The organism is Variovorax sp. OV084 (assembly GCF_900111625.1).
In the GTDB taxonomy this organism is placed as follows: Bacteria; Pseudomonadota; Gammaproteobacteria; order Burkholderiales; family Burkholderiaceae_C; genus Variovorax.
In genome coordinates, this window is record NZ_FOII01000017.1 from 57,672 (window position 1) to 113,189 (window position 55,518).

Annotated in this window: 53 protein-coding genes (2 of these 53 running past the window's edge); 32 read left to right on the top strand and 21 right to left on the bottom strand. The window is 67.2% G+C overall.

Annotation, left to right across the window (positions count from 1 at the left end):
* Positions 1-935, top strand: the 3' portion of a protein-coding gene (locus BMW87_RS28095) for a TolC family outer membrane protein (RefSeq protein ID WP_093058135.1). It extends 394 nt beyond the left edge of the window; the window shows 935 of its 1,329 coding nt (coding positions 395-1,329); the start codon falls outside the window, past its left edge; the stop codon is at positions 933-935.
* Between the two features lie 43 nt (positions 936-978).
* On the opposite strand, the gene BMW87_RS28100 is transcribed toward BMW87_RS28095, so the two are convergent.
* From BMW87_RS28100 to BMW87_RS28110, 3 genes are read right to left on the bottom strand one after another with little or no spacing between them, the layout of a single operon-like run.
* Entirely contained in the window at positions 979-6,597 is a 5,619-nt protein-coding gene (locus BMW87_RS28100; protein WP_093080549.1) for an alkaline phosphatase D family protein, read from the bottom strand.
* A 29-nt stretch (positions 6,598-6,626) separates the two neighbouring features.
* Complete coding sequence (locus BMW87_RS28105; protein WP_093080551.1) at positions 6,627-8,405, bottom strand: hybrid sensor histidine kinase/response regulator; 1,779 nt, start codon at positions 8,403-8,405, stop codon at positions 6,627-6,629.
* Between the two features lie 2 nt (positions 8,406-8,407).
* The gene (locus BMW87_RS28110; RefSeq protein WP_093058132.1) at positions 8,408-9,091 is read right to left on the bottom strand and encodes a response regulator; all 684 of its coding nucleotides are present in this window, start codon (positions 9,089-9,091) and stop codon (positions 8,408-8,410) included.
* 219 nt (positions 9,092-9,310) lie between these two features.
* Between BMW87_RS28110 and BMW87_RS28115 the strand changes: the two genes are divergently transcribed.
* The 3 genes from BMW87_RS28115 (at position 9,311) to BMW87_RS28125 (ending at position 12,515) form a co-directional block, all read left to right on the top strand.
* The gene (locus BMW87_RS28115) at positions 9,311-11,023 is read left to right on the top strand and encodes a phospholipase D-like domain-containing protein (RefSeq protein ID WP_093080554.1); all 1,713 of its coding nucleotides are present in this window, start codon (positions 9,311-9,313) and stop codon (positions 11,021-11,023) included.
* A gap of 135 nt (positions 11,024-11,158) precedes the next feature.
* Entirely contained in the window at positions 11,159-11,539 is a 381-nt protein-coding gene (locus BMW87_RS28120) for a cupin domain-containing protein (RefSeq protein ID WP_093058130.1), read from the top strand.
* Positions 11,540-11,690: 151 nt separating this feature from the next.
* Entirely contained in the window at positions 11,691-12,515 is an 825-nt protein-coding gene (locus BMW87_RS28125) for a YihY family inner membrane protein (RefSeq protein WP_093058129.1), read from the top strand.
* Positions 12,516-12,596: 81 nt separating this feature from the next.
* Here BMW87_RS28125 and BMW87_RS28130 read toward each other — a convergent pair whose 3' ends face one another.
* Entirely contained in the window at positions 12,597-13,571 is a 975-nt protein-coding gene (locus tag BMW87_RS28130; RefSeq protein ID WP_371258866.1) for an AraC family transcriptional regulator, read from the bottom strand.
* A 123-nt stretch (positions 13,572-13,694) separates the two neighbouring features.
* Here BMW87_RS28130 and BMW87_RS28135 point away from each other — a divergent pair, with 123 nt between their 5' ends.
* The 7 genes from BMW87_RS28135 (at position 13,695) to BMW87_RS28165 (ending at position 19,283) form a co-directional block, all read left to right on the top strand.
* A complete protein-coding gene (locus BMW87_RS28135; protein WP_093080559.1) occupies positions 13,695-14,531 on the top strand; it encodes an oxidoreductase in 837 nt (278 codons plus the stop codon).
* Between the two features lie 122 nt (positions 14,532-14,653).
* Positions 14,654-15,253: an NAD(P)H:quinone oxidoreductase gene (gene wrbA, locus BMW87_RS28140; RefSeq protein WP_093080563.1), complete on the top strand. Its 600-nt coding sequence runs from the start codon at positions 14,654-14,656 to the stop codon at positions 15,251-15,253.
* A 36-nt stretch (positions 15,254-15,289) separates the two neighbouring features.
* A complete protein-coding gene (locus tag BMW87_RS28145) occupies positions 15,290-16,066 on the top strand; it encodes an SDR family NAD(P)-dependent oxidoreductase (protein WP_093080566.1) in 777 nt (258 codons plus the stop codon).
* Between the two features lie 28 nt (positions 16,067-16,094).
* Positions 16,095-16,541, top strand: coding sequence for an ester cyclase (locus tag BMW87_RS28150; RefSeq protein ID WP_093080568.1), 447 nt, complete (start codon positions 16,095-16,097; stop codon positions 16,539-16,541).
* Entirely contained in the window at positions 16,538-17,311 is a 774-nt protein-coding gene (locus tag BMW87_RS28155; protein WP_177192861.1) for an SDR family NAD(P)-dependent oxidoreductase, read from the top strand. Before BMW87_RS28150 ends, BMW87_RS28155 begins: the two co-directional genes overlap by 4 nt.
* A gap of 14 nt (positions 17,312-17,325) precedes the next feature.
* Positions 17,326-18,279, top strand: a complete 954-nt coding sequence (locus BMW87_RS28160; RefSeq protein ID WP_093080574.1) for a quinone oxidoreductase family protein — start codon at positions 17,326-17,328, stop codon at positions 18,277-18,279.
* An 89-nt stretch (positions 18,280-18,368) separates the two neighbouring features.
* Entirely contained in the window at positions 18,369-19,283 is a 915-nt protein-coding gene (locus BMW87_RS28165; protein WP_093080576.1) for a LysR family transcriptional regulator, read from the top strand.
* A 16-nt stretch (positions 19,284-19,299) separates the two neighbouring features.
* On the opposite strand, the gene BMW87_RS28170 is transcribed toward BMW87_RS28165, so the two are convergent.
* Positions 19,300-20,190, bottom strand: a complete 891-nt coding sequence (locus BMW87_RS28170; protein ID WP_093080579.1) for a LysR family transcriptional regulator — start codon at positions 20,188-20,190, stop codon at positions 19,300-19,302.
* A gap of 108 nt (positions 20,191-20,298) precedes the next feature.
* Here BMW87_RS28170 and BMW87_RS28175 point away from each other — a divergent pair, with 108 nt between their 5' ends.
* Entirely contained in the window at positions 20,299-21,369 is a 1,071-nt protein-coding gene (locus BMW87_RS28175) for an alkene reductase (RefSeq protein ID WP_093080581.1), read from the top strand.
* Positions 21,370-21,395: 26 nt separating this feature from the next.
* The gene (locus BMW87_RS28180; RefSeq protein ID WP_093080583.1) at positions 21,396-22,001 is read left to right on the top strand and encodes an isochorismatase family protein; all 606 of its coding nucleotides are present in this window, start codon (positions 21,396-21,398) and stop codon (positions 21,999-22,001) included.
* A 4-nt stretch (positions 22,002-22,005) separates the two neighbouring features.
* On the opposite strand, the gene BMW87_RS28185 is transcribed toward BMW87_RS28180, so the two are convergent.
* The 3 genes from BMW87_RS28185 to BMW87_RS28195 are packed head-to-tail and all read right to left on the bottom strand — an operon-like array spanning position 22,006 to position 24,278.
* Positions 22,006-22,227, bottom strand: a complete 222-nt coding sequence (locus BMW87_RS28185) for an oxidoreductase-like domain-containing protein (RefSeq protein WP_093080586.1) — start codon at positions 22,225-22,227, stop codon at positions 22,006-22,008.
* Positions 22,228-22,240: 13 nt separating this feature from the next.
* Positions 22,241-23,593, bottom strand: a complete 1,353-nt coding sequence (locus tag BMW87_RS28190) for a sensor histidine kinase (protein WP_093080588.1) — start codon at positions 23,591-23,593, stop codon at positions 22,241-22,243.
* A gap of 1 nt (position 23,594) precedes the next feature.
* Complete coding sequence (locus BMW87_RS28195) at positions 23,595-24,278, bottom strand: response regulator (RefSeq protein WP_093080591.1); 684 nt, start codon at positions 24,276-24,278, stop codon at positions 23,595-23,597.
* Between the two features lie 121 nt (positions 24,279-24,399).
* Here BMW87_RS28195 and BMW87_RS28200 point away from each other — a divergent pair, with 121 nt between their 5' ends.
* The gene (locus BMW87_RS28200; protein WP_256216947.1) at positions 24,400-25,089 is read left to right on the top strand and encodes a phosphatase PAP2 family protein; all 690 of its coding nucleotides are present in this window, start codon (positions 24,400-24,402) and stop codon (positions 25,087-25,089) included.
* Between the two features lie 12 nt (positions 25,090-25,101).
* On the opposite strand, the gene BMW87_RS28205 is transcribed toward BMW87_RS28200, so the two are convergent.
* A complete protein-coding gene (locus tag BMW87_RS28205) occupies positions 25,102-26,148 on the bottom strand; it encodes a threonine aldolase family protein (RefSeq protein ID WP_093080593.1) in 1,047 nt (348 codons plus the stop codon).
* On the bottom strand, positions 26,145-27,134 hold the full coding sequence (locus tag BMW87_RS28210) for a Bug family tripartite tricarboxylate transporter substrate binding protein (protein ID WP_093058114.1): 990 nt from the start codon (positions 27,132-27,134) through the stop codon (positions 26,145-26,147). Before BMW87_RS28210 ends, BMW87_RS28205 begins: the two co-directional genes overlap by 4 nt.
* A 105-nt stretch (positions 27,135-27,239) precedes the next feature.
* Here BMW87_RS28210 and BMW87_RS28215 point away from each other — a divergent pair, with 105 nt between their 5' ends.
* The gene (locus tag BMW87_RS28215) at positions 27,240-28,124 is read left to right on the top strand and encodes a LysR family transcriptional regulator (protein WP_093080596.1); all 885 of its coding nucleotides are present in this window, start codon (positions 27,240-27,242) and stop codon (positions 28,122-28,124) included.
* A gap of 10 nt (positions 28,125-28,134) precedes the next feature.
* On the opposite strand, the gene lpxO is transcribed toward BMW87_RS28215, so the two are convergent.
* From lpxO to BMW87_RS28230, 3 genes are all read right to left on the bottom strand, one after another.
* Complete coding sequence (gene lpxO / locus BMW87_RS28220; protein WP_093058112.1) at positions 28,135-29,031, bottom strand: lipid A hydroxylase LpxO; 897 nt, start codon at positions 29,029-29,031, stop codon at positions 28,135-28,137.
* A 93-nt stretch (positions 29,032-29,124) separates the two neighbouring features.
* Positions 29,125-30,552, bottom strand: coding sequence for a sensor histidine kinase (locus tag BMW87_RS28225; RefSeq protein ID WP_093080599.1), 1,428 nt, complete (start codon positions 30,550-30,552; stop codon positions 29,125-29,127).
* Complete coding sequence (locus tag BMW87_RS28230; RefSeq protein WP_093058110.1) at positions 30,549-31,232, bottom strand: response regulator; 684 nt, start codon at positions 31,230-31,232, stop codon at positions 30,549-30,551. Before BMW87_RS28230 ends, BMW87_RS28225 begins: the two co-directional genes overlap by 4 nt.
* A 244-nt stretch (positions 31,233-31,476) precedes the next feature.
* On the opposite strand from BMW87_RS28230, the gene BMW87_RS28235 reads away from it, so the two are divergent.
* Complete coding sequence (locus BMW87_RS28235; RefSeq protein WP_093080601.1) at positions 31,477-32,637, top strand: alpha/beta fold hydrolase; 1,161 nt, start codon at positions 31,477-31,479, stop codon at positions 32,635-32,637.
* Between the two features lie 16 nt (positions 32,638-32,653).
* Here the strand turns inward: BMW87_RS28235 and BMW87_RS28240 are convergent, their stop codons facing one another.
* Positions 32,654-33,526 carry an NAD(P)-dependent oxidoreductase gene (locus tag BMW87_RS28240; RefSeq protein ID WP_093080604.1) on the bottom strand — a complete coding sequence of 291 codons (873 nt, stop codon included), beginning with the start codon at positions 33,524-33,526 and terminating at the stop codon, positions 32,654-32,656.
* Positions 33,527-33,662: 136 nt separating this feature from the next.
* Between BMW87_RS28240 and BMW87_RS28245 the strand changes: the two genes are divergently transcribed.
* The gene (locus BMW87_RS28245; protein WP_093058107.1) at positions 33,663-34,016 is read left to right on the top strand and encodes a winged helix-turn-helix transcriptional regulator; all 354 of its coding nucleotides are present in this window, start codon (positions 33,663-33,665) and stop codon (positions 34,014-34,016) included.
* 22 nt (positions 34,017-34,038) lie between these two features.
* Entirely contained in the window at positions 34,039-35,214 is a 1,176-nt protein-coding gene (locus BMW87_RS28250) for a serine hydrolase domain-containing protein (protein ID WP_177192862.1), read from the top strand.
* Between the two features lie 15 nt (positions 35,215-35,229).
* Here BMW87_RS28250 and BMW87_RS28255 read toward each other — a convergent pair whose 3' ends face one another.
* The 3 genes from BMW87_RS28255 to BMW87_RS28265 are packed head-to-tail and all read right to left on the bottom strand — an operon-like array spanning position 35,230 to position 36,626.
* The gene (locus BMW87_RS28255) at positions 35,230-35,631 is read right to left on the bottom strand and encodes an OsmC family protein (RefSeq protein ID WP_093080608.1); all 402 of its coding nucleotides are present in this window, start codon (positions 35,629-35,631) and stop codon (positions 35,230-35,232) included.
* Positions 35,632-35,659: 28 nt separating this feature from the next.
* Entirely contained in the window at positions 35,660-36,154 is a 495-nt protein-coding gene (locus BMW87_RS28260; RefSeq protein WP_093080611.1) for a GNAT family N-acetyltransferase, read from the bottom strand.
* Between the two features lie 4 nt (positions 36,155-36,158).
* Positions 36,159-36,626, bottom strand: a complete 468-nt coding sequence (locus tag BMW87_RS28265) for a winged helix-turn-helix transcriptional regulator (protein ID WP_093058103.1) — start codon at positions 36,624-36,626, stop codon at positions 36,159-36,161.
* A gap of 128 nt (positions 36,627-36,754) precedes the next feature.
* On the opposite strand from BMW87_RS28265, the gene BMW87_RS28270 reads away from it, so the two are divergent.
* The gene (locus tag BMW87_RS28270) at positions 36,755-38,056 is read left to right on the top strand and encodes a D-amino acid dehydrogenase (RefSeq protein WP_093080613.1); all 1,302 of its coding nucleotides are present in this window, start codon (positions 36,755-36,757) and stop codon (positions 38,054-38,056) included.
* Between the two features lie 12 nt (positions 38,057-38,068).
* Here BMW87_RS28270 and BMW87_RS28275 read toward each other — a convergent pair whose 3' ends face one another.
* Positions 38,069-39,151 (bottom strand): aromatic ring-hydroxylating dioxygenase subunit alpha, encoded by a 1,083-nt coding sequence (locus tag BMW87_RS28275; RefSeq protein ID WP_093080616.1) that lies wholly within the window; start codon positions 39,149-39,151, stop codon positions 38,069-38,071.
* 345 nt (positions 39,152-39,496) lie between these two features.
* Here BMW87_RS28275 and BMW87_RS28280 point away from each other — a divergent pair, with 345 nt between their 5' ends.
* The 9 genes from BMW87_RS28280 (at position 39,497) to BMW87_RS28320 (ending at position 48,612) form a co-directional block, all read left to right on the top strand.
* On the top strand, positions 39,497-40,525 hold the full coding sequence (locus BMW87_RS28280) for an ABC transporter substrate-binding protein (RefSeq protein WP_093080619.1): 1,029 nt from the start codon (positions 39,497-39,499) through the stop codon (positions 40,523-40,525).
* A complete protein-coding gene (locus BMW87_RS28285) occupies positions 40,522-41,049 on the top strand; it encodes a nucleoside deaminase (RefSeq protein ID WP_093080621.1) in 528 nt (175 codons plus the stop codon). Before BMW87_RS28280 ends, BMW87_RS28285 begins: the two co-directional genes overlap by 4 nt.
* Positions 41,050-41,081: 32 nt before the next feature.
* Positions 41,082-41,912, top strand: coding sequence for an urease accessory protein UreD (locus BMW87_RS28290; protein WP_093080624.1), 831 nt, complete (start codon positions 41,082-41,084; stop codon positions 41,910-41,912).
* A gap of 117 nt (positions 41,913-42,029) precedes the next feature.
* Complete coding sequence (locus tag BMW87_RS28295; protein ID WP_093080626.1) at positions 42,030-42,923, top strand: iron-containing redox enzyme family protein; 894 nt, start codon at positions 42,030-42,032, stop codon at positions 42,921-42,923.
* A complete protein-coding gene (locus BMW87_RS28300) occupies positions 42,917-43,861 on the top strand; it encodes a methyltransferase (protein WP_093080629.1) in 945 nt (314 codons plus the stop codon). The genes BMW87_RS28295 and BMW87_RS28300 overlap by 7 nt, the downstream gene beginning before the upstream one ends.
* Positions 43,861-44,955, top strand: a complete 1,095-nt coding sequence (locus BMW87_RS28305; RefSeq protein WP_093080631.1) for a hypothetical protein — start codon at positions 43,861-43,863, stop codon at positions 44,953-44,955. The genes BMW87_RS28300 and BMW87_RS28305 overlap by 1 nt, the downstream gene beginning before the upstream one ends.
* Before the next feature lie 18 nt (positions 44,956-44,973).
* Positions 44,974-45,795, top strand: a complete 822-nt coding sequence (locus BMW87_RS28310; protein WP_177192863.1) for a GNAT family N-acetyltransferase — start codon at positions 44,974-44,976, stop codon at positions 45,793-45,795.
* Positions 45,792-47,054: a lysophospholipid transporter LplT gene (gene lplT, locus BMW87_RS28315; protein WP_256216950.1), complete on the top strand. Its 1,263-nt coding sequence runs from the start codon at positions 45,792-45,794 to the stop codon at positions 47,052-47,054. The genes BMW87_RS28310 and lplT overlap by 4 nt, the downstream gene beginning before the upstream one ends.
* The gene (locus BMW87_RS28320) at positions 47,029-48,612 is read left to right on the top strand and encodes a GGDEF domain-containing protein (protein WP_256216951.1); all 1,584 of its coding nucleotides are present in this window, start codon (positions 47,029-47,031) and stop codon (positions 48,610-48,612) included. The genes lplT and BMW87_RS28320 overlap by 26 nt, the downstream gene beginning before the upstream one ends.
* 15 nt (positions 48,613-48,627) lie before the next feature.
* Here the strand turns inward: BMW87_RS28320 and BMW87_RS28325 are convergent, their stop codons facing one another.
* Entirely contained in the window at positions 48,628-49,506 is an 879-nt protein-coding gene (locus BMW87_RS28325) for a LysR substrate-binding domain-containing protein (RefSeq protein ID WP_093058093.1), read from the bottom strand.
* A gap of 106 nt (positions 49,507-49,612) precedes the next feature.
* On the opposite strand from BMW87_RS28325, the gene BMW87_RS28330 reads away from it, so the two are divergent.
* From BMW87_RS28330 to metC, 4 genes are all read left to right on the top strand, one after another.
* Positions 49,613-50,203, top strand: a complete 591-nt coding sequence (locus BMW87_RS28330; RefSeq protein ID WP_093080635.1) for a cysteine dioxygenase family protein — start codon at positions 49,613-49,615, stop codon at positions 50,201-50,203.
* An 86-nt stretch (positions 50,204-50,289) separates the two neighbouring features.
* Positions 50,290-51,870 (top strand): rhodanese-like domain-containing protein, encoded by a 1,581-nt coding sequence (locus BMW87_RS28335; RefSeq protein WP_093080637.1) that lies wholly within the window; start codon positions 50,290-50,292, stop codon positions 51,868-51,870.
* A gap of 55 nt (positions 51,871-51,925) precedes the next feature.
* Entirely contained in the window at positions 51,926-52,936 is a 1,011-nt protein-coding gene (locus BMW87_RS28340; protein WP_093080639.1) for a Bug family tripartite tricarboxylate transporter substrate binding protein, read from the top strand.
* 34 nt (positions 52,937-52,970) lie between these two features.
* Positions 52,971-54,185, top strand: coding sequence for a cystathionine beta-lyase (metC, locus tag BMW87_RS28345; protein ID WP_093080691.1), 1,215 nt, complete (start codon positions 52,971-52,973; stop codon positions 54,183-54,185).
* 29 nt (positions 54,186-54,214) lie between these two features.
* Here the strand turns inward: metC and BMW87_RS28350 are convergent, their stop codons facing one another.
* Complete coding sequence (locus BMW87_RS28350; protein WP_093080642.1) at positions 54,215-54,949, bottom strand: hypothetical protein; 735 nt, start codon at positions 54,947-54,949, stop codon at positions 54,215-54,217.
* A 66-nt stretch (positions 54,950-55,015) separates the two neighbouring features.
* Positions 55,016-55,518 carry the 3' portion of a hypothetical protein gene (locus BMW87_RS28355; RefSeq protein ID WP_143062618.1) on the bottom strand. It continues 271 nt past the right edge of the window, so only the last 503 of its 774 coding nucleotides appear in the window; its start codon lies beyond the right edge, outside the window; the stop codon is at positions 55,016-55,018.

The following is a 55,518-nucleotide window of genomic DNA, read 5'->3' on the forward strand; positions in this document are numbered from 1 at the left end:
AAAACGTCGGCGTTCGGGTGAGCGGCGCCTATTTCGAGGCACTGCTGGCCGAGGAGCATCTCGCGCTGGTGCTCTCGCAAAAGACGGCTTACACGACCCAGCTCGATGCCGCGCAGAAGCGGCTCGGTGCAGGTTTCGGCACGCGCACCGATATCGATGAAGCACGCGCGGCCCTGGACCTCAACGTCGCACAGGAATTGGAGGCGCGCCAGAACCTGGACTTCACACGCAGGCAACTCCAGAGCCTGGTCAACCGCCCGATCGACGGGCTGGCGTCGCTGGACCCGTCCAGGATGCGGCTCGTTCGGCCGGCGCCCGACCGGGTGGAAGACTGGATCGAGCGGGCCGAGCTCAACAGCCCGGAACTCCGGTCGCTAGGCGCCCAGGTTGAAGCAGCCCGGCACGAGCTGGAGAAGGCACAGGCAGGTCACTACCCGACGCTGGACGCCATCGCCCAGTGGTCCCGCAACGACAGCGACACGATCACCAGCATCAAGACCCGTTACAACAACAGGTCCATCGGCTTGCAGCTCAATATTCCTCTCTATTCGGGCGGCCATGTGAGTTCCACCGTGAGGCAGGCGCTCGCAGACCAGCAGCGGGCAGAAGAGGCCCTCGAAGCCCTGCGCCGCGACCTCGGGGTGCGACTGCATCGCGAGTTCCGCGGCGTGACCGAAGGCATCTTGAGGGTCAAGGCCCTTGAACAGGCGGTGCGCTCCGCGGAGCAGGTCGTCATCTCGAATCGCCGCTCGTTCGAGGCCGGCAGCCGCACCTTGCCCGACGTGCTGAACTCGGAACATCAGAAGGTTTCCGCCCAGCGTGATCTGGCGCAGGCCCGTTTCGTCTACCTGATGTCGCGGATACGGTTGCAGGCACTCTCTGGCGGCGCCAAAGCCGAAGTCATTGACGAGATCAACGGCTGGCTCACGCGCTGACGGCGGCAGCGATCTAAATCGGCAGGCCGAGAACACACAGGCGCTACACGCGAGCGAAGCGCGCCGGTCCCTCCACTGTCCAGCCGCTGCCGCAGGCCGGATCGAGGTCGCGATGGCACTGCGTGAGCCCGTCGTCCAGGTCGAGGGTGACGCCGATCCGCCAATGGCCGGTGGCGCCGCGCTCCACCTGCAGCACGGCGAAGCCGTTGCCGGTGCTCACGGCCGCCGTGACCATGGTGGCGCCGAAGGCTCCTGGCGTGGCGCCGAGGTCGACCTGGCCGTCGAGCCAGAACGCGTCGGGCCGCGCATTGACGAAGGTCCAGGGTGCATACAGGCCCGAGGACACGACCGAGATCACCTCCACAGGCTCGCCCGCCGCCTGCAGCCAGAGGCTCGACACGCTCGACATATGGCGGTCGCCCGACAGCACCACCACGTGGCGCGCGCTGGTGTCGCGCAGCAGTTCGAGCAACGCGCGCTGCGAGGCCGGGTACCCGCTCCAGTCGTCCAACCCCAGGCGTTGCGCGGGGTCGCCGAAGACGGCCGCACGCGGCATCGGGAACAGCGCCACCGGCGACACGATGAACTTGGGCAGTCCGGCGGGCGCGGCCTCCAGCCACTTCTTCAGGTCGCCCATGCCGGCCTCGGCACGGATCGCCGCCTGGTCCAGCGGCGCGGCAGGGGTCGCGGCTTGCGCTGCGGTGCGCAGCGCCCGCTGCTGGCGGGTGCTGCGCGTGTCGAGCATGTAGAACGGAAAGCCGGCCGGCGCAATGCGGTAGTCGAAGGGGCGCTGGTCGCGGCCCGGGCCGATGTCGTGCACCAGCTTGTGCTGTTGCGCGAAGTAGCCGTCGAGCGCGGCGCGCACGGCCGGCGTTCCATAGGGGTCGGGGCCCGGCTCCCAGTCGTCCATCACCTCGTGGTCGTCGAGCAGCGGATAGGTCGGCAGCGAGGCCATCACTTGGCGCAGCGCCTCCAGCCTGAAGGTGAGCGCATAGGCCTGGCCGACGTCGTCGCCGCCCGCCGGCACGAAGAGCCCCGCGGTCTGGTCGACATACACCTGGTCGCCGGCCAGCACCAGCAGTTGCGGCTTGTGCGGTGGCGCGAGCACCTCGAGCCGCTGCGCGAGCCGCCGGTACGACGCCTGTGCAGGCACCCGGTCGACCAGGCCCGGCACGTACTGGCAACTGGCGAGCGCGAAGCACAGCGAGGCCTGTGCGGGCTCGCCCTCGCGCTGCACGGCGCTCGTCCATGCGGGGTCGAGGCGCACCACGGCACGCTCGCGCTGCGCGTCGGTCGCTGCGTCCAGAGTTTGCATCACCTGGCGGCGGATGGGCTCGATCGGCTCGTCCTGCGGCTGCGCGAACAGCCCGGCCTCCAGCCGCCGGCCCAGCACGTCGACGGGGCCGCGTGCCATGGGCAGGTCGTCGTGCGCCGTGAGCACCGCGAAGCCCTGGTACTCGGCGAGCCGGTCGTCGAAGAGGTCGATTTCCACCGCCTCCTGCAGGAGTTTTTCGCGCGTGGTCTGCAGTCCCACCATCCATGCGAAGTCGAAGCACCATCGCCCGCCGCGGCGCCACGCGGGCACGAAGACCACGGCGCGCGCCGACACATGCGCGGGCGGCGGGCGCAGCGCCAGCCGGCAATGCAGCCGGCCCGCGTTGCCGGCCACGCGGCTCGCATGGCCGAGCCATGGGCCGGTCCACGGCAGGCTGGCCCGCCAGTCGGGCGGCACCGGCGTGTCGGGGCCGGGCTTCTTGTCGAAGGCCTCGAGGAACCGCACGATGTGCGGAAACACGTCGCTGCAGGCCTTCTCGCCGATCAGCGTGTCCTGGTGGCCGTAGGCGCCGAGCACCAGCAGCTGGTGCGGGGTGCCTTCGCCGAGGAACAGGTCGCCCCCCGAAGGGTTCGAGGAGTCTGGCGGGTCCGGCAGCTCCGGGGGCTCCCGCGGCAGGCCACCGTCCTTGCCGAACACGCGCTTCAGCAGCCAGAAGCTCTCGTACGAGCCACGCCAGTCGAACACCGCGTTGCGCTGCCCGTGCAGCATGAACACCGGAAAGTCGAAGCGCTCGCCGAGCTGCTCGAAGCCGACCGCGTGGCCCTGTCCGCCGGCGTCGGTCAGCACCTCTTCGCGGGCGTAGTTGCCGACCTGGGCGAGGCCCCGCAGCTTCACGAAGCCGTATATCGAATCGAGCGCATCGAGCGTGTCCTTGCCGATGTTGTGTAGCCGCATGGTCTGGCCGAAGATCGCGTCGGCCCGGTGCCGTACGGCCGCGAAGCCCGGTGCCTTGCGCAGGCGCTGCGCTTCGCCGTCTTCATCAGGGTAGGGAAAGGTCGCCAGCAGGCCGTCGACGAGCAGGCGCTGCGTGTGCGTCAGCGCGGGTCGCGTGTCGAACTCGTCGATGCCGATGAACTGCTGCAGGTAGCCCGCCACATAGCCGCGGAAGCGGTTGAAAGCCGTGGCGCGCAGCAGCGGCCCCACCTGCGACAGCACCACCGCGCCAATGGACGCATGCAACCCCGGCAGGCGCAGCACCGCCACGCTGAACATGGCGGCGCCGATGCAATGCGCCACCACGTCGACCTGGACGGGCGCTACTTCGTCGGGCGTCGCATACGCCGCCTGCACGGTGCGCAATGCATCTGGAATGTCGGCCTCCGCCACTTCGTCGAACGACCAGTAGGCCCGCGGCCGGCACGAGAAGCCGATGCTGGTGCGCAGGTCGAGCACCCAGACCTCGCGCCCGGCCTCGAGCAGGCTGTATACCAGGTTGCCGGGAATGCTCTTGTGCGCGAAGGTGGAACCGCTCGCGCCGTAGCCGTGGATCAGCATCACGGGCCGCGTGCCCGCGCGACGCGCCGGCGGGCGGTAGCGCGACAGCAGCCGCGGCGGCGCGCTGCCCGGGCCGGCGGCGGTGTCGAGCTCGACCGGCTCGGGCCGTACGCCGTACACCTCGCCGGGCAGCCGCTCCCAGTCGCGCTTCGGCGAGTCGGGCGGCGGCACGAAGTGCAGCAGGTGAATGTGCAGCACGATGCGCAGCACCCACAGCGCCAGCTCGGCCAGGTCGCCCAGCTGGTTGGGCATGTCCTGCTGGTGCTCGACGCGCAGCAGGGGTTGCAGCTTCTCGACGAAGTAGGAAGGGTCCAGCACCATCCGGCCCAGCGGCTCCTCACCGAGGGGGCCGATCCGCTGCAGCTCGCCCTCGCTCAGCTGCCGCCACGGGTTGCCGCCTTCGACGAACGCGATGCGCTTGGTGAGCCGCAGCCGATCGCCCTCCTTCAGCGGCGCGCCGTTCTCGACCCGCGCCACCGTCCAGTCGTATTCGATGAGGCGCACCTGCCCCAGGTGGGAACACAGCGCCATCAGGTCGGCCATGACCGGACCGTCGAAGGCCAGGTTCTCCTCGCCGTTGCCGCCGTTCGGGCCCGCCACGGACGCGCGCGAAGGCAGCAGGACCTCCGCCAGCGCCTGCAGCTTCCTGCGCGCCAGCGCGTGGCTGCGCAGGATGCGCTCGATGCTGTCGCACTTCTCGCGCACCAGCATCGACACGGTGCCGGTGCAATGCGCGATGGGCGCTTTGTTGCCCTTGCCGAAGCGAAGGATCACCGCCGGCTGGGCCAGCGTGCGCGGCGTCGCGCGAAGGGCCGGTATGTCGACGGGCTCGAATTCCACCTCGGTGCTCAAAGCGAAGGACTGGCCGTCGATGCGCACGCGGCCCGTCATCCGCTCGCACATCGAGACACGCGTCGGCGCGGACGTGCGGGGATGGGTCAGGTCACGGCGCAACGGACGCTCCGACGCCGGGGGTTGCGGCGAATCCGCCAGCGCCAGGCCCCAGTCCGCGGCCAGCATCGGTACAGCGCGCTCGGCCAGTGCCGCGATGGTGAGCGAAGGGTTGATGCCGAGCGACACCGGCACGATCGAGCCGTCGAGCACCGCCAGGCCAGGCAACAACGCGGCATCGGCAACACCGTCGTGGACGCGGCCCCAACTGTCGACCACGCCGCGCTCGCGCCCTTCGGCCATGCGGCAGCCGCCCAGCGGGTGCACGGTGAGCACCGAGCCCACCGGAGCCACCAGGGACTCGAGGCTGCGAAACGGCGGGAGCGGATTCCACAGCGGGTTGGGCAGCACGCGTCCGCCGAGCCCGCCGGCGCCGTCGTGAGCCACATGCAGCGCACGCATCTGCGCCGCGAACACCGGCAGGGCCGCGACCTTGTTCCACGCGACGCGCACCTGCGCGTCGGCCAGCACCGCGTCGCTGCCGCCTTGGCCGACCGGTTCGATGGTGCCGGCGGCGCCGTCGTCGCCCATCATTCCGTAGACCGGCGTGCGGCGCAGCATGTCGTCGTCCACGGCCAGCGGATCGTGCACCTCGTCCGGCGCGTGCAGGTCGAGGTCCATGCGCGCGAGCGCCTGCAGGGCGTCTGTGGTGCTCACCACTTCGGCCAGCAGGCGGCGCAGCGGCGCGGGAATGGCGAACTCCTCGATCACCAGCGGGCGCTCGCCCTGCTTCGCGCGGGTGCGCAGCAGCCCGGTGATGGTCGGCCCGATGCCGCGCTGCGCCGGCGCGTCGCCTTCGGCCGCGCTGGACAGCGCTTCGTCGTCCTGGCCGGCCGCCACCGCAATCATGTCGCCGTTGGCCGAGAAGCCCGCGCCCAGCGCCTGCGAGACGGGCAGACCCGCGGCCCTGGAGCGCAGCAGCAGCTCGGTGGAGCCCAGCGTGCCTGCGGCCACTACCACCCGCCGCGCGCGCACCACGTAGGGCCGGGCGTTGTCGGTGCGTGCCTTGCGCCGGTTGGTGAAGAAGAACTCGACCGCATAGCCGGCCCCTCCCGGCAGGGCCACGATGCGGTGCGCGGTGCCACCAGTGAACAGGCGCGCGCCCCGCGCATGGGCCAGCGCCAGGTAGTTGGTGTCCAGCGATTTCTTGGCGCGGTGGTTGCAGCCGCTCACGCAATCGCCGCAGCGCAGGCAGCCATGCATCGCAACCTGGGCCGGCGTGCGCGTGCCGTCGGCGAAGGCGATCGCAACGTGGGCCTTGCCGCGCGCCGCATGCAGCCGCGCACCGGCTTTCAGCAAGGAATCGAGCTTCGACACGCTCTCGGGGATCTGCTCCAGGCCCAGCATGGCTTCGGCCTTGTCGTAGCCGTCCGCCAGCGCGGCGAGGTCGAGGCCCGCGGGCCAGGCGCCGCCCTCGAAGGCATCGGGCGTTGCGCGTTCCATCACTGCCGCATTGATGAGCGACCCGCCGCCCAGCCCGTTGCCTAGCAGCGCATTCACATCGCCGCCCAGGCGCAGGTCGAACAGCCCCGAGGCATTGCCGCGCGCGGGCCTGCCGTCCTGCATGCTGAAGCGCACGTGTCCCGGCAGCTCGGCAAAGGTGGCCGGAAATTCGCCCGGCAGGTATTCGCTGCCGCGCTCCAGCACGTAGACCCTGATTGGTACCACGCTCGGTGCGGTGCCCGGCGGTGCGTCCACCGGCAGCGCGCCCGCCAGCCGTGCCGCCGCCACCGCGCCGCCGTAGCCGCTGCCGATGACCAGCACCTCGCAGTGCAGCGCGTCGGGCGGTGCCGCGACGATCTCGCGCACCAGCACTTCAGCGCCCTCCGAGAGCAGACGGTCGCCCGGGGCATCGTCGTGGTGGCGGCCTCCGTTGTTCATGTTCGACTCCTCGCGGGTTGGTCGCGAACTCAGGAACCTTCGATGGCCGCGGCCAGTGCGCGGCCGAGCCTCTGGTCGTCGACGGGCTTGCGCAGCAGCGGCAGCGCCTGTCGCCGCGCCGCCTCGACCACCGCCGGGTCGGTATCGGCCGTGACCATGACGATGGGTAGCGCGGGCTGTGCGCAGCGCTGCTCGCGCAGGCGCTCGGCGGCATCGAAGCCCGAGACGCCGCCGCCGAGCCGGCAGTCAACCACCACCGCGTCGGGCTCGTCGACCTGCCCCAGTGCTTCGTCAAGCGTGGCGGCGGACAGCACGCGGCAGCCCATCGCTCCCAACGCGTTGAGATAGGCGCCGCGCACCATCGGGTCGTCCTCCAGCACCAGCACGCAGCGCCCGGCCAGACTCCACGGCGCACCTGCGCCGTCACCCTCGCAGCCGTCGACGCCGACGGCTGCGGCGCGCGGCAGCCGCAGGCGAAAGCAGGCGCCCGCGCCAAGGCTGGACTCGAGCTCGACCGGCACGTCCAGCAACTCGGCCATCCGCCGCACGATGCCCAGGCCCAGGCCATGCCCCGCGGCGGTCGCGATGCCTGGGCCCGTCGCCTGGAGTTGCACCAGGTCCTCGAACACGATCCGGTGGTTCTCGGGTGCAATGCCGGGGCCGCTGTCCTGCACTGTCAGCTCGACCTCGGCGTCCGATGCGCCCGATACATCCGACGCATCCCGCGTGCAGACCCGCACCTCGACCCGTCCATCCGCGGGCGAGAACTTGATCGCGTTATCGACGAGATTGGCCAACATGCGGCGCAGCAGGTCGGGGTCGGTGCGCACCGCCAGACCAGGCGGGCAGGTGATGTGCAGACCGACCCGGCGCGCTGTCGCCGCAGCGCCGAAGCTGGCCATCACGGCTGTCAGCAGCCGGTCGATCCGCACGCGCTGGGGCTGAGCCACCACCACGCCGGCATCGAGTTTCGAGACGTCGAGCAAGGCGTCGAGCATGGCGCGCAGCTGCTCCAGGCTGCTGTCGACCACTTCGACGATCGCGCGCGCATCGGGCGCCATCGCCACGTGCCGCAACGCACCCACGTTGAGCGCCATCGCCTGAAGGGGCTGGCGCAGGTCGTGGCTGGCGCCGGCCAGGAAGCGGCTCTTGTCGTTGTTGGCGCGCACCGCCTGGTCGCGGGCGATGGCCAGCTGCGCGCGCTCGAACTCCAGCGAAGTAGCCAGCGCCTGGTTCTCGGCGCGGATGCCGAACGACTCCTCGAAAGTCTGCAGGTTGCGCCGGGCAAAGCGCGTCTGCACCCCGAAGAACATCAGCACCAGCGCGCCCACGCCCCAGCCGAGCCAGCCGCCGGCCACCAGCCACATGGCCGCAGTGGGCATGAAGAGCAGCCCCGCGTAGGCCAGGAAAGCGGGCATCACGGTCGCGCTGGTGGACACGGCACCCGCGCCCCAGGACACCAGGATCATCGTGAGGACCGCGTCCAGCGTCGGGTCGAGCCAAACCATGAACAGCGCCGCGGAGCCGTTGCAGGCGCCGATCAGCACATTCCAGCGCACGGTGGCGCGCAGTCGCGCGGCGATCGGGCGGGCCCGGTCGGCGGCCATGCGCGCGAGCGCGGCGGCACGCCACTCGCGGCTGGCGATCACCGCCGCGAACCAACCGAGCACCCAGGGTGCCGAAACGTCGCGCCAGACGATGGCCGCGACGACAACGGCGGTGAGCAGAATCTGCCAGCGCAACCCCACGGCCTGCTCGGCGACCACCTGCAAGCGCCGTTCGTCCAGCTCGTCGAGTGCGGCCGCCATGTTCACGTGGCCTCGAGCGCCCATGCCGCCTGCGCGTCGAAGACGCGGCACAGGGCATCGGTGCGGTTGCGCGCGCCAAGCGCCCGGTAGACCATCGACAGGTGCACCTTCACCGTGCCCTCGGCAATCAGCAGTTGGCGCGCGATCAGCTTGACCGGCATGCCCCGCATCGCCAGCGCCAGCACCTGGCGTTGGCGCGGCGACAGCTCGATGCGCAGGAAGCCGGCGAGATCCTCGCGCGGCAGTTCGTCGGGGTCGCGCGCGCGGGTCACGTCATCGGCCAGCACGAACTCGGCCGGCAGGTAGATCTTGTGGCGCAGCACCACGCGCAGGGCTGCCTCCATGTCCTCGAGCCGGTACGACTTGGGGATGAAGCCGGCCGCGCCGGCCTCGATGACCTCGCGCACGCGCTGCGGCGAGCTTTCCGCAGACTGCATGCACACGGGCGTGGCCTCGAAGTGCGCCTTCACGGCCTTGAGCGCAGCGAGCCCGGAGAGTTGGGGCAGGTGGTAGTCGAGCAGCAGCAAGTCGACACCGGCTGGGTCCAGCTGGCAGGCCTGCTCGGCGTCCCGCACCGCTTCGAAATGAAAGGGGCGGCCCGGTTCGATCTCGGCGGCCATTCGCTCCAGCAGGAGTCGGGTGCCGTTCCAGACGATCTCGTGGTCATCGACCAGAAGAACCTTCATACAGACCTCTCGTCTACGGTGGCTCTCCCCGTCCTGAATGCAGGTTAGCGCAAAGCCCCCCAATAAGCGAGTGCGCGCACCTACACCAACGGCCTAGTCGGATGGCCACGCCGGCACCGCGCCGCAGCCTAGGCGCTGCGTTCAATTGTTGCGGCGGGCACCGCGCGGAAGACTGGCTGCATCGATCACCACTGCGCATGCGATGCACCGAGGACCGCCATGAACACCCCAAAGTCTTTTGCCGCGCTGCGTGCCGCATGGAAACCCCTTGCGTGCCGGTTCTGCATCTTCGCGCTCCACCACGCGGTGCTCGCCCGCGCGCTGTGCGCCGCGGCCATGGTCGCGGTCTCGCTGCTGGCGGGTTGCGCTGCATTGCCCGACAACGTGCACCGGGTCGCGTCGCAGGCGCGCACCGACGTCGGGGACAGCGCGCTCGCGCGCATCGCCGCCGCGTCGCTGCCGGAACCGGACGGCGCGACGCCCGAAATACCCGACGTATCCGGCGTGCGCCTGCTGCCGGACGGCGACCAGGCCCTCGACGCGCGCATCGCACTCACGCAGGCCGCACGGCATACCGTCGACGCGCAGTACTACGTGGTGACCAACGACACCTCGGGGCGGCAATTCCTGCGCGAGCTGCGCGACGCGGCCCGGCGCGGCGTGCGCGTGCGCCTGCTGGTCGACGACCTGTACGCGGGCGGGGACGACGAGATGCTGGCCGGGCTGGCCGCGCACGCCAACGTGGAGGTGCGTCTCTTCAACCCGCTGCCGGTGCGCAGCGGCGGCCCGCGCACGCGCGTGCTGCTGTCGCTGCACGAGATCGGCCGCGTGAACCGGCGCATGCACAACAAGCTCTTCATTGCCGACAACAGCTTCGCCATCACCGGCGGGCGCAACATCGCCGACGAGTACTTCGGGCGCAGCAAGCCAGCGAACTTCATCGACATGGACGCGCTGCTGGCCGGGCCAGCGGTGCGCGCGCTGTCGGCGAGCTTCGATGCCTTCTGGAACGGACCGATGTCGTACCCATTCGAGGCCATCGCGGCCGGAGACCGTCCGGCACCGGCCCATGCGCGCGAACGCTTCGCCGCGCTGGTCCATGGCCTCGGTCGCTTCATGCCTCCTGCCAACGAGCGCGACGCGCTGGGGCGCGGCCCGGTCGGCGCGCAGCTGGCGCGGGGGCGGGTCGAACTGGTGCCCGCGAAGGTGCGCGTCGTAGCGGACGCAGTGGTGCAAGGCCCCTTCGCCAGTGATGCCAGCGGAAGCGTCGAGGAAGCCGGAGGGCCGCAAGGCCGCGAGAGCGCGGTCATGGCCGCGAACCTCGATCTTTTCCGGACCGCACGCTCCGAGGCGCTCGTCGTCTCGCCCTACTTCGTACCCATGCCCCGCATGATCGAAGCACTCGCCCATGCGAGCCGCGAGGGCGCGAGCGTATCGGTGGTGACCAACTCGCTCGCCACCACCGACGAGCCGCTTGTGCACTACGGCTACGCGCGCTACCGCAGCGCTCTCCTGAAGATGGGCGCCACGCTGTACGAGCTGATGCCAACTGGCGAACCACATACGGCCTGGAGCGACACCGAAAGCGACCGCGGCTCGCTCGGCCGCCTGCACGCCAAGCTGGCGGTGGTCGACCGGCGCTGGTTCTACGTGGGGTCGATGAACATGGACCGGCGCTCGGCGCACTGCAACACTGAACTGGGCCTGATCGTCGACAGCCCCACGCTTGCAGGCGAGCTGGCGGACCTGATCCAGCGCGTGCGCATGCCTGCGAGCTTCACCGTGAGCGAAGCACCGCTGCGAGGCGGCCTGCAATGGAGCTTTCTGCGCGACGGACGCCGCTGGGTGCTGCACCGGGAACCGGAATCGAACTGGGCCCAGCGACTGCGCTGGTCATTGCTGTCGCTGGTGGTGGACGAAGACTTTCTGTGACTGCGCACCACCGGTGCAGTCGTGCAAAAAATAGGTCACCGCGAGCATGGCCCAGGACTACTATTCAATCGTTCACGTGCGGTTTCGCACGAGGCTGCCGCGGACCGTTTGCTCACTCGTGCAAGGAGAGTAGCTATGGCAAGTCCGATGAATGTCAACAAGCTTCAGACGAAATCCCATGACGAACCGGATGAGGTTCGGGAGCCCGAAAAGACCCGGGTCGAAGTGGTCCGCCTCGAGGGGTACACGCTCGGACGCTTCAAGTTCGAGCCCGGGTGGCGCTGGTCGAAGTGCATCAAGCCGGTCGTGGGCACGGACAGTTGCCAGGTGGCTCACGTCGGGTATGCGGTTTCCGGTCGAATCACCGTGCAAATGAATGACGGCTCGCAGACCGTCATCGAGGAAGGCATGTCGTACACCATCCCGCCGGGTCACGACGCATGGGTCGAAGGCAACGCCCCGTTCGTCGGACTGGAGATGATGAGCGCAGAGGAATACGCAAAGTCCAGTAGCTGACCCAAAGTGAGAGGCCTCAGGGGCAGGCTTCTTCGGGATGGTCGAACGGAGATGCGATCCGTACGGAACAACAGTCGGACTGACAATCGGCTGCAGCGGCAGCGGTCCTTGCGCCCGCGGAACCGTTCGACTCCTCCTTCCTCAGCGATACATGTTTGCCCTGACCCGCCTGACCATCGACCGCGCCAGAAAAGAGCGCTTGCCCCAAGTCGCCGGAAGCCTGGCGTTCACGACCTTGCTGTCCATCGTTCCCCTGCTGGCGGCGAGCCTCGCGCTGCTCACGCGATTCCATGCCTTCACGCGGTTCAAGGATGCGCTTCAGGAGTTCTTTCTGAGCAGGCTGCTTCCCGCGGACATCGCACGCACGGTGCTGAAGTACCTGAACCAGTTCGCCGCGAACGCCAGCGGCCTGACCTGGGTCGGTTCGCTCTTCTTGCTGGGCACGGCCATCGCGATGTTGCTCACTGTGGAGAACGCGCTGAACCAGATGTGGAAGATCCGGAGGAACCGGCCGTTCTTCAAGAGGGTTGGCCTGTACCTGCTGATGTTGGCCGTCGGGCCACCCGTTCTGGGGCTGAGCCTGTGGGCGACGTCGTATCTGCTGGGCGTTTCCATGGGCCTCATCGGCGCACTGCCATCCTCGCTTGCATTCGTGCTCGACCTCGGGCCGCTCATGCTCGGCGTGACCGTACTGACGAGCATGTTCTACCTCGTTCCGAACACCAAGGTACGGCTGCGCGACGCCTTCGCAGGCGGCCTGATCGCCAGCGTGGCTTTCGAGCTCGGCAAGCGCGGCTTCACCACCTACCTCGTCAAAGTGCCAACGTACAAGGCGCTATATGGGGCGTTCGCAGTGCTCCCCATGTTCTTGCTGTGGGTGTACGTCTCGTGGCTGGTCACGCTGGTCGCGGCCATGATGACGGCTAACATGGCGCTCACCCGACGGCAACCGGCAGGCAAGCCTGCTCGGGCCTAGCAGCCAGGAGCAGGCGTTCGCGAAGAACGGCTTTCAGGATGCTTGCCAGACGGCCACTTTGCAGCAATCTGGCCGCGTCGATCAATGCGACGTCACCCACCCCTGCTTCCCCGGCAAAGGAGGCATCGCGAAGCTCGACTTCAGGCGCGCAACCTCATCGCTCGGAGTGAGCCCGAAGAAGCGCTTGAACTCACGACTGAACTGCGACGCGCTTTCATATCCCACCTCGATGCTCGCCGCGGACGCGGTCTTCCCGTTTCGCAACATCTGCAGGCGCGCTTGATGAAGGCGTACCGACTTGAGGTACTGCATCGGAGAACTCTGGGTGACGGCACGAAAGTGAGTGTGAAACGTCGGGATGCTCATGCCCGCCTCGCGAGCCAGGCGGTCGACGGTAAGACGGTCGCCGAACGTGGTGTGGATGCGCCGCACGGCCTTGGCGATCTTTCCGAACTGCCCCTGGCTGGCCAGCGCCGCGCGCATCGATGCCCCCTGTTCCCCGATGAGCACCCGAAAGTAGATTTCGCGCACGATCGCCGGCCCGAGCAACACAGCCTCTACGGGCGAACTCATCGCCTCGAGAAATCGCAGAACGGTCTGCATCAATGCGTCGTCGATCGGCGTCGAGAACATGCCGACTGGTGCCGTCTTCGAACTCTCGATAAGTTCATCAACCTGCAACGCAAGGCCCGCGAGGACGGTGAGATCGAGGCTGAAGTAAATCGCGAGCAGAGGCTCGTCGGCACTGGCGTCGGTCTCCATGGTGAACGGCACCGGCACGGACACCGCGAGGTAGTGCTGGGCATCGTAGAGGTAGACCTGATTTGCCCAGAGGCCGCGCTTGCGTCCCTGGCAGACGATGACGATCCCGGGTTCGTAGAGCACAGGGGTCGAGGCCAATGGGCGATCGGAGCGCAGGAAACGCACGTCCGGTAGCGCCGTCAGCGTGTAGCCCTCTCGAGGTGCGAGCCGCTTCAAGAGCGCCACCATGCTGGCCTGGCGCTCCTCGCGGAGTCTGCCAGCGCGGTCGATGGTTGATGCGCGCGATTTACTCATTCATCGTACTGTGCATCAACCCTGGCAAAAAGTAACCGAGAGCGGTTGGACTTCATAGAAATAGGCAAGCCAAACATAGGATTGCGACTGGCTCCGGGCGCCCTCGATTTCTAAGATCGACGCATGCAAAACACCAGGACTTTCTTCATTACGGGCGTCGGCAGCGGCCTCGGCCGCGCCATTGCGAACGCCGCATTGCGGGCGGGCCACCGAGTCGTCGGAACCGTTCGTACCGAACAGGCAGCAACCGAATTCGGCAGGCAATTTCGCGGGGAGGCTCATGTGAAGCTGCTCGACGTGACGCAGTTCGACTCCGTCGCACCACTCGCCGCTGTCGTCGAAGCTGAGATCGGGCCAGTGGATGTCGTGATCAACAACGCAGGGTATGGTCACGAGGGCATCCTGGAAGAATCGTCTCTCGATGAAATGCGCCGCCAATTCGACGTCAACGTTTTTGGTGCGGTCGCAGTCATCAAGGCGTTTCTGCCGTTCATGCGTCAGCGTCGGCGCGGCCACATCATCAACATCACGTCGATGGGCGGCTACATCACGATGCCCGGCATCAGCTACTACTGTGGCAGCAAGTTCGCCCTCGAAGGGATCTCCGAGACGTTGGCGAAGGAAGTGAAGGGCCTGGGCATCGCAGTCACTGCTGTTGCCCCAGGATCTTTCAGGACAGACTGGGCTGGCCGCTCGATGGTGCGCAGCGCGCGTTCCATCAGCGACTACGACAGCTTGTTCGATCCAATCCGGCAATCGCGCATGGACAAGAGCGGCAAACAACTGGGCGATCCGGACAGGGCTGCAGATGCGATCCTCACTCTGGTGAACATGCCGGAGCCGCCGGAGCATTTGCTGATCGGCAGCGACGCGCTCGGGCTGGTAAGCGCAAAGCTCGACGCGATGCAGACGAGTTTGACGAAGCACGAGGTCCTGACTCGCTCCACCGATATCGCGTGACGTCGCATCCATCTACTCGACCGATATATTCCATCGAAACAAACAGGCTTCCTGGATAGGTCGCGCATCCCTAATCTTCAGGTCATGCAGCTCGCCGAGCTGTCCAACCAGGAGATTCAGAGATGCCCAAAGTCCTCGTTCTGTATTACTCGTCGTACGGCCACATCGAAAAGATGGCCGAGGCCATTGCCGCTGGTGCGCGTGAAGCCGGCGCCCAGGTCGACGTGAAACGCGTCCCCGAGACGGTTCCCGAAGCGGTCGCAAAGTCTGCGCATTTCAAGCTCGATCAGGCAGCGCCCGTCGCGAGCGTTGCCGATCTGGAGAACTACGACGCCATCGTCGTAGGCACCGGCACCCGCTTCGGCCGGATGTCTTCCCAGATGGCCGCCTTTCTCGACCAGGCCGGTGGGCTGTGGGCCCGCGGCGCACTCAACGGCAAGGTCGGTGCGGCCTTCTCGTCGTCGGCCACCCAGCACGGCGGCCAGGAGACCACGCTCTTCTCGATCATCACCAACCTGCTGCATTTCGGCATGACCATCGTGGGCCTGCCGTACAGCCACCAGGGCCAGATGAGCGTCGACGAGATCGTCGGCGGCGCGCCCTACGGTGCCACCACCGTCGCAGGCGGCGATGGCTCGCGGCAACCGACGGCGATCGATCTGGCCGGCGCGCGCCATCAGGGCGAGCTGGTGGCCAAGACCGCCGCGAAGCTCTTTGCCTGAGCACCTGCACCTTCCATCTGTAGAAGCGAGAAAGACATGGTCTCCAACGACTTTGCAGGACGGGTGGTACTCGTCACGGGTGCGGGCTCCGGCATCGGCCGGGAGGCCGCCAAGGCCTTCGCGGCACGAGGGGGTCTTGTGTATGCCGCCGACCTGAACGAGCACGGCCTTGCCGAAACCGTCGATCTCATCACCGAGATCGGCGGGAAGGCCCGCGCGCTCATCGCCAATGTGGCCGTCGAGCAAGAAGTGGCCAACGCCATCGCACGCATCGAACGCGAGGCCGGCCGGCTCGACGTGGCCTTCAACAACGCCGGCATCACCGGCAAGGCGCAACGCATCGAGGACTACCCGACCGAAGACTTCGACCGGGTGATCGCCGTCAACCTGCGCAGCGTCTTTCTCGGCATGAAGCATGAGTTGCCGCTCATCAAGAAAAGTGGCGGCGGCGCCATCGTGAACACGGCCTCCGTGGCCGCATTGACGGGCCCCGGCGGGATGAGCGCCTATGCGGCCTCCAAGCACGGCGTGCACGGCCTCACGCGCGTTGCCGCGATGGAAAACGCCGCCCACAACGTGCGGGTCAATGCCCTCGCCCCCGGATGGACGGAAACGCCGATGGTGAAGGTCGCGAGCGACCAGAACCCGGCCTTCGCGAAGCTGGTTTCCACCGCGATTCCTGCCGAGCGAGGCGGCCATCCCGCGGAGGTGGCAGCCGCCGCCGTGTGGCTGGCTTCTGATGCCGCGAGCTATGTGATAGGCCAGATGCTGGTCGTCGACGGTGGAATGACCATCGGCGGCTTCAAACTTTGAACAAACCGAACCGACAAGGAGCAACACCATGAGCAATTTGAATGCAGGCGAGATGGCAAAGGCCGTCGTTCGCCGCAATACCGAAGAAGTGCAAGGGCGCGGCAACTGGGCCTTGTTCAACGAGCTTTTCTCGGACGACTTCCTCGACCACACACCACAGCCGAACTGCACGCCCGACAAGTCCGGTGCGCTGGGCCTGTATCGCATCCTGCGGGAGGCGTTCCCCGACTTTCACGCCGAAATCCATTGGCAACGCGCCGATGGCGATGTCGTCACCACCTACAAGACCTATCACGGCACGCAGCAGGGAACCTTCCTCGGCATTGCGCCGACCGGCCGCGCGATCCATTTCGAAACCGTGGACGCGATGCGCGTGCAGAACGGAAAGATCACGGAGCACTGGGGTGTTGCCAATCTCTTCTCCGTGCTTCAACAGCTGGATGCATGGCCCCGCGCCGCAGGAGACAAGTCATGAACACCAACATTCTTCAGGACAAGGTGGTCGTCGTGACCGGCGCTGCCAGCGGCATTGGCAAGGCTGTGGCCGTGCAGGCCGCGAAGCACGGAGCCAAGGCGGTGATCGTTTCGGACGTGACGCCAGAGCCCCGCGAAGGAGGCCGCACCACGATGGAGGAGATCGAGGAGCTGGGCGTGCCGGCGCGCTTTCATCGCGCAGACGTCAGCCAGCGGGCACAGGTCGACGATCTTCTGAAAGCAGCAGACGAGTTCAGCGGCGTCGATGTGATGGTCGCCAATGCGGGCATCACGCTGCGCGCCGACGGGTTCGACGTTGCAGAGGCGGACTACCGCCGGCTCATGGGCATCAACCTCGACGGAACGCTGTTCAGCGCGCAGGCGGCAGCCCGCAGCATGAAGGCACGGGGCAAGGCCGGGAGCATCGTTCTCATGGCCAGCATGGGCGGCATCTCGGGCGCGGGCATGACGGTGGCTTACTCCACCAGCAAGGGCGGCGTGGTCCTGATGGCCAAGTCTTTGGCCGATGCACTGGGGCCGGATGGCATCCGTGTGAATGCAGTCGCCCCGGGAACGATCGACACGCACCTGCTGCGAACGAGCCCCGGCATCGCAGAGGCTGCAGAAGGCTTTCGCCTGCGCACGCCACTGCGGCGCCTTGGCAAACCTTCCGAGATCGGCGACGCCGTCGCGTGGTTGGGCTCGGACCTGTCGAGCTATGTGACGGGCACTGCGCTGCTCGTCGATGGCGGCCTGCTCGCCGTGATTTGACCCGAAAGAAAGACATGACCACCACCATCCGCTTCCATCAATACGGTTCTCCCGAAGTCCTCCAAGTCGAGGACGACAACGTCGGCATGCCGGGGCCCGGACAGGTTCGCCTGCGCCACGAGGCCATCGGCGTCAACTTCATCGACACGGCTTTTCGCCAGGGCGTGATGCCCGTCTCGCTGCCCTCGGTGCCTGGGGTCGAGGGCGCCGGCATCGTCGAGGCCATCGGGCCGGACGTCACAGACGTCAAGGTCGGCGATCGCATGGCTTACTTCCTCGCGCCGGGCAGCTACGCACAAGTGCGCCTGGTCGATGCAGCCGCGCTACTCAAGGTGCCTGACGATCTCTCTTCGGAACAGACCGTCACGGTGCTGACCAAGGGCCTGACTGCCTGGGCCGGGCTGAATGGCTTCCATCAGCTCAAGGCAGGAGAGAAGGTGTTGGTGCAGGGTGCGTCGAGCAGCGTGGGCACCATGATCTCGCGCTGGGCCAAGGCAAAAGGCGCCACCGTCATCGGAACGGTGGGCTCGCAGTCGAAGCGAGCAGCGCTCGAGGGCACCATCGATCACGTATTGCTCTCTGGCGACGCCGATCTGGCCGCACAGATCCGCAGCATCGCGCCCGAAGGCGTCGACGTGGTCTACGAGTTCGTCGGCAAGGCCACTTTTGCAGCATCGGCAGCGGCCGTGCGCGATGGCGGAACCATCGTCACCATCGGCGCGGCTTCCGGAGCGCCAGACATCGACCGGGCGGGCCTTGCCGCTCGCGGCGTTCGCATCGTGGGCGGGCCGATGGCGCAGCACGTGCAAGGTGCCGTGGCCCAGGCGACCGGCGAGGTGTTCGACGCGTACCGCAAGGGTGTCTTCGGCACGCTCGACGTGGCCCGCTATCCGCTCGTCGAAGCGGCACGGGCGCACGAGGACATCGCGGCCCGGCGCAAGTCGGGGGCGATCATCCTCGTGCCCTGATCCTGTGAACGCATCGATCCTGGCAACTCGCTGGACACCCAGCGGGGAAGCAGATATTTTCCCGGGAGTTTCATCGATGGGAGCGATAGATGCTGGACGGCGTTTCAATGGATCAACTGCGCACCTTCATTGCGGCCGCCGATGAGGGCAGCTTCTCGGCCGCCGGGCGCAGGCTGCGCCGGGCCCAGTCGGTGGTGAGCCAGACGCTGGCCAACCTCGAAGGGCAGATCGATGTGCAGCTCTTCGACCGTAGCGGGCGCTATCCGAAGCTCACCGAGGAAGGCACCGCTCTGCTTGCGCAGGCCCGCTCCGTGGTCCACGGCATGGACGGCTTCAAGGCCACTGCGCGCACGATCTCCGAAGGGCTCGAACCCGAGTTGTCGGTGGTGGTCGACGTCATGTACCCCATGGACTCGCTGACGGTGGCGGTCGGTCTCTTTCGGGCCGCGTTTCCGCACACGCCGCTGCGCCTCTATGTCGAGGCACTGGGCGCCGTGGCGCAACCGGTGCTCCAGCGCGGCTGCAGGATCGGCATCATGGGGTCCATGCCCCTCGTTCCGGAGGAACTCGATGCCGAGAAACTGCTCGACGTTCCGATGGTGACCGTGACTGCCTCTTCGCACCCGCTGGCCGCGCAGAAACGCGTCATCGCGTCGCGGGAATTGGAGCAGCACGTTCAACTCGTCCTGACGGACCGCACCTCGCTGACCAGCGGCAAGACCTTCGGCGTGTTCACTTCATCGATATGGCGGCTCGCGGACCTGGGCGCAAAGCATGCGTTTCTTCGTGCGGGTTTTGGCTGGGGGCACATGCCGCTTGCCATGGTGCGCAGCGACATCGAGTCAGGGCTCCTGACCCGGTTGCAGCTGGAGGCCTTTCAACCCACCACACCGCCGATTGCCATGTTTGCCGTGTACCGCAAAGACCTGCCGCCGGGGCCTGCCGGGCGATGGTTCCTGGAGCACCTGAAGGACACGGCGCCGGCGCGAGATTCACCGAAGTGACGCGAGCGCCCCTTGCTCACTCGGCCCCGCGAGGCCGCTGCCCGAGATGCTCGTGCAGGAACTCGATGAAGCGCTGGGTCTTTGCGGGCAGCAGGCGGGTTTCAGTGAGCGCATAGACGGAAGTCGGGATGCCGTGCCACTGCGGCAACACCGGGCGCAGGCGACCTGCCGCGACATCTTCGGAAGCGATCTCCTGCGGAAGCAGGATCACGCCCAGGTCGAGGGTCGCCAGGCGCCGGAACATGCCGACGCTGTTCACCTGAAACCGCCCTCCTACCTCGACCTCGACGACCTCTCCTTCGCGCTGCAGCGTCCACTTGTTTGCCTTGGGAAGGCCCAGGCACTCGTGTCGCGCCAGATCGCTCGGGTGCGTTGGCTCGCCGGACAGCTCGAGGTAGCGGGGCGAGGCATAAACCTGCACGGGTAGCCGCGCGAGCAACCGGGCGATCAGGTTCGAGTCCGCGAGCTCGCCCATGCGGATGGCCACGTCGAAAGGCTCGGTGACCAGGTCCACCCGCCTCGGCGTGAGATCGAACTCGAAGCTGATGCCGGGGTAGCGACGAGCGAACTCCGCGACCAGGGGTGCCATGTAGATGGTGGCGAAGTCCACCGGCAGCGACGCGCGCAGCACGCCGCTGGGCTGCGCCAGCATCTCGCCCAGTTGCTCGTGAGCGATGCGCGCTTCTTCGACGATGCGCCGGCAGCGCTCGAAGTAGAGCTGCCCCGCCTCCGTCAGCTCGACCTTGCGTGTCGTGCGATGCAAGAGCCGCAGGCCGATGGCTTTCTCCAGTCCGTTGATTCGCCTGGACAGCGTCGAACTCGGCACGCCCGAGGCATCGGCCGCGCGGCGAAAGCTCCTCGCGTGGGCGACCTCCACGAACAAGGCCATGTCGTTCAACAGTTCCATCTTGATTGCGCCATTTATGGATCAATGAAAGCCATTTTGACGTATTTATCTCTTCAGCAGATTAATCAAAGATGCGTCCATCGCACCGCACAACCCAAGGAATTCACCATGAGCCAGCTGTTCACCCCCGTTCGCATCGGCCGCTACATTGCGCCAAACCGCCTCGTCATGGCCCCGATGACCCGCTCCCGCGCCGACAGCGACGGCGTCCCGAGCGACCTGACGGTCGCCTACTACGCCCAGCGCGCCAGCGCCGGCCTGATCATTTCCGAAGGCGTGTTCCCGTCCGCAATGGGCAAGGGCTACGTGCACACGCCCGGCATCGAGACCGAGGCACAGGTCGCGGCCTGGAAGAAGGTGACCGAGGCCGTGCACGCCCGCGGCGGCCGCATCTTCATGCAGCTGATGCACACCGGCCGGATCTCGCACCCCTCGCTGCTCGACGGCGCGACGCCCGTGGCGCCTTCGGCCATCAAGCCCGAGGGCCAGGCGTGGACGCCTGCCGGTCAGGTCGACTTCGTCACGCCCCGCGAGCTGAGCCTGCTCGAGATCGCCGACGTCATCGAAGACTATCGCCAGGCCACCCGCCGCGCGCTTGAGGCCGGCTTCGACGGTGTAGAGCTGCACGCAGCCTCCGGCTACCTGCCTGAGCAGTTCCTCTCCTCCGGCAGCAACCAGCGCCAGGACATCTACGGCGGTTCAGTCGAGGGCCGCGCCCGCTTTGTGCTGGACGTGCTGGATGCGATGGCCGCAGAGGCCGGCGCCGACCGCGTCGGCATCAAGATTTCGCCGGAGATGAACTACAACAGCATCACGGATGCTGCGCCTCAGGAGACCTACGCCTACCTGGTCGAACAACTGCGCGGCTGGGGTCTGGCCTATCTGCATGTCACCCTCTTCGGTGCGCAGTTCGACTACCACGCCCTCCTGCGCCCGCGCTTCGAAGGCGCATACCTGATCGGCGGCGGCCTCACCCAGGACAGCGCCGAAAGCGCACTGTACGAAGGCAGGGCCGACGCAACGGTGTTCGGCAGCGCTTTCCTTGCGAACCCCGACCTGCCGGAGCGCTTCCGCGTGGGCGCCGCGCTCAACGCGCCCGACCGCAGCACCTTCTTCGCACCGCCGACCGCCAAGGGATACATCGACTATCCGGCGCTGGCTGCGGCCGAGGCTGCCTGAGGCAGAAGCCGAACTGGAGCTACACCATGAAGATCGAACGATTCACCGCCGACAACACCGCCTTGCTGCTGATAGACCATCAGGTCGGCACGATGCAACTGATCAAGAACATCGACAGCGAACTCGCGGCCAAGCAGGCGATTGCGCTGGCCAAGATGGCAAAGATCCTCAACATCCCGACCGTGATCACGTCCAGCCAGGAAGACCACGCCCAGGGCCCGATCCTTCCGAAGATCGCCGAGATCCTGCCCGAAGCGCACGCTGCACGCATCAAGCGCCCTGGCGTGGTCAATGCCTGGGCCTATCCCGACTTCCGCAACGCAGTGCTCGCAACCGGGCGCAAGCAGCTGATCATGGCGGGCGTCACCACCGACGTTTGCCTGATCTTCCCGGCCATCGACGCCGCAGTCGAAGGCTTTGCCGTGCAGGCCGTGATGGATGCATCGGGCTCGCCCAGCGATCTGTCCGAAGAGTTTTCCCGCCAGCGCATGCACGACGCGGGCGTGGTGCTCACCGCCACCAACACGCTGATGGCGGAAATCGCGCAAGACTGGTCCACGCCCGCCGGGCAGCAGCTGATCGGCTTGTTGTTCAGCGATGTGTTTCCGGCCCTTGGTGCCGGCATCGTTTGAGCCATCAGCCGAGCCGCAGCGAAGCCTCGTCGCGCCAGTAAGCCACGGCGGCGAGCCAGCCTTCCCACACGCAGCCGTTGCAGCCGCGACCGCAGCAGGTTGTGGGCTCGGGCGGCGGTGCGCGCATCGCAAGCCCTGCGGCATCGAGCAATGCCTGCACGCGCGCGATGAGCGCTTGCGCGCCGGCGAGGTTCGTGGGTTCGGGCAGCCGGTCGATGGCATTCATGGCGGGCAGATCTTCATGCTTCGAGGTTCAGCTCCAGCCGCATCTTCGCCCCGCCCGACTCGCTCGACCCGATCGTGAGCTGCCCGCCGTGCAGGCGCGCAACCTCGGCCACGAGGTGCAGCCCGAGCCCCGCGCCGCGCCCGCGCGGCACGAGCCGGTGAAACGGCGCCACCACGCGCTCGCGGTCCGCTGCCGGAATGCCGGGCCCGGAGTCGAGCACCTCGAAGCCCGATGGTTCCCACAGCCGCACCTGGATGTCGCAGCCCTGCCCGCCATGCTCGATGGCGTTCTGGATCAGGTTGCTCAGCGCGCGTTCGAGCGAGGGCGCATCGCCGCGCACCCACAACGGCTGCGGCGCATCGACCGACAGCGTGCAACGATTCATGATCGCCAGCGGCGCGATGTCGCCCGCCACGCGCTCGCACAGCGCCTTCAGGTCGACCTGCTGCTGGTCGTGCACCGCGACGTGGTCCAGCCGCTGGAGGTCGAGCAGTTGCTCGGCCAGCGTGGCGAGCCGCGCCGAGGCCTGCATCAGCTTCACCTTGAGCGGGCCGTCCTGCAGGCCTTCGAGATGGATCTGCAGCGTGGTGATCGGCGTGCGCAGCTCGTGTGCGGCGTCAGCGAGGAAGCGCTCCTGCCGGTCGTAGCCTTCGTTGAGCCGGTCGAATGCGCGGTTCACGGCGTTGACCAGCGGGCGGATTTCGCTGGCCACGTTGGCCAGCGGCAAGCGCGTGGTGCGCTCGTGCACGTCGATGCTCTCGGCATGCTCGGCCGTAGCCACCACGCCCTTGAGGCCGCGCTTCACCACGAAGGGCGTGGCCAGGATCACGCCGAGGCAGGTCACCAGCGCCATCGGCGCCACCAGGAAGAGAAAGGCGATGCCCGTGCCCTTGAGCGTGTTCCTCACCGTCAGCGGGCCGCCGGTCTGCACCATCACGGCCACCAGGCCCGCACGCGTTTCCGCGCGTTCGAAGCGGGCCTTGGGCCGGGTGTTGTCGTCCTCGGGGTTGAGGGCCATGCGCTCCATGTCGCCGAGCGCGTTGAAAAGCGCGGAATAGGCAGGCGGCACGTCGCCACTGCGCACTTCCGAGCCGTGGGCATCGCGCGCGATGAACCAGAACGGCGGATCGGCCTTCTGCAGGCGCTGCACTTCCGCCGTCGGCTCGACCACCAGTTGCCCATCGGGGCCGCGCGCCAGCGCGCGCTGGATCACGGTGACGGTCTCCTGCCCGGTCTCGTCGACCACGCGGCCCAGCACCCAGGCCAGCCCGAGGAAGCCGCCCATCACCAGCGAGCCGACCACCACCTGCAACAGGATCAGGCTCCAGATCAGCCGCCAGCGCAGCGAGAGCAGGCTCAGTGTCATGTCATGCCGCCAGACGGGCCGCGCAGATCAGGTAGCCGACACCGCGAATTGCATGGATCTCCACCTGCGCACCGGCCTTGTCGAGCTTGGAGCGCAGCCGCGACACATGCGTGTCGAGCGCGTTCGACTGGATCTCGTCCTTGTGGCCGTACACGCGGTCTTGCATGGCCTCGCGCAGCACAGTGCGGCCGCGGTGTTCGAGCAGTGCCTCGAGCACCAGCAGCTCGCGTCGCGGCAGCGTGAGGCAAAGATCGCCCACATGGGCCTGCCGCGTGTGATGGTCGAAGCGCAGCTGCCCAAGCGTCATGACGAGGTTCGCGCGCACTGCTGGGCGTCGCGCCAGTGCGCGCACGCGCGCCATCAGTTCGTCCATCGAGAAGGGCTTGGCGAGGTAGTCGTCCGCGCCCCCATCGAGGCTCAGCACGCGCTCGGCCACGTCGGTCATGGCCGTGAGCACCAGCACCGCAGTGGCGATGTGGTTCTGCCGCAGGAAGGCCACGAGCGAGAGGCCGTCGCCATCGGGCAGGCCACGGTCGAGCACGATCACGTCGTGCTGCGCCGACAACGCTGCCTCCTCGGCCTCGCGCAGCGAACTCGCCACGTCGACCACCGCCTGGTTCTGCCGCAGCGCCGAGGCCAGGGCTTGCGCCAGGTCGACTTCGTCTTCGACGAGCAGGATTCTCATGAGGGGTGCGACAAGGGCTGTGTGCAAAAAAGAAGCGGGCCATTCTAGGAGAGGCCTCATTGCAGCTCATTGCAGAAAGCGCAATGTTCACGCAATGCAGCTGCATAAGCTGGAGCACTGCATGACCTCCCGCCCGGCGACTTCCTCCCTCCACCCTTTCGTACCCTGGTACGTGGCATTGGGCCAGCGGATCGCCACGCTCTGGGTGGTGAAGATGATCGGCACCACGGTCGGCATCTCGGGCTTCTTCGTCGTGTACTTCTGGGTGATGCACAACCCACCATCGGAGCCGATGGTGATGCCGCTCACGCGGCTCGATCACTGGGTGGGCGTGAGCGACGACGCGATGGTGCTCTACGGCTCGCTGTGGTTCTACATCTCGCTGGCGCCGGCCTTCGCGAAGGACAAGGCAGAGCTCTGGGCCTGTGCGCGCGATGCCGCCATCATGGCCGCCGTCGGCCTCGTGGTGTTCTGGCTCTTTCCTACGACGGTGCCGGTGTTTGCGGTCGACTGGGCGCAGTACCCGGCTCTGCAGTTTCTCAAGGCCACCGACGTGGGGGGCAATGCATTTCCGTCGCTGCACGTCGCGTTCGCGGTGCTCACGGCCGTACTGCTGGAGCGCCAGCTGCGCAGCGTGCAAGCGCCCACATGGCTGCGCGTACTGAACCTGCTGTGGGCCTTCGGCATCGTCTACTCGACGCTGGCAACGCGACAGCACGTGCTGCTCGACGTGCTCGGCGGCACGCTGCTCGCGGCCGCTGTGAGCTGGGCCGGTACCACGCGCGACTGGCTGGTGTGGACCGAGGCCTGAGCCCGGAGGGCGTCAGGCAGCGCTCGCGGCGACGGCCCTGAAAACCTCCAGGGCCGTGTCAATTTCGCGCTCGCCTGTATGACGATGGGTGACGCAGCGCAGCTTGTGCCTGCCCCAAGTCCGGGCCAGCACGCCCAGCTTGCGCAGCGCGGCTTCCCACTGAGCCGCGTCGAGCCCGGTGGCGCTCACGTCGACCTGCACGATGTTGGTCTGCGGCTCGTTGGCGGAAAGCCCACGGAGCTGGCCGATCCCGTGAGCGAGGCGGCGCGCGACCGCGTGATCGTCCGCAAGCCGGCCCACCATGGTGGTGATGGCAACCAGCCCCGCGGCCGCGGCGATCCCGACCTGGCGCTGGCTGCCCCCGAGCAGCTTTCTGTGCCACCTGGCACGCTGGATGGTGTCCGCCGGCCCGGCAAGCACGGCCCCCATGGGCGCGCTCAGGCCCTTGGACAGGCACAGCGAAACGGTATCGGCAAAGGCCGTGATCTCCGCAGCTGGCACGCCCAGTGCCACTGCCGCATTCATCAAACGTGCGCCGTCCAGGTGGACGGCAGCGCCCGCATCCCTGGCCACTGCAAACACCGCCTGCATGTGGGTGAGCGGCAGCACCGCCCCGCCGGCGTTGTTGTGGGAAGTTTCCAGACAGACGAGCCCGGTGCGCAGCTTGTTGCGGCCCGGCCCCAAGGCCTGCGCGAGCAAGCCCAGGTCCATGGCGCCGTCGACGCCGGCAATGCCCTGATAGAACGACCCGGTCAGCGCGGCCGCGCCGCGCTCGGTCACGTAGATGTGCGATGCCGCTTCGGCAAGCACGACTTCCTGCCGCCCGGCCTGGGCGAGGATGGCAAGGAGGTTGGCCATCGTTGCGCTCGGGACATACAGCGCGGCCTCCTTGCCCAGCAGTCGGGCGGCCTCGGCCTCCAGCTCCAGCGCGGTCGGGTCGCCGTCGAGCCCGTCGTCGCCGAGAGGAGCAGAGGCGATGCGGTCATACATCTGCTCTGTGGGCAGCGTCACCGTGTCGCTGCGAAGGTCCACCGGCGGATACATGCTGTCTTGGGTCATTCGGCAGTTGCGCCGGTCGCCTTCACGACCTCCGCCCATTTTTTTCTCTCGCTGTTCAGGAATGTATTGAACGCTTCCGGCGTTCCGGTCCGCACGTAGATGCCGCGCGCGGCGAGGTTGGCCCGGACATCCGCCGAATCGAGCACCCGATTGATCTCCGTGTTCATGGTCCGGACGATGTTCTCCGGTGTCTTCGCAGGCACGACGACACCATAGAGCGTGTAGTACTCGAAGCCCTTGAAGCCGCTCTCGATGAAGGTGGGAACGTCAGGCAGCGATGGATCCCGCGCTCCCGAAGTCACGGCGAGCGCCCGCAGCTTGTGGTCCTTGATGAGCGGCAGCGCCGAAACGAGGGAGGAGATGTAGAAGTCGACCTGCCCGCCCAGCATGTCCGTCATGGCCGGGCCACCGCCCTTGTAAGGCACATGCAAAACGTTGGCTCCCGCCGTCACGCGCAGGTTCTCGGCCACCAGATGCCCGACGGTTCCGTTGCCGGACGATGCGTACGCAAGTTGCTTCTTCTTCGAGCCCGCCAGCAGCGAAGCAAGGCTGTCGTACGGGCTGGAGGCATTCACCACCAGCACCGACACGCCCGTGCCGACCAGCGCAACCGGCGCGAGGTCCTTCGAGGGATCGAAGCTGAGCTTCTTGTAGAGAAACTGGTTGACCGTAAGGTTGCTGGTTTCGCCCAGCACTGCGGTGTAGCCGTCGGGCGGCGACTTCGCGCCGAACTCCAGGCCGATGTTGTTGCCGGCACCGGGCTTGGTGTCGACGACGACCTGCCACTTGGCCTGCTCGCCCAGCTTGGCCGCAAGCAGGCGGCAGACGGCATCCGTGCCCCCACCCGGGGGACTCGGCGAGACCAGGTGAATGGGACGCTCGGGCACCCACGCCGCGGCGGCCGCATGCGCTGCGGCGAGCGCGAGCCCCAAGGTGCATGCCAGGCTCCTGGCGCGCGCGAGACGATGGCGTCGGATGTCGTTCATGAGCGGGTGGTTCCGATCGGGCAGGTTGAATGAATTCAGCGAATCCTAGGCCCGCCATAAAATGAGTAAAGCGAGATATACAAATATCAACTGTGAGGATTTCTCATGAATCTCACGATGCTGGTCACCCTGCGCACCATCCTCGAACAGGGCAGCTTCACCGCCGCGGCCGGCGTCGTGGGCTGCAGCCCGAGCGCGGTGAGCCTGCAGGTCAAGCAGCTGGAGCAGTATTTCGGCAAGCCGCTGTTCGACCGCTCCACCCGCGTGGTGGCGCCAACGGCCTTTGCCCATGAGGTAGTGAGCGCGGTGGGCGACTTCTCCCACCGGCTGCAGATGCTTCGCTCCCGCCCGGTGGTGGAAGTGGCGGGCCGCATCAGGGTCGGCGTGATCACCAGCATGCAGAGCGACGTGCTGCCGCAGGCGCTGCATGAGCTTCGCCGGAAGCATCCGTCGCTGGATGTGGTGGTTCCCCCGCTGAACGACAGCGACGAAATGATCTCCGAGCTGAAGGCGGCGCGGCTCGACGTCGCGTTGCTCGTCAGGCCGGAAGCCGGCGGCTCGCGCCGGCTGGTCTGGCGGGAACTGCACCGCCAGCCCTACGTGTTGCTGGCGCCGCCGAATGCCTCCGGTAAAACCGTCAGGCAACTGCTGGAAGCCTACGACTGGATCGGCTACGACCTGTCTCTTTCGGGAGGACGCGTCGCCGCGCGATACGTGCACAGCCTGAAACCCGATGCGCGCTGCGTGATGGAGCTGCGCTCGATGGACGCCATCGTTGCAATGGTCGCCCAGGGCCTGGGGGTTTCCGTCGTCCCGCAGCCCAGGCGTCCGCTGGTCGATGCCTATGCGGTGCGCGAAGTGGGCCTGGGAAGTCGTGCTCCGTTTCGCAAGCTCTCGCTGGTCTGGCGAAACTCGGACGAAGGCAGCCGCAATGTCGAGGCGGTTGCACAGGCCTTCGCAACCGCCTTCGGCCTTCAGCGAAAGCCGTGAAAAGCCGGCATTACCAGAAGATCCAGAGGGCCAGGCCACCGAAGATGGCCCACTTCACGAGGTAGTACACGCGCTTGTCCCAAGCCTTCAGGCGCTTGCCGATCACGCGGATCTGGTAGATGTACTTGAAGGCGCGGTTGATGCCGCCCGTCTTGTCGCCCGCGTCGTTGGGCGAGCTGGCGGCGGCCAGCAGGTTCTTCGCGAACCAGCGGTTCACGGCGCTGGCCCAGCGGTACTTCAGCGGGCGCTCGATGTCGCAGAACAGGATCACGCGGTCGTGGTCGGTCGTGTTCTCGGCGTAGTGGATGAAGGTTTCGTCGAACACCACGGCTTCGCCGTCGCGCCAGTGATAGCGCTGGCCGTCCACGTCGATGTAGCAGCCTTCGACACCCGGCGTCCACAGTCCCAGGTGGTAGCGCAACGAACCGGCGAAGGGGTCGCGGTGGCGCACGAGGCGGCTACCCGGCGGCAGCTCGGCGAACATCGCGGCCTTGATGGTGCCGATGCCCTTGAGCAGCTCTGTGGTGCGCGGGCACAGCACCGCGGCCGAGGGATGCGCCTCGTCGTACCACTTCAGGTAGAAGCGCTTCCAGCCGCTCTTGAAGAAGGAGTTGAAGCCCACGTCGTTGAACTGGCTCGACGCCTTGATGCTGCCGCCATTGCGCATGGCCAGCGCTTCTTCGCGGATGACTTCCCAGTTTTCTTCGAGCACGCGCATCTCGGGGAACTGCGCGGGCGACAGGTACGGCGTACCCGGCACCTTCGAGAAAAGGTACATGAAGACGTTCAGCGGGGCCAGGAAGGTCGAGTGATCAGAGAGCTGTCTGAAGAAGCGATGCCGCACTTGGCCGCGGAAATGAACGTAGAGCGCACTGAGCGCGAAGATGGCAAGAATGACCCACTTCATTTGGAAAGTGTCCTGTAAACAGCACCGGGTAGTGTAATTCTTTGCACCAAATTGGCCCTGCCCTGGTCCTTTGGCCGTGCGCCGGGCGAGGTTTCAGCTGCAGAGCATTGGCTGCGGCGTATCGGCCATGGCCAGCGGTAGCCGCACGGTGGCCAGCAGGCCGCCGTTCGCGGTTTCACCAAGCGCGACCTCGCCGCCGTGCCGGTCGACCACCGATTTGACGATGGCCAGCCCCAGCCCGCTGCCGCTCTGGTTCTGGTCGGGGTTGCGGAAGAAGCGGTCGAACACCCGCTCGCGCAACGCGGGCGGAATGCCGGGCCCCTCGTCTGCCACCGTCAGAAGTGCCTGGGTGCCCTCGCGCGCCACATGCACGACCACCGTACTCCCCGGCGGGCTGTACTTGATGGCGTTGTTGATGAGGTTGTCGATCATCGAGACCAGGCTTTCGCGCTCGCCGAGCACCGGCACGCGGTCTTCGCTCACCAGTTCCAGCTCGACGTTGCGGGCGCTGGCCAGCCCTTCGATCATGGCCAGCCGGTCTTGCACCAGCGCGTCGAGCGACAGCATCACGGGTAGCGCGTTGTCCGAAACCGCGTCGCTGCGCATGAGCTGCAGCAGCTGCCCCACCAACCGCGCCGCGCGGTCGTTGCTGCGCAGCAGATTGCCCATGAGCTCGCGCTGCTGTTCGTCGGTGCTCTGCTCTTTCAGCGCCTCCACGTTCACGCGCATGGCCGCCAGCGGGGTTCGCAGCTCGTGCGCGGCGTCGGCGATCAGGCTGCGCTCGCGCGAAGTGCTGTCGCGCACCCGCTGCAGCAGGCTGTTGATGCTCTGCACCAGCGGCTGCAGTTCCTTGTGCGGCGGCGCGTACGACAGCGGCGTGAGGTCGGCCGGCCCGCGCTCAGCGGTTTCCTGGCTCACCCGGCGCCACGGCCGCAGCGCAAGGCGCACCGACAGCCACGCGGGAAACACCAGAAAAGGCAAGCTGATGACCAGCGGCAGCAGGTAGTAGCCGCGGTACATCACGGTGACCGTCAACCGCCAGACGCTGGGCTCGGCCAGCATCACGCGAACGTCCGAGGTGGGCGAGGCCAGCGTGCGTGCGCGCCACTCGCGGTTGCCCGCCTTCACGGTCTCGACGCGGTTCGGCACGGTATTCAGAATGACAGGCACGGCCGCTGTAGAGCGATAGATCAATTTGTCGCCCTGCCAGACCTGCAGCACCGGCGAGGTGTCCGAAGCGGCGTCGCCGTCGCCCATGGTTTCGAGCAGCGCAGCCTCGAAGGCGGCCAGGGTTTCCTGTTGCTTGTCGGGCTGGTCGGCCGTGTTCTTCGCGATTGCAATCACCGACTGGAAGATCTTGTCGAACTTCAGCAGCTCGGGGTCGTCGTAGGAGTCGTACAGCAGCAGCGCGATGGCCATGGTCCACAGCAAGGCGACCACGCCCATCTGCGCCAGCAGCAGGCGCCGCATCAGGGAAGGTTGTTTCCAGTTCTTCCAGCGCTGCGCCAGCGCCTGCCTCATTTCTGCGTGCTCCGCACGAGCGACTGCACGTCGATCACGTAGCCGATGCCGCGCACCGTTCGGATGTAGCCCTGGCCGATCTTCTTGCGCAGGTTGGAGATATGCACTTCGAGTGAATTGCTGCCGTTGGCCTGGCCACCGGGCAGCACCTGCTCTTCCATCACGCGGCGCGTGACCACGCGGCCGGTGCGCTTGAGCAGCAAGGCCAGCAGGTCGAACTCGCAGCGCGAAAGCTCCACCGGCTCGCCATCGACGATCACGCCGCGCGTGGGCTCGTGAAGCGCCAGGCCGCGCATGCGGATGGTCTCGTCGTTGAAGCCGTAGCTGCGGCGCGCGAGCGCCCGCACCCGCGACAGCAGCTCGGCCAGCGCAAAGGGCTTGACGAGATAGTCGTCCGCGCCGTCGTCCAGGCTGCGCAGCCGGTCGGTCAGCGCGTCGCGAGCGCTCAGCACCAGCACCGGCAATATCTGCCGGTCGCGGCGCAGGCGGAACAGCAGGTCGAGCCCGTCGCCGTCGGGCAGGCCGAGGTCGAGCAGCACCATGTCGAAGGTGCCGCCGTCGAGGGTGCGCAAGGCGTCGTCGAGTCTGCGGACCCACACCACATCCATGCCTTGATTGGCCAGCGCGATGCGCACGCCGTTGCCCAGGTCAAGGTCGTCCTCAACAAGCAAGAGATTCATGAGCCTCCACGTGAACGAACCACTCCGTTTCCGGAATGTGGCCGGAGTATCAGCGACACGCCGGTGAAGCACTTCAGGAAATCTTCATGAATGCCGAAGCAGCCCTTCAGGTGGGGCCAGGACACTGGAGCGACTCCTCACCACACAGAAACGGAACACCGACGTGAATCGATCGCCCACCCTCCTGGCCCCTCGCGACCAGCCGGATCGCAACCGCCTCCGGCGGCGGGACATCCTCCATGCCATGGCACTGACCAGTGCTGCAGGGCTCGCCGCCTGCGGTGGTGGCGGCGGCCGCGGCGGCGTTGGCATCGGGCCCGGCATTGGCACGGACGCCAGTCCTGCTGCTCCCGCCGCTGCCGGCCCAGGTGCCAACCCGGATGCCCCCCCGAACACCAACCCGGGTGTTGGCGATGGAAGCCCAAGGAACGACAGTGGCGAAGGCAAAGTCTCCGTCATCGACCGCCGTATCAAGGTCTCGAGCTCGCCCGAAGTCTCGCTCCAGGTGCGCGACTGGCAGCCGCCCCGCAGCACCGGCCCGGTCTTTGTATTTCTGCCCGGGCTTGGCGCCAATGCGCGCAGCTTCGACGGCCTCGCACCCGCACTGGCCGCCAAGTCGCGCGTGATCGCGATCAGCCGCCGCGGCTACGGCCTCTCGGACAAGCCGCTGCCCGCGAAGACCGCCACGCAGTACTACGAGGTGGACACGCTCGTGGCCGACCTGAAGGCCGTGCTTGACGCCCTCGGCGTACGGCGCGCGGTGCTGGGCGGCCATTCGATCGCAGGCAACGAGCTCACGCGCTTCGCGGGCCTGTATCCCGAACGGACGCAGGGCCTGATCTATCTCGACACGACCTTCGATTACACGGTGGGCGCAGACAGTGGCGGCGAGGACGTACCGACGAACTCACTGCTCGAAGAACCCAAACCGAAGCCGGAGAACGGCCGCTCGCTGCAGGCTGCCATCGCCTTCTCCCGCCGCAATTCGAAGAACTGGTGGCCTGTGCTGGAAGCGAACCTGCGCGACAGCCTCGACATCCATGCCGACGGAAGCGTGAGTCTCAACACACCCAGCGAAGTGAATGACGCCATGGAAACAGCCGCCCACTCGTTCTCGCCCGACTACAAGGCCGTGCGCGCACCTTCGCTGGTCGTGACCGCCCTGCCTGCGGACACCCGCGACATGTTCCCGTGGCTGGAACTGCCGCTCGATGCCAAGACGCAGAAAGATGCCTCGGACTACGTGCGCATGATCCGTAGCGCGGCCATCACGAATTCGAACCAGCTCGTGGCGGCGCTCAACACCCCGAACCGGCTGACCCTCGACAACAGCAACCACACCGACTTCTTCATGGAGCGCGAGGCCGATGTGCTGCGTGCCATCCAGTTCATGACATGGGCTTGAGCCATGCCGATGCCTTTCAAGCGCGCAGCAGCTTGATCAACGCAGCGAGCTCCTCGCCGCCGAGCCCTGCCGCATCGGCCCGCTGGAAGAGTCCCGCGGCGAAGGCCGGAAACTCGGTGTTGATGCCCGACGCCTGCGCCGCCTGCAGGATGCGCTGCGTTGCCTCGACCGAGATGCGCATCGGGCTCTGCGAGATGCTGAAATCGCCCGACTGGATGACGGAGCCCTCGTGCTGAAGAAAACCCGCGAAGGTCGGCATGATGCCCGCAACGATGCGGCCGTATTCCGCCACGTCGAAGCCTTCGTGCTCGGCAATGCGCGCGCCGTGGATGAAACCCAGCATCGTGCCGTAGATGGTGGAGAGCGTGGCGAGGTCCATGGCCGCCGCGGCGCTCGCCTTCTCGCCCAGGTAGACGATGCCGCCGGCCAGCACCTTCAGCCACGGCTCGGCCTCGTCGAATACGTGCTTTTCGCCAGACACCAGCAGCGGCGTATCGGGCCGGCCCATCTGATCCGGCGCGGCCTGGATCGCGCCTTCGAGATACGCAGCGCCGTGGCGGTGAGCCCAGACCTCTGCATCGCGCGCGTCCTGCGGGCTGCCGGTGGTCAGCTGTATCAGCAGGCGGCCATCCATCGCGGCGGCCGTGCCTTGCTCCGACAGGATCGCATCGGCGCCCCGGTAGTCGTAGACGCACATCACCGCGACGCGGCTCGCACGCAACGCCTCGCCCGCGCCGCGCGCCAGCACGGCGCCCTTCGCGACCAGCGCATCGGCCTTGCCGGGCGTGCGGTTCCACACCGTGACTTCGTAGCCCTGATCGAGATAGAGCTGAGCAATGGTGAAACCCATCGAGCCCAGGCCCAGAACGGAAACTCGCTTGTTGTTCATGACGATTCGATTTCTGTTTGTGAAGACAATTGAATCGTAGAAATTTCGCTTCCATATGGTCAAGTACCTACAATAAAGTCAGGTACTTACCAAAACGTATGTATTGGGTATTTACGGGGCATTCCACGGATAAGAAATGAAATCGAAGAAACCCTACAACTGCGGCATCGGGCCTGCGTTCGACGTCATCGGCGGCAAATGGAAGGCCGTCATCCTCTGGGAGCTGAACGCGCAGGCCTATCGCTTCGGCGAGCTCAAGCGGCTGCTGCCCGACATCAGCGAGAAGATGCTCATCCAGCAGCTGCGCGAACTCGAGACCGACGGCATCGTCCATCGGGAGGTATTCCACGAAGTGCCGCCGCGCGTGGAGTACTCGGCAACCAAGCTGGGCGCCACGCTCAATGCGGCACTCGGGCCGCTGGCCGATTGGGGCGACCGCAATGCCAAGCGCATTGAAACCGCACGCGCGAAAGCCGAAGCGGCCAAGTAGGCCGGCACACCGGGAGCACCGAATGTCGTTGCGGAAGATTTCATCGGCCGTTCTGCTGGCCACGTCGGTGGCGTGGGGCCTCGCGCAGGCGCAGTGCGCGCCCTCGCCCATCTACGCCGGCCCGCCGATGCGCTCGGCGCCCGAAGCTGTATGGCAGAAGGACTTCAAGCGCTCCATCGACGGCGAGTTGCCTGTCGAGCTGCAGAAGGCACTCGGCGACGCGCTCGACAAGATGCTCGCGCACATTCCCGCTGCCAGCGTGGCTGTCGCGATTCCCGGCGAAGGCATCTGGTCCGCCACGCGCGGCCTGGCGCGCAAGGAACCGCCGCAACCCGTCGTGCCCGACCAGCCCTTTCAGGTCGCGAGCACCGCCAAGACCTTCACGGCCGCTGTCGTGCTGCAGCTCGTCGAGGAAGGCAAGCTCAGGCTCGACGACACCATAGACAAGTGGTTTCCCGACGCGCCGAATGCGAAGCTCACAACCATCGAGCAACTGCTGCGCCACACCAGCGGCCTCGTGAGCTTCAACGCGCTACCGTCGCTGGGAGCGGCCTACCGCACGCCCGCCGACGTCATCGCACTCGGCATGTCGCAAAAGCCGCCGTTCTGCCCCGGCACGAATTGGAGCTACACCAACACCGGCTACGCAATGCTCGGAGTGATCGTCGAGAAGGTGGACGGCGCGCCGTTCGCAGACGTGCTCACGAAGCGGCTCATCAAGCCCCTTGCGCTGAAGCACACAGCCATGCGCAAGCCGGGCGTCGAACTGCCCGTCGCCACGGGCCATGCAGCCGGCCGACCAGTCGACGCACCGGACCAGTACGCCACGCCCTATGCCGCGGGTGCACTGGCATCGACCGCAGGCGATCTCGCGGTGTTCTGGCACGCATTGCTCGCGGGCAAGGTGCTGCCCGGCGAAGCGGTACACCGCATGTTCGCCGGCATGCCCGCCATGCTCGGCCCCTATGCCGGGAGCAACGCGTTCTATGGCATGGGCGTGCAGCTCTACGACGTGCCCGACGGTCCCGGGTTGATGCTAGGGCACAGCGGCGGCATCGAGGGCTTCACGAGCATCGTGGCCTACGTGCCGGCCGACGATGTGTACATCGCCGTGTCGTTCAACGAGAAGAAGGTGCCGGCCGAAGCCGGCCTGTGGGCGCTGCTGCGCGCGGTACGCACCTACCGCGTGCTGCATTGACGATGCGGCGATAGCTCAGTCCGCCCAGCCGGTCTCGATCTCGGTCTTCACCTCGGTCATGAGCTTGTGCACAGGGCACTTGCCGGCCACGCGCAACAGTTCGTCGCGCTGCGCTTCCGTCAGGTCACCGCTCAGCCGCAGGCCCGACTTGAGGCGGTAGACGCCCTTGCGCTCCTCGCTGTCGTCGCGGTCGACCACGACCTCGATGTCTTCCACCGGAATGCCCTTGCGCCGCGCATAGATCAGCACCGTGAGCGCCTTGCAGGCCGCGAGCGATGCGTCGTACAGGTCATGCGGCTCGGGGCCGGCGTCGCTGCCGCCGCCAGCGGGCGATGCATCGACCGGAATCTCGTGGTTGCGGATCTTCAGGATGTGGCGCGTGCCGGTGGTGCCGTCGCGGCAGATCGAGATCGTCATGCAGGTGTCCTCGGTAGGGAGTTGCGGTTCAGGAGGAAAGCGTCTTCACGTACAGGATGGTCGTGAACCCGCTGTGCCATTCGAGATCGGGATAGCGGTCGGCCTCGCGGTAACCGAGCGCGAGGTAAAAGCCCTGGCTCTGCGTGTTGAAGGTGTCGGTTTCGAGCCGTGCGAGCGCCACGCCGTCGGCGCGCATGCCGTCTTCCGCGAAGGCCATCAGGGCGCGGGCGATGCCCTTGCGCTGGTGCTCGGCCGGCACGTGCAGCGCATGCACGAAGTCGTGCTCCCAATGGACCATGCCGACCACCTCGCCGTCGATCTCCGCCACGAAGAAGGCCGGGCCCATCTCGTCGATGTAGCCCACGGGCTCGCCGCTCTCCTTGTAGGCCTTCGCGGCCTCGGGCGTGAGCTGCGGCAGCCAGGTGCCGGCGAAGGTGTCGTCGAGGATGGCCTTCACCGCGTCGAAGTCGTCGAGGCGCCAGGGCCGGATGGCGATGTCGGGAATGTCGTGGTTCGTGCTCATCGGTTCAGCGGTCGACGGCCAGCATCAGCGTTTCCTTGATTTCTTCCATCACCACGTAGCTGTGCGACTCGGCCGCCACCGGCAGCTTCTTCAGGATGTCGCCCAGCAGGTGCCGGTACTCGCTCATGCCGCTGAGCCGCGCCTTCACGAGGTAGTCGAAGCTGCCCGACACCAGGTGGCATTCGAGCACCTCGGGCATGTGCAGCAGTTCCTTGCGCACCTTGTCGAACACGTCGCCGGACTTGGCCGAGAGCTTGATCTCGACGAACACCAGCAGCGTCTTGCCCAGCGCCTCGGGCGACACGTGCGCGTGGTAGCCCGTGATGACGCCGTCGCGCTCCATGCGCTTCACGCGCTCGGCGCAGGGCGAGGCCGACAGGCCGATGTGCTCGGCCAGCTCGGTCATGGAAACACGGCCCTGGCGCTGAAGCAGGTCGAGGATCTTGCGGTCGATTCGGTCGAGTTCGGGCATTTCACTTCGCGCGCGGCTTTGGACGATTGGCGGCAGTGTATTTCACTGCCAAACGTCTGAAAACAATGGAATCCACTGCATTGTGCACTTTAGATTCCACTCATTCCATCTGAAACAGTGAATACACCATGAAAGTCATCGTTCTCGGCGGCGGCGTGATCGGCACCACCACGGCCTACTATCTCGCGCGCTCTGGCGCCGAGGTCATCCTGCTCGACCGGCAGGCCGGTCCCGCCGAGGAAACCAGCTTCGGCAATGCCGGCCAGGTGTCGCCGGGCTACTCCACGCCGTGGGCCGCGCCGGGCATTCCGCTGAAGGCGATCAAGTGGATGTTCAAGAAGCACGCGCCGCTGTCCATCCGCCCCGACGGCACGATGTTCCAGCTGCGCTGGATGGCCGCGATGCTGCGCAACTGCTCGCCCGAGGCCTACGCGGTGAACAAGGAACGCATGATGCGCGTGGCCGAATACAGCCGCGGCTGCCTGCAGCAGCTGCGCGCCGACACCGGCCTGCAGTACGAGCAGCGCACCGGCGGCACGCTGCAGCTGTTTCGCACGCAGGCGCAGCTCGACGCGGTGCAGCGCGACATCGCGGTGCTCGAAGAATGCGGCGTGCCTTACGAACTGCTCGACCGCGATGCGCTCGCCGGCGTCGAGCCCGCATTGGCTGGCGCGCGCGACCGACTCACAGGCGGCCTGCGCCTGCCCAACGACGAAACCGGCGACTGCCACCTGTTCACGCGCGGCCTCGCAGAAATCGCGCGCGGCCTGGGCGTGGATTTCCGCTTCGGCCAGACCATCGACGGACTGGAGACGGACGGCAACCGCATCACCGGCGTACGCACCACCACCGGCAAGATCCTTACGGCCGACCGCTACGTGATGGCCTTCGGCAGCTACTCGCGCGCCGCCATTGCCTCGCTGGGACTCGACATCCCGGTGTACCCGGTCAAGGGCTACTCGCTGACCGTGCCGCTGCTCGACGAATCGCTCGCGCCGCAATCGACCGTGCTCGACGAGACCTACAAGGTCGCCGTCACGCGCTTCGACAATCGCATCCGCGTGGGCGGCATGGCCGAACTCGGCGGCTTCGACCTGCGCCTGAACCCCAACCGCCGCGCCACCCTCGAGAAGGTCGTGACCGACCTGTTCCCCGGCGGCGACGTACCGCGCGCCACCTTCTGGACCGGCCTGCGCCCGATGACGCCCGACAGCACGCCCATCGTCGGCGGCACGCGCTACGGCAACCTGTTCCTCAACACGGGCCACGGCACACTGGGCTGGACCATGGCCTGCGGCTCGGGCAAGCTGATCTCCGACATGGTGATGGGGCAGCGGCCGGAGATCCGCACCGACGGTCTTGCGATGGACCGCTACGAACAGGGCTCGTCGCGCGCAACGCGCCCGAACCCGGCGACTGCTCCGGCTTGATGCGGAGGCCGCTCAGGCGGCCTTTGCAATCGGAATCACGGCACTGCTCATGCCGCGATAAACCTCCGCCTCGCCATGCTTCGCCAGCAACTGCATAAGGTGCTTGCGAATCAGCATGCCGGGCCGGTCCGACTCCATCGAATACTCCACGCCGCGCCGGCGCGTGTCGACCAGCGCATCGGGGTCGGTCGATTCCAGGATGTCTTTGTCCTCGCGCGTCACAGCATCGTCGAAGTCGATCAGCATCTGCGCGGTGCAGTCGGCCTCGGTGTCGTTGCGGAACAGCCATTGGCACAGCTGCATGCGACCATCGTCGATGGGCGTGAAGCAGTTGATGATGATGTGGCGCACGCCGCTCGGGTACTCGATGTCGAGCCGGCGCGAGAACGGCAGGAAGTAGGCGTTGCGCATGTGGCGCGTGGTGATCGGGTCGGTCACGCCGCTGATCGCATGGAACTTTACGGGGTTGGTCGCTTCGATGACCGTCTCGGCATAGAAGCCCGATTCGTTTTCCACCAGCTCGTACTTGCTCGGCTTCGGGCTCGCGGCCACGCCGAAGGTGGCGCGGTGCACGAAGCTGAAGTGCGAGTTGTCGAAGGAGTTTTCGAGCGCGCGCATCGGACTGGTCTGCCACTCTTCGTAGAACTGGAAGATGGTGCGGTAGCCCGGGTCGTCGAATTCGGGAATGGCGGGAATGTCGGCAATGGGCTCTTCGAGCGCCACCCATGCATAGCCATAGCGCGCGGTGCAGCGGTAGGCAGCGGTGCGGTACTCGGGCGAGATCTTGCGATCTGCTTCGTACTGCGGAATGCGGATGACCTGGCCGCTGCGGTCGTACGTCCAGCCGTGGTAGCCGCACTGGATGGCGCCGGTGCCGCAGGCCTGGCCTTCGCTGTCCACGCACCAGCCCTTCGACAGCTTCGCGGTGCGGTGGCAGCAGCGATCGCGCAGCGCAGCGGGCTGGCCGTCGGAATCGATGAAGAGAACGATGTCTTCGCCCAGCAGCCTGAAAGGCTTCGGGCCCTGTGCCAGTTCGGTGAGCGGCATGACGGCATGCCAGAACTTGCGGAAGACGGGTTGTTGGGTAACGAGCATGCGCGGACTCCTTCTTTGTTGCGTGGGGACGAACGTGAAAGAGCAATTTCCTGCCTGGATGCGTGGGGCATCGCGCGGCTGAACGCTTCTACTCTGCGCAACATGCCTTGCAAATTGCGCGCCCGGATTGTGCGCCCGGCCAGGCTGCCCCTCCAAGCCCTCACCCTCAATGCCCAAGCAAAATGCTCGAAAGGGCCCTTGGCATGCGTCGTGCATGACCTGCTGCAAGAGTAGAAGCGTTCAGCAGCGCACGCACCACGAACGTGCGCTCGCCCGGAAATTGCTCTTGAAACGCCTTCTGCCCTGCGCAGGGGGATTCAAGACCCGAAGCTTCCGAGGCCCCACATGCAACGTCGATCCTTCCTCGCGGCCAGTGCCGCCACCCTTGCCGCCCCTGCCGTCTTCGCTCAAGGCAGCAACGGCAAGCTCACCCCGCTAAAGTTCACGCTCGACTTCCGCATCAACGGGCAGACCTCTCCCTTCTTCCTGGCGCTGGCCAAGGGCTACTACAAGGACGAGGGGCTCGACGTGAGCATCGACACCGGCGCCGGCTCGGTCGCCTCCATCACCCGCATTGCCAGCGGCGTCTACCAGCTGGGGCTGGGCGACATCAGCTCGCTGGTCGAGTTCAACGCGCAGAACCCCGGCACGCCGATGGTGCAGGCCGTGTACCAGTACTACAACCGTGCACCGTTCGTGATCATCGGCCGCAAGGACCGCGGCGTGACCGGCGACTTCAAGAGCCTCGCGGGCAAGAAGGTCGCGGCGGCGGCCGTCGAATCGACACGCCGCGCCTGGCCGATGGTCGCGCGCAAGCAAGGCATGCGCGGCGACGCCTTCCAGTGGCAGACCACCGACTTCAGCGCACGCGACAACGTCATGGTGCGCGGCGACGTCGACGCCGCCACCTACTTCCACGACTCGGCCGTGTCGTTGTTCGCGCGCATGAAGCCCGAGGAGCTGTCGGTGCTCAAGTACGCGGACGCGGGCGTCAACCTGTACGGCAACGCCATCCTCGCGAGCAGCAACCTCATCGCGCAGAACCCGAAGGTAGTGGCGGCCTTTCTGCGCGCGAGCAACCGCGCCATCGTCGAGACCTTTGCCAATCCGGCGCCTAGCATCGCGGCCATGCGCCAGCGCGAGCCCATCCTCGACGAGAAGATCGAACTCGAGCGCTGGGGCATCACCGCGCAATACGTGGGCGCGGCCGACACGCGCGGCCACGGTCTTGGCGATATAAAGAAACTCACGCTCGAACAGCAGGTCGACGAAGTGGCCGATGTCTTCGGCCTCAAGGTCAAGCCCGCGTCCGACGCCATCTTCAACACTTCAATGCTTCCATCGCGCAGCGAACGCTCCCTCCCCAAGGCATGAACTCCAACAGCGACAACACCACCACCTATCCCGCCGAAACCACGCTCGACGAACGCGACGGGCGCTACCTGCGCAAGGCCATCGTCTGGTCGCATGCAGCGCGCCGCCGGGGCAACCGGCCCTTCGGCTCGGTCATCGTCTCCGCCGCCGGAGAAGTACTGGCCGAAGCCGGCAACAGCAATGCCGAAACCGGCGACTGCACCGCCCATGCCGAAGTCAACGCACTGCGCGCGTTAGCCGGGCGCAAGCTCTCTCGCGAAGAACTCGCGGGCGCCACGATCTACGCATCGGGCGAGCCCTGCGTGATGTGCGCCGGCGCCATCTTCTGGTCGAACATCGGGCGCGTGGTGTTCGGCATCGATGCCGAGCGGCTGCGCGTGTTCCGTGGCGAGCGGCAGGACCAGCGCGATGCCGAACTGTCGTGCCGCGACGTGTTCCGCGCCTCGCCGCATCCCATCGAATGCATCGGGCCGGCGCTGATCGACGAAGCGAGTGCGGCCCACGACGGAGCCTGGAAGACCTGAGACACCGCAAGCGAGCGCACTAGACTCGCTGCATGCCCTGGCACGCCCGTCTCCATCTCGCTTACCAACAAGAAGCCGCCCGCACCGTCGCCCGCTTTCGCCATGACGGTCCGCTGCGCATCCTGCAAAGCCTGTACCCCGAGGGCGACACCGTCTGCCACAACGTGCTGGTGCATCCGCCGGGCGGGCTGGTGGGCGGCGACACGCTCGACATCGACATCGAGGCCGCCGACGGCAGCCACGGACTGATCACCACGCCAGGCGCCTCGCGCTTCTACCGCTCCGAAGGCGAGCTGGCGCTGCAGCGCACGCGCATCCGCCTCGCGGCCGGCGCGCGGCTCGAATGGCTGCCGCTCGAAGCCATCTGCTACAGCGGCTGCCAGGCGGAGAACCGGCTCTCCATCGAGGTCGCGCCCGGCGCCGAGCTGATCGGCTGGGACGTTACCGCGCTCGGCCTGCCGAACGCCAACCAGCCCTTCGAGCGTGGCACCTACCTGCAGCACATCGAGGTGCCCGGCGTGTGGCTGGAGCGCGGGCGCATCGACGCGGCCGACCACCGGCTGCTGCAAAGCCCCATCGGCCTCGGCGGCCATCGCTGCATGGCCTCGCTGTTCTTCGTGGCGGGCTCGCCGGTGGCGCGCGCCCGGCGCGATGCCTTGCTTGCACAAGCCCGCACGCTGCTCGAAGCAAGCCCGCTGTTCGACAGCGCCGGCGCCACCAGCCCGCACCCCGAAGTGGTCGTGCTGCGGGTTCTGGCACCCGTGGTCGAGCCCGCGATGCAGCTGCTGCGGCAGGTCTGGCAGGCATGGCGCAGCGAGCTGTGGCAGCTGCCCACGGCCACGCCGCGCATCTGGGCGACCTGAGGCCGATCTCCCCCGATCCCCGCGCCGAGGGGCGAATCTGTAGGCACTGTCTGACGGACAGCCGCGTTGCAAAGGCGCAACCTGACTCTTTTGCCCAGCGGATGACGAGGATCGGCCATGTCTCCTGACGACACTCCCGACGCGAACACGCAGCTTCACCGGCACCTGGCGCGGTTCAACGCCGAGCGACTCAGGCTCGGCAGCCCCTCGCCCCAGTGGCAGGACGACCTTGCCCGCGAGCATGCGTGCCGGCTGCTCGAAGGCAAATACCTCGAAGCCCTGCGCGCCACTGTTCAGACTGCGGCAGCGGCATCGGCCGGCAATGCGAGCCACTTCATCGGCTGGTTCGAATCGCTGGCGCACACCGGCCCCGGCCAGCATCACCCGCTGTTCGACTGGCTGGCCGACGAGGCCACGCTGCCGCAGATGCGCTGGTTCCTCACGCAGGAGGCCGCGGGCGAAGCCGGCTTCGAAGACCTGCTGGCCTACACCCAGGTCAAGCTGCCGCCACAGCCCAAGCTGGAATGCGCGCGCAACTTCTGGGACGAGATGGGGCACGGCAAGCAAAGCGCCATGCACGGCCAGATGCTGGAGCACATGGTGCGCGAACTCGACCTGCACCCGGCCATCGACACCACCGTGTGGGAGTCGCTCGCGCTCGCCAACACCATGGTCGGGCTGGCAACCACGCGCCGCTACGGCTACCACTCCATAGGCGCGCTCGGCGTCATCGAGCTCACGGCGCCCGGGCGCGTGAAGCAGGTGGCGGCCAGCATGCGCCGATTGGGCCTGAGCGGCCGCGCGCGCTCCTACTTCGACCTGCATGCGGCGCTCGACGTGTCGCATTCGCGCGCATGGAACCGCGAGGTGATCCGGCCGCTGGTCGAGGTGGATCCGGCCTGCGGGCAGTTCATTGCCGAAGGCGCGCTGATGCGCCTTGTCTGCGGCGAACGCTGCTTCGAGCGCTACACCGCCGAACTGCGGCACGCCGAGGAGGCCACCGCATGCTGAACGCGGCCGGCGTGCTGCGCCAGGTGGCGGCCACGGGCTACCGATTCACCACGGTCACCCCGCTGACCCACCAGCGCGTGCTCGCGCGGCGCGGGCGCGAGCCGGGCGCGACGCTGCGAGACATCTTCGGCTGGAACCTGTCGTTCGAAGCGCGCGCGGTGCCGCCGGAATTGCTGGCCGACATGGAGCGTGCCGGCATCGTGCGGCACACGGGCTCGCTGCTGCGCAGCACCGTGCGCATCGCCAGCCTGGGCGACGACCTGTTCTTTCATTCGGCCTATCCGACGGTCGAGGAGAACGCAGTTTTCTTCGGGCCCGACACCAGTCGCTTCGCGCGCTTTCTCCACCACGCACTTGCCCGGCGCAAGGCGCAGCCTCATGTGCGCGTGCTGGACGTTGGCTGCGGCAGCGGCGCGGGCGGCATCGCGGTGGCACGCGCGCTGGCCGCCACGGGCACGCAGGCGACCGTCGTGATGAACGACATCAACCCGCTCGCGCTGCAGTACACGGCCATCAATGCGGAAGTGGCCGGCATTCCCGTCACGCTCGCGCAGGGCGATGCGTTGTCGGCGGTCGAGGGTGACTTCGATTTGATCGTGTCGAACCCGCCTTACCTCGACGACGGCGCGCAGCGCGCCTACCGCCACGGCGGCACGCGGCTCGGGCGAGCGCTCAGCGTGCGCATCGCGGCCGAATCGCTGAAGCGGCTGGCGCCGGGCGGGCAACTGCTGCTCTACACCGGCGTAGCCATGGTCGATGGCGAAGATCCGTTCCTTGCCGAACTGCAGTCCCTGCTTGCAGCACCCGGCTTCGACTGGTCGTATGCCGAGATCGACCCCGATGTGTTCGGCGAGGAGCTGGAGCGGCCGGTGTATGCGCACATCGATCGCATCGCCGCAGTCGGCCTCATTGCCACCCGCGCAACGGAGGCCGCGTGATGGCCGCCGGGCTCGACTTCGGCGTGGACACCGGCCGCCTGGCGGTGGTGCGCGAATGCAGCGTGCTGGAGCGCATGCCCAAGTGGCTCATCTGCGTGCCGCTGGTGGTGCAGTGGCTGTGGCTGTCCTTGCGCTACGGCGGCACGACCGTGCCTTCAGCGGCCAACCCGCACCTCACCTCCGGCGGGCTGGTGGGCGAAGGCAAGCTCGAATATTTTCGCGGCATGGGGCCGCTGGCGCGCTCGGTCACGGCCGACTACTGCGCGGTGTTCAACGACGGCACGGCAACCGAAGACTCGCTGCGGCACACCATGGCCAACGGCGGCCTCGCGTTTCCCGTGGTCGCCAAGCCCGACCTCGGCCTGTGCGGCTACGGCGTGCGCCTGCTGCCCGACATGGCAGCGCTGCTGGCCTACCTGGCCGTCTTTCCTCGCGGTGAAACGGTCGTGCTGCAGCGCTACCTGCCACAGGAAGGCGAGGCCGGCATCTTCTATGCGCGCGACCCCGACACTGGCGAAGGCCGCATCATCGGCCTGGCGCTGCGCTACTTCCCGCGCGTGACGGGCGACGGTCGCAGCACCGTGGCACAGCTCGTGGCGGCCGACGCGCGCGCCCGCCGCATCGCGCGCTCGCCGCGCCACGAATGCAGCGTGCCGCCCGACAGCGTGCCCGCGGCCGGCCAGCAGGTGCGGCTGGCCACCATCGGCTCGACCCGCGTGGGCGGCCTCTATCGCGACGGCGCGGCGCTCATCACGCCCGAGCTCGTGCGCGCCATCGACGCCATCGCGCGCGACATGCCCGACTTCCGTTTCGGGCGCTTCGACGTGCGCTACCAGAGCCTGCGCGAACTCGGCGCCGGGCGCGGCTTCACCATCATGGAGATCAACGGCGCAGGCTCCGAAGCCATCGAGGCCTGGGACCCCGACACCGGCGTGGTGCAAGGCTTTCGCATGGTCTTCGCCAAGCAACGGCTGCTGTTCGCCATTGGCGCGGCGCAGCGCAAGGCCGGCGTGCGGCCCATCGGCCTGCTCGCGCTCGCTCGGCTCAACCGGCGGCAGAACCGCCTGGTCGACCGCTACCCGCCCTCCAACTGAGTGAATTACCGCACGCACATGGACATCACCGCCACGCACGCCCTGCCCCACCGTTCGCCCACGCCACTCGCGGCCGCTGCGCCCGTGCTGGAAACCCGCTGGGCCGATTGCGAAGAAGACGTGCGCGACGCCCAGCGCCTGCGCTTTCGCGTGTTCGCGCAGGAGATGGGCGCGCGCCTCACGCCACCCGAAGGCACGCCGCCCGGGCTCGACGTCGACCGCTTCGACGCCTTCTGCGACCACCTGCTGGTGCGCGCCGTCGACCCGCTGCACGGCCTCGGCCCGCTCATCGGTACCTACCGTGTGTTGACGCCCGAAGCGGCGCATCGCGCGGGCGGCTTCTACACCGACACCGAGTTCGACCTGTCGCCGCTCGCGCCGCTGCGCGGCCGCGCGCTGGAGCTGGGCCGCTCGTGCGTGGATGCCGAGTGGCGCTCTGGCAGCGTCATCATGGCGCTGTGGGCTGCGCTGGGGCAGTACATGGTCGACCACGCGCTCGACACCATGATCGGCTGCGCCAGCATCGGGCTCGACGACCAGGGCGCGACGGCCGCGCGCCTGTGGCACCGGCTGTGCCGCACGCACCTGGTCGAGCAGCGCTGGCGCGTGGAACCGCGCGTCGCGCTGCCGCTGGACAACGGGGCAGACGCTGATGCCGACAGCGACACAGCGCCTCCCGCCGCCCCGCCGCTCATCAAGGGCTATCTGCGCTGCGGCGCACGCCTGCTCGGGCCGCCCGCACTCGACGTGGCCTTCAACACCGCCGACCTGCCGCTGATGCTGCGCGTGGACGAGGTGTCGCCGCGCTATCGCCAGCACTTCTTCGGCATGACCGTGTGAGCGCGGCGGCCCCACGCGCGCGGTCGAAGCGCGCGCTGCGCTCGGTGGTTGCCGCGCAGTTCTTCAGTTCGCTGGCCGACAACGCGCTGCTGATCGTCGCCATCGACCTGCTCATGCAGCGCCACGCGCCCGGCTGGATGACGCCCGCGCTGCGGCTGTTCTTCTATCTTTCCTACGTGCTGCTCGCCGCCTTCGCAGGCGCCGTGGCCGACGCGGCGCCGAAGGGCCGCGTGCTGATGGCCACCAACCTCATCAAGCTGGGCGGCTGCGCCCTGCTGCTGTGGCAGGTGCAGCCGCTGGTGGCCTACGCGCTGGTCGGCCTTGGCGCCGCGGCCTACTCGCCGGCCAAGTACGGCATCCTGCCCGAGCTGATTCCGCAAGAAGAACTGGTCGCCGCCAACGGCTGGATCGAGGCAGGCACGGTGCTGTCGATCCTGTTCGGCGTGGCGCTGGGCAGCACGCTGGTCGGCAAGGGCCTTGCCCTGCCCGCCATCGGCGCGGCGTACCTGCTGGCCGCCGCCTGCACGCTCGCGATTCCGCACAGCCCGGCACGCGACCGCGCGGCGCTGGTGCACCCGGGCCGGCTGCTGCGGGATTTCGGGGGCTCGCTGGCGCTGCTGTGGCGCGATGCCGATGCGCGCATCTCGCTGGCCGTTACCAGCCTTTTCTGGGCCGCGTCGGCCACGCTGCAGTTTCTGGTGCTGCGCTGGGCGGCCGAGCGGCTGGGGCTCACCCTGTCGCAGGGCGCGCTGCTGCAGATCGCGGTGGCCATCGGCATGGCGGCTGGCGCCGTCGGTGCCTCGCGCTGGTTCCCGCTCGGGCGTGCGTTGCGCGCGCTGCCGATCGGCATTGCACTGGGCGCCGTGATATTGCTCATGACGCTGGTGACGCAGCCCGCCATGGCCGCCGCGCTGCTGGTAGTGATCGGCACGCTCGCGGGCCTGCTGCTGGTGCCGATGAACGCGCTGCTGCAAAGCCGCGGGCTGCTGTACATGCACCCGGGCCAGTCGATCGCGGTGCAGAACTTCAACGAGAGCCTGGCCTCGCTGGCGATGCTGGGGGTGTACGGCGCGCTGCTGTATCTCGATGCGCCGCTGCTGCCGACGCTGGCGGGCTTCGGCGGCTTCCTGGTGCTGGCCATGGGTGCGGCCCTCCTCTGGTCGCGCCGTCAGCGGCCGCAGGAGCGCTTCGGATACAGTCCCGCACCTAACCGCCTCTCGACCCGCAGCCAGAGTGAATCTCCGAAAATCCGCCAATAGCCTGGTCGTTCGTCTCCTCGTGATGGGTCTGGCGATGGCAGTCGTGGGCACCGCCGCCAGCTACATCCAGCTCACCCGCTTCCTGCGGGAAGACCTGACGAAATCGGTGGCGACGCAGCAGATGGCGCTGGCCGCTTACGTGGCCCGCGATGTCGACAACTACCTGGCTGAACGGCTGTCGTTCCTGGAGCGCCTGGCTGGCACCCTGCCGCCGGAACTCCTGGCGCAGCCCGAGCAGCTGCATGCATGGCTGGCGGAACGCAGCGCGCTGAGCGCCCTCTTCCCCCTTGGCCTGGTGGTCACCGATGTCACCGGCAAACGACTCGACGGGCGCGACAGCGCCGTACAGCTGGAAACGGGCGGTCCAGAATTCACAGCCGCATCCGCCGGGAAGCGCGCGGTAGGCCGCCCACGGTCCACGGCTTCTCAGCACTCGGCCCTGCCCATGGCCGCACCCATCCGCAACGGTGCCGGCCAGGTGGTCGCCGTGCTGCTCGGCACGGCAGACCTCTCGGCCGATGGCCTGCTCGACCACCTGCAAGAGGGGCGCGTGGGCCAGGCCGGCGGCATCCTGGTGATCTCGCCGCGCGACCGCATCTTCGTCGCCTCCACGGACGTCTCGATGTCCCTCACGCCGACCCCGCCCAACGGCGTGAACCCATTGCACGACCGGGCCATGGCGGGTTTCCGCGGCAGCGGGACGACACGCAACGCAAAGGGCATCGAAGAAATCTCCGCCATTGCCTCGGTGCCGAACAGCGGCTGGTTCGTGGTGGCGAGGCTACCCGTGTCGGAAGCGCTGGCCCCGGTGTCGCGCATGCAGACCTTCATCCTGCAGCAACGCGCGCCCGCCGTGACGGCGGTGCTCGTCGTGATCGGCCTGATCATGGCGTGGCTGCTGCGGCCGCTCCTGCGCGCCGCCGACCAGGCCGACCGCATGACCCGCGGCGAGCTCGCGCTGACGCCGCTGCAGGTGGTGCGCAATGACGAGATCGGGCACCTTACGCAAGCCTTCAACCGGCTGCTGGCCAAGCTGCTCGACAACCAGGAGGCGCTGGCGCGCCTGGCCCACCACGACACATTGACAGGCTTGCCCAACCGCAAGCTGCTGGACGAGCGGCTGCAACAGGCGCTCGTCCATGCCAGGCAGCGCGCGCAGCAGGTAGCCGTGCTCTACCTGGACCTCGACGGGTTCAAAGACCTCAACGACACCCTCGGCCACGAAGCGGGCGACAAGGCCCTCGGGGAAATCGCACACCGGCTGCGGGCCCTGGTGCGGCACACAGACACAGTGGCGCGCATCGGCGGCGACGAATTCGTGCTGCTGGCCACCGACTTCGAAGAGCCCGCGGAACAGGCCGCATTGACGCTGGCACGGCGATGCATCGACGCGATCGCCCAACCGCTGCAGCTGGAGCATTCAAGCATGGTCATTGGCGTGTCGATAGGCATCGCCCTGGGCAGCGGCAGCGAAACGCCGCAAGACCTGCTCGCCACGGCCGACAAGGCCATGTACCGGGCCAAGCAGGGCGGGCGCGGCAGCTACGCAATGATGTAGGCGACAGCAGGAGCCCTACGCAGGCATATCGGTACGCGGCAGCCGCAGGTGCTTCTTCAGCGTCTCGAACACCTGCCGCGTGACCGGGTTCACCACATGGCTGCGCACATAGAGGTAGTACGCCAGGTCGGGCAGCCGCGGCATGCCGTCGCCCGCGCCCAGCACGCGCAAGCCCGCGTCGAGCTGCTCCACGCCGCGCGCCGTCACGCCCAGCCCCGCGCGCAATGCGGCCTTGATGCCGATCAGGCTCGACGAGGTGTAGCGCGGCGTCCAGGCCACGCCCGCCGCGTCGAGCGCCTCGTGGCCGATGCGGCGGAAGATGCTGGGCCCGTCGGCCATGATGAGCGGCACCGGCTTCGTCGGGTCGTGCACGTAGCTCGCGGCGCACAGCCACACGGTGGGCGAAGTGCGCAGCACCACGCCTTCGAACTGCGACTGCTCGTCGGCGCGGTTGGAGATGATCATGTCGACCTCGCCGCTCTTGAGCGATGTCATGAGATAGGGGCTGCGGCCAATGTGGATGTCGAGCTGCAGCAGCGGCGAGGTGCGCGCCACCTCGGTCAGCAGCAGCGGCAGCATGGTCTCGGCCACGTCGTGCGGCGCACCGATGCGCAGGTTGCCTTCGAGCTGCCCCTGCCGCAGGCTGCGCAGCGCCTCGTCGTTCAGCGCCAGCATGTGATGCGCGTAGGTGAGCAGCCGTTCGCCGTGCTCCGTGAGCCGCTTCTGCCGCCCCTGCTTGGCGAACAGCGGATGGCCGATCTGCTCCTCCAGCCGCTGCATCTGCTGCGTGATGGCCGACTGCGTGCGCCCCAGGTGCACGGCCGCCGCCGCAAAGCTGTTGAGGCTGACGACGGCCGCAAAAGAGCGCAGCAGTTCGAGATCGAGCGTGGGCATACATTAATTTTATTGATGTGTTTCCTGCTCTGCTTGGATTGTTGCGTCACGCCCCCGTCACTACAGTGAATGCACACCAAACAGGCAACCCCACTGGAGAAACTGCATGAGCACCCCTTCCGAGCAACGCCGCCAGGCCGTCGAGGCGTCCATCGCCGACATGAAGAAAGCCATCGGCGGCGCTGAAGCCACCCGCGAAAAACTCGACGTGGTGCTCGATTCGCTGCAAGACCTGGCCGCGCACACCGAATACTGGGACGCCGCCGACTTCCCGCCGCCCGAAGCCGGCGAGCACCAGGCCCGCTACCTGATCGCCGAAGACCCGGACCAGAGCTACGCGCTGTACCTGAACGTGATGCGCCCGGGCAAGAAGATCGTGCCGCACAACCACACGACCTGGGCCTGCATCGCAGCCGTGGAGGGCACCGAGCACAACCGCGTGTACGAGCGCACCGACGACGGCAGCGTGCCGGGCGTGGGCAAGCTGAAGCAGACCGAACTGGTCGTCGTCGCGCCGGGCAAGGGCATCGCGCTGATGCCTGAAGACATCCATTCGGTCGAGATCCAGGGCGAGCAGGTCATTCGCCACCTTCACATGTATGGCCGCGCACTCGAAACGCTGAACCAGCGCACCGCCTACGACGTGGCAGCAGGCACGTACCAGACCATGGGCATCGGCGTGCAGACGCGCCGCTAAGCGCTCCCTTTCCGGCCTTCCTTTTCCTCATGCGGGCCGCGCGCTGCGGCCTCGCAGGACTTCGTTCGTCCCAACGACTTGCTCTCATGACCTCCTTCATCGACCCGAAGACCCTCAAATCCTGGCTGCACGACGGCGGCGAAATCGCGCTGCTCGACGTGCGCGAGCACGGCCAGTACGGCGAGGCGCATCTGTTCTACGGCATTCCCCTGCCCTTCAGCCGGCTGGAAATCGACGCGCCGCGCCTTGTGCCGCGCCGCGGCGTGCGGGTGGTGGTGTACGACGAAGGCGATGCCGATGTGGCCGAACGCGCCGCCGCGCGGCTGGCCGCGCTGGGCTACACCGACGTGCACGTGCTGCAAGGCGGCGCCCGCGCATGGAAGGCCGCGGGCTACGTGCTGTTCGCGGGCGTCAACCTGCCTTCGAAGACTTTCGGCGAACTGGCCGAAGAGGTCTATCACACGCCCCGCGTCAGCGCCGACCAGCTCGCCGAGATGCTGGCGCGCAAGGACAAGGTCGTGGTGCTCGACGGCCGCCCCGTCAGCGAGTTCCACAAGATGAACATCCCCAGCGCCACCTGCTGCCCCAACGGCGAGCTGGCCTACCGCGTGCGCCAGCTGGTGCCCGACACCACCACGCCCATCGTCATCAACTGCGCGGGCCGCACGCGCAGCATCATCGGCGCGCAGACGCTCATCAACCTCGGGCTGCCCAACCCCGTCTATGCGCTGGAGAACGGCACGCAGGGCTGGTACCTGGGCGACCACACGCTGGAGCATGGCGGCACGCGGCGCTATGCGGACGACAGCGGCAACACCGACCTGCGCCCCGCCGCGAAAGCGTTGGCCGCCCGCTTCGACGTGCCGGCGGTGAATGCGCAGACCGTGCAGCAATGGGCCGCCGACACGAGCCGCAGCCTGTTCCTGTGCGACGTACGCACGCCGGAAGAATTCGCGGCCGGCAGCCTGCCCGGCGCGCAGCACACGCCCGGCGGCCAACTGATGCAGGCAGGCGACCAGTACTTCGGCGTGCGCGGTGCCCGGCTCGTGCTGTTCGACAACGACGGCGTGCGCGCACCGACCATCGCGAGCTGGCTGCGGCAGATGGGGCATGACGCGAGCGTGCTCGAGGGCGGGCTGGCGAGTGGCCTCTCGCTCGCACCCGCTGCGGCGCCGGGCGCAGCCGCACTGGCCACCATCGATGCGCAAGACCTCGCTGCACGAATCGAGCGCAACGAGGTGGCGGTGATCGATCTGCGCGGCAGCATGCAGTTTCGCGCCGGCCATATCCCGCAGGCGCGCTGGTCGATTCGCCCTCGCCTCGCGGCCGACGTGAAGAGCGAGACCCGCCAGCTCGTGCTGGTCGCCGACGATGCCGCGCTTGCGGCATGGGCTGCCGCCTCCGAGCTCGCAGGCCACTCGCCCGCGCCGCTGCTGCTGGCCGGTGGCATGGCCGCATGGCGCGCCGCAGGACTGCCCGTCGAGGCCACGCCCGCGCTGCCCGCCGACAGCGACTGCATCGACTACCTGTTCTTCGTGCACGACCGGCACGACGGCAACAAGGAAGCCGCGCGCCGCTACCTCGCATGGGAGACCGGCCTCGTCGCGCAGCTCGACGCGCAGGAGCGCGCCGCCTTCCGCCTTCCCACCGCCGCATCGCACGCCTGAGCCCGGCTTTCGCTTTCTGTTCGTCCTTGTCCGTTCCTATTCCAGGAGTTCCGTCATGTCGTTCGCCAGCCGCATCCCGCACCTTGCCCGTTTTGCCGTCGCCGCCGCATGGTTCGCGGCGCTCGTCTTGCAGCCAGCCACAGCCGAACCGCTCGCGCCGCGCAACGGCTATCCGTCGCAGACGGTGAAGTTCATCTCGCCCTTCCCGCCCGGCGGCGGCAACGATGCAACCGCGCGCCTCGTGACCACGCGCCTGCCGGAAATCATGGGACAGGCGGCAGTGGTTGACAACCGCGGCGGCGCGGGCGGCAACATCGGCGCCAAGGCCGTGGCCGACGCCAAGCCCGACGGCTACACCGTGCTCACCTCGCAGGTGTCGATCATGGCCGTGAACCCCACGCTGTATGCGGCGCCCGGCTTCGACCCGATCAAGAACTTCATTCCCATCACGCAGATCAACGCCGCGCCGCTCGCGCTGGTAGTGGATGCCAACTCGCCGCTCAAGACTTTCGCCGACCTCGCCACCAAGGCCAAGGCCAGCCCCGGCAAGGTGACGTATGCAACGCCCGGCAACGGCACGCTGTCGCACCTCGTTGGCGTGGTGCTGTCGAAGGACGACGGCATCGCCATGACGCACGTTCCCTACAAGGGTGCCGGCCCCGCACTTACAGACCTGCTCGGCGGACAGGTCGATGTGCTCGTGACCTCGACATCCTCGGTCGCGGGCCTGGTGCAGAACGGCAAGCTGCGCGTGCTGGCCGTGACCAGCCCGCGCCGCATCGGCGTCTTCAAGAATGCACCGACGCTCGAGGAGCTGGGCTACGCCGGTGCGCGCTTCGAAGACTGGTACGGCTTCTTCGCACCGGCCGGCACACCGCCCGAACGCGTGGCCTACCTGAACGAAGCCATCGTGCGCACGCTGCGCATGCCCGAGGTGACCAAGCTCGTGAACGACGGTGGCAGTGAAGTGGTGGCCAACTCGTCGGAAGCCTTCGCCGCGCAGTTGCGCCAGGACATCGACCGCTGGTCGCGCATCGTCAAACTTTCCGGTGCGAAGGCAGATTGACGCACCATCGAGGCTTGGCCAACGCTTGAACACCATGTCCAACTCGCACAAAGACTCCCCCGGACTCTCCCTCGACACCCGGCTCACGCGCACCGGCAAGGCACCTTCCTATGCCGGTGGCGCGCCCGTCAACACACCGCTGGTGCGCGCGAGCACCGTGCTGTTCGACAGCGTGGGCGCCATGCGCGACGCACGCGCGCGGCGCGACGACGAACGCATCTTCAGCTACGGCGCACGCGGCACCCCGACCACCTTCGCACTGGAAGACGCGGTGAGCGAACTCGAAGGCGCCTACCGCACGCGGCTCTTTCCGACCGGCCTCGCGGCCATCGGCATGCTGCTGCTGTCGTACCTGAAGCCGGGCGACCATGTGCTGATGTCGGACAGCGTGTACGAGCCCACGCGCAACCTCGTGCATTCGTTCCTGGAGCCGTACGGTATTCGCAGTTCGTTCTTCGCGGCGGACGGCATCGGCATCGAGGAACTGTTCGAGCCGAACACGCGGCTGGTGTACGCGGAGTGCCCCGGCTCGCTGGTCTACGAAATGTGCGACCTGCCGAAGCTCGCGGAGCTGACGCACGCGCGCGGCGCGCTGCTCGCGGCGGACAACACCTGGGGCTCGGGCTGCCAGTACCGGCCGCTGGCGCTGGGCGCCGACATCTCGACGATGGCCGCCACCAAGTACCTCTCGGGCCACTCAGACGTGATGATGGGCACCGTCGCCACAACCGAAGCCGCGTGGCGGCCGTTGAACGAGCGCTGCGATGCGTTCGGCATGACCGTGAGCCCCGACGACGCATGGCTGGTGCTGCGCGGCATGCGCACGCTGTCGGCTAGGCTACAGATGCACGAGCGGCATGCGCTGGAAGTGGCGCATTGGCTTCAGAAGCGGCCCGAAGTGGCGACTGTGTTCTGCCCAGCGCTGCCGCAGCATCCGGGGCACGATATCTGGAAGCGTGATTGCAGCGGGACGAATGGGCTGCTGTCCATCGAGCTGCAGCCCGGCATCGAGAGCGCCGCGGTCGAGCGTTTTGTCGATGCGCTCAAGCTGTTCGGGCGTGGCTCATCGTGGGGCGGCTATGAAAGCCTGGTAGCCTGGACCAACATGCGCGCGGCGCGCAGCGTGACGGATTGGAGCAAGCGCGGGGCGGTTGTGCGGTTGCACATCGGGTTGGAGGCGCCGGAAGATCTGACGGCGGATCTGGCGCGTGGGTTCGATGCGATGAGTGCTCCGGCGCAGAAGGCATAGCACTCGACCGAAAAGAAGCTCTGAATTCTTCAGCTAGCGAACTTCAGAAGTAGCTGAGGATTCTTGGCCAATGCGGAACGACCGGTCGACACCAGCAACGAATAAGTGATTGCGAGCGCAGCGACAGGTCTGTCTTCGGGATGAACAGCATCGACTATTCGCTGAGCGCATGAGCGGAGCACCGTCGCCATCCCCAGATCGGAAAAATGTTCGGACAGCGTCATGAAGCCGCTGACCACGAGCGCAGAGTCTTCTGGAAGCACACGGGCATAGCGCCAGCCCTTGGCCTCGATGCTGCCGACGATCTGATCCAGACCTCTTCGCTCGCCAAAGAAGATCGCACGCACAGCCATGAGGAGAAGCAACGCGGCGTAGCGTGTTGCTGCCGATTCATCGATCCTGGTCGGAAGGTAGCCCTTGAATTTGAAGGTGCCTTCCGCCGCCGCGACAGGCAGTTGCCCTAACTCCGAGGCAAGCGCCGCAAAGCCGTTGGCCTGACACCATCGCTTCAGCGTGGGGAGCGGAGCAAATTCGAACTCGCTCGCGATCGCGTCCAGAGCATTCTTTATTCCGTTGTCCCGCTGCAAGGCCTGTTCGGCCATTTCACGCAGATAGGGATGCGGGCTGTCGACGAGTTCCTCGAGGTCGACCGGGCTGGGACGAAGCCGCGCCTGAGGCAATTGCTCTGTCGGAAACACCAGAAGCACGCCGAGTTTCTGGTGATCGAAGACGAGGTCGGTTGCGGCAAATGAATGGATGGGCATCGGCGCCAGGCTCGGTTTCGTTGGTCAAGAGAGTGCGTTCTTCATTGCCTGTAGGTACTTCCTGTCTCAACGCGCCTCTTCCGCCTTGGCCGGGGTACGGCTAGCCACAGCTTGCGTGAAGAGCAGACTCTCATCCGGCACCTGTTTGAACGGAACGAAGATCGGCTCCCCGTTCTTCGGGCCATACCCCACGGCGCCACTCTCGACGATCGCCCCGGCAATCGCGCCACCCAGCGCACCGGCAATGCCGGCCTGTCCGACCGAGAGCCCCGGAGTTTGCACAATGGTGTTCACGATCACGCCGTTCACCATCGTGCCCTGATCCCGGAACTTCGGCAGGTAGAACAGGCGCATTGGCGGAGATGCGCCCTTGTCCTTCGCCAGCCAGAAACCGCCGACAGCCAGCGGCTCCTCCGTAGTGCCATCGGCATTCTGCTGACCGCCAAGCACCAGCAGGGCACCGTTGCCGAAGTAGTACCGGCCGGCCTTGTCTTCCATGGTGGCCTTGTAGGTGCCGGGCAACAAGCCGTGGTAGTGCCGCACGCCGGGCGCTGCGCCTGCGATGGCGG

Coding starts and splice junctions, on each gene's coding strand:
- BMW87_RS28110 (WP_093058132.1), bottom strand. CDS start 9,091: ATGAAGGTTCTTCTGGTCGATGACCACGAGATCGTCTGGAACGGCACC.
- BMW87_RS28160 (WP_093080574.1), top strand. CDS start 17,326: ATGACCACCACCATCCGCTTCCATCAATACGGTTCTCCCGAAGTCCTC.
- BMW87_RS28340 (WP_093080639.1), top strand. CDS start 51,926: ATGTCGTTCGCCAGCCGCATCCCGCACCTTGCCCGTTTTGCCGTCGCC.
- BMW87_RS28165 (WP_093080576.1), top strand. CDS start 18,369: ATGCTGGACGGCGTTTCAATGGATCAACTGCGCACCTTCATTGCGGCC.
- metC (WP_093080691.1), top strand. CDS start 52,971: ATGTCCAACTCGCACAAAGACTCCCCCGGACTCTCCCTCGACACCCGG.
- BMW87_RS28215 (WP_093080596.1), top strand. CDS start 27,240: ATGAATCTCACGATGCTGGTCACCCTGCGCACCATCCTCGAACAGGGC.
- BMW87_RS28150 (WP_093080568.1), top strand. CDS start 16,095: ATGAGCAATTTGAATGCAGGCGAGATGGCAAAGGCCGTCGTTCGCCGC.
- BMW87_RS28225 (WP_093080599.1), bottom strand. CDS start 30,552: ATGAGGCAGGCGCTGGCGCAGCGCTGGAAGAACTGGAAACAACCTTCC.
- BMW87_RS28120 (WP_093058130.1), top strand. CDS start 11,159: ATGGCAAGTCCGATGAATGTCAACAAGCTTCAGACGAAATCCCATGAC.
- BMW87_RS28100 (WP_093080549.1), bottom strand. CDS start 6,597: ATGAACAACGGAGGCCGCCACCACGACGATGCCCCGGGCGACCGTCTG.
- BMW87_RS28350 (WP_093080642.1), bottom strand. CDS start 54,949: ATGCCCATCCATTCATTTGCCGCAACCGACCTCGTCTTCGATCACCAG.
- BMW87_RS28200 (WP_256216947.1), top strand. CDS start 24,400: ATGACCTCCCGCCCGGCGACTTCCTCCCTCCACCCTTTCGTACCCTGG.
- BMW87_RS28305 (WP_093080631.1), top strand. CDS start 43,861: ATGGCCGCCGGGCTCGACTTCGGCGTGGACACCGGCCGCCTGGCGGTG.
- BMW87_RS28170 (WP_093080579.1), bottom strand. CDS start 20,190: ATGGAACTGTTGAACGACATGGCCTTGTTCGTGGAGGTCGCCCACGCG.
- BMW87_RS28240 (WP_093080604.1), bottom strand. CDS start 33,526: ATGAACAACAAGCGAGTTTCCGTTCTGGGCCTGGGCTCGATGGGTTTC.
- BMW87_RS28145 (WP_093080566.1), top strand. CDS start 15,290: ATGGTCTCCAACGACTTTGCAGGACGGGTGGTACTCGTCACGGGTGCG.
- BMW87_RS28245 (WP_093058107.1), top strand. CDS start 33,663: ATGAAATCGAAGAAACCCTACAACTGCGGCATCGGGCCTGCGTTCGAC.
- wrbA (WP_093080563.1), top strand. CDS start 14,654: ATGCCCAAAGTCCTCGTTCTGTATTACTCGTCGTACGGCCACATCGAA.
- BMW87_RS28135 (WP_093080559.1), top strand. CDS start 13,695: ATGCAAAACACCAGGACTTTCTTCATTACGGGCGTCGGCAGCGGCCTC.
- BMW87_RS28175 (WP_093080581.1), top strand. CDS start 20,299: ATGAGCCAGCTGTTCACCCCCGTTCGCATCGGCCGCTACATTGCGCCA.
- BMW87_RS28335 (WP_093080637.1), top strand. CDS start 50,290: ATGACCTCCTTCATCGACCCGAAGACCCTCAAATCCTGGCTGCACGAC.
- BMW87_RS28330 (WP_093080635.1), top strand. CDS start 49,613: ATGAGCACCCCTTCCGAGCAACGCCGCCAGGCCGTCGAGGCGTCCATC.
- BMW87_RS28155 (WP_177192861.1), top strand. CDS start 16,538: ATGAACACCAACATTCTTCAGGACAAGGTGGTCGTCGTGACCGGCGCT.
- BMW87_RS28265 (WP_093058103.1), bottom strand. CDS start 36,626: ATGCCCGAACTCGACCGAATCGACCGCAAGATCCTCGACCTGCTTCAG.
- BMW87_RS28185 (WP_093080586.1), bottom strand. CDS start 22,227: ATGAATGCCATCGACCGGCTGCCCGAACCCACGAACCTCGCCGGCGCG.
- BMW87_RS28280 (WP_093080619.1), top strand. CDS start 39,497: ATGCAACGTCGATCCTTCCTCGCGGCCAGTGCCGCCACCCTTGCCGCC.
- BMW87_RS28255 (WP_093080608.1), bottom strand. CDS start 35,631: ATGACGATCTCGATCTGCCGCGACGGCACCACCGGCACGCGCCACATC.
- BMW87_RS28105 (WP_093080551.1), bottom strand. CDS start 8,405: ATGGCGGCCGCACTCGACGAGCTGGACGAACGGCGCTTGCAGGTGGTC.
- BMW87_RS28295 (WP_093080626.1), top strand. CDS start 42,030: ATGTCTCCTGACGACACTCCCGACGCGAACACGCAGCTTCACCGGCAC.
- BMW87_RS28260 (WP_093080611.1), bottom strand. CDS start 36,154: ATGAGCACGAACCACGACATTCCCGACATCGCCATCCGGCCCTGGCGC.
- BMW87_RS28275 (WP_093080616.1), bottom strand. CDS start 39,151: ATGCTCGTTACCCAACAACCCGTCTTCCGCAAGTTCTGGCATGCCGTC.
- BMW87_RS28325 (WP_093058093.1), bottom strand. CDS start 49,506: ATGCCCACGCTCGATCTCGAACTGCTGCGCTCTTTTGCGGCCGTCGTC.
- lpxO (WP_093058112.1), bottom strand. CDS start 29,031: ATGAAGTGGGTCATTCTTGCCATCTTCGCGCTCAGTGCGCTCTACGTT.
- BMW87_RS28285 (WP_093080621.1), top strand. CDS start 40,522: ATGAACTCCAACAGCGACAACACCACCACCTATCCCGCCGAAACCACG.
- BMW87_RS28180 (WP_093080583.1), top strand. CDS start 21,396: ATGAAGATCGAACGATTCACCGCCGACAACACCGCCTTGCTGCTGATA.
- BMW87_RS28270 (WP_093080613.1), top strand. CDS start 36,755: ATGAAAGTCATCGTTCTCGGCGGCGGCGTGATCGGCACCACCACGGCC.
- BMW87_RS28250 (WP_177192862.1), top strand. CDS start 34,039: ATGTCGTTGCGGAAGATTTCATCGGCCGTTCTGCTGGCCACGTCGGTG.
- BMW87_RS28235 (WP_093080601.1), top strand. CDS start 31,477: ATGGCACTGACCAGTGCTGCAGGGCTCGCCGCCTGCGGTGGTGGCGGC.
- BMW87_RS28310 (WP_177192863.1), top strand. CDS start 44,974: ATGGACATCACCGCCACGCACGCCCTGCCCCACCGTTCGCCCACGCCA.
- BMW87_RS28205 (WP_093080593.1), bottom strand. CDS start 26,148: ATGACCCAAGACAGCATGTATCCGCCGGTGGACCTTCGCAGCGACACG.
- BMW87_RS28190 (WP_093080588.1), bottom strand. CDS start 23,593: ATGACACTGAGCCTGCTCTCGCTGCGCTGGCGGCTGATCTGGAGCCTG.
- BMW87_RS28195 (WP_093080591.1), bottom strand. CDS start 24,278: ATGAGAATCCTGCTCGTCGAAGACGAAGTCGACCTGGCGCAAGCCCTG.
- BMW87_RS28230 (WP_093058110.1), bottom strand. CDS start 31,232: ATGAATCTCTTGCTTGTTGAGGACGACCTTGACCTGGGCAACGGCGTG.
- BMW87_RS28290 (WP_093080624.1), top strand. CDS start 41,082: ATGCCCTGGCACGCCCGTCTCCATCTCGCTTACCAACAAGAAGCCGCC.
- BMW87_RS28115 (WP_093080554.1), top strand. CDS start 9,311: ATGAACACCCCAAAGTCTTTTGCCGCGCTGCGTGCCGCATGGAAACCC.
- BMW87_RS28210 (WP_093058114.1), bottom strand. CDS start 27,134: ATGAACGACATCCGACGCCATCGTCTCGCGCGCGCCAGGAGCCTGGCA.
- BMW87_RS28125 (WP_093058129.1), top strand. CDS start 11,691: ATGTTTGCCCTGACCCGCCTGACCATCGACCGCGCCAGAAAAGAGCGC.
- BMW87_RS28300 (WP_093080629.1), top strand. CDS start 42,917: ATGCTGAACGCGGCCGGCGTGCTGCGCCAGGTGGCGGCCACGGGCTAC.
- BMW87_RS28130 (WP_371258866.1), bottom strand. CDS start 13,571: ATGAGTAAATCGCGCGCATCAACCATCGACCGCGCTGGCAGACTCCGC.